The sequence below is a fragment of the Butyricimonas sp. RTP31003st1_G1_RTP31003_210430 genome, assembly GCF_040920905.1.
Lineage (GTDB): Bacteria > Bacteroidota > Bacteroidia > Bacteroidales > Marinifilaceae > Butyricimonas > Butyricimonas paravirosa.
In genome coordinates this window covers 1-57,671 of sequence record NZ_JBCOSQ010000029.1, presented here as the reverse complement: position 1 = coordinate 57,671, position 57,671 = coordinate 1, and the positions used below count along the sequence as shown (strand labels likewise).

40 protein-coding genes and 1 pseudogene (1 of these 41 running past the window's edge) are annotated in these 57,671 nt (G+C 41.8%); 18 read left to right on the top strand and 23 right to left on the bottom strand.

The genetic code is table 11. The features are described from left to right. The 19 genes from AB5542_RS10815 to AB5542_RS10725 form a co-directional block, all read right to left on the bottom strand. A protein-coding gene (locus AB5542_RS10815) for a PL29 family lyase N-terminal domain-containing protein (protein WP_279041133.1) crosses the window boundary here: on the bottom strand, positions 1-1,503 show its 5' portion. 1,842 nt of this gene lie to the left of the window's left edge; 1,503 of the gene's 3,345 nt are visible here — the first part of the coding sequence; it begins with the start codon at positions 1,501-1,503; the stop codon falls past the left edge of the window. 421 nt (positions 1,504-1,924) lie between these two features. Beyond that, entirely contained in the window at positions 1,925-4,486 is a 2,562-nt protein-coding gene (locus AB5542_RS10810) for an adenosylcobalamin-dependent ribonucleoside-diphosphate reductase (protein WP_279041135.1), read from the bottom strand. Between the two features lie 335 nt (positions 4,487-4,821). After that, positions 4,822-5,349, bottom strand: coding sequence for a ribosome maturation factor RimM (gene rimM, locus AB5542_RS10805; protein ID WP_279041137.1), 528 nt, complete (start codon positions 5,347-5,349; stop codon positions 4,822-4,824). Positions 5,350-5,353: 4 nt separating this feature from the next. Continuing rightward, a complete protein-coding gene (locus AB5542_RS10800; protein ID WP_087418986.1) occupies positions 5,354-5,932 on the bottom strand; it encodes a 30S ribosomal protein S16 in 579 nt (192 codons plus the stop codon). Between the two features lie 87 nt (positions 5,933-6,019). Then, entirely contained in the window at positions 6,020-6,982 is a 963-nt protein-coding gene (locus tag AB5542_RS10795) for a hypothetical protein (protein WP_279041139.1), read from the bottom strand. Positions 6,983-6,985: 3 nt separating this feature from the next. After that, positions 6,986-8,260: a Calx-beta domain-containing protein gene (locus AB5542_RS10790; protein WP_087418988.1), complete on the bottom strand. Its 1,275-nt coding sequence runs from the start codon at positions 8,258-8,260 to the stop codon at positions 6,986-6,988. A 26-nt stretch (positions 8,261-8,286) separates the two neighbouring features. After that, positions 8,287-8,487, bottom strand: coding sequence for a hypothetical protein (locus AB5542_RS10785; protein ID WP_087418989.1), 201 nt, complete (start codon positions 8,485-8,487; stop codon positions 8,287-8,289). A gap of 13 nt (positions 8,488-8,500) precedes the next feature. Beyond that, complete coding sequence (locus AB5542_RS10780) at positions 8,501-9,880, bottom strand: RagB/SusD family nutrient uptake outer membrane protein (RefSeq protein WP_118304493.1); 1,380 nt, start codon at positions 9,878-9,880, stop codon at positions 8,501-8,503. 28 nt (positions 9,881-9,908) lie between these two features. Beyond that, the gene (locus AB5542_RS10775; protein ID WP_270543379.1) at positions 9,909-13,511 is read right to left on the bottom strand and encodes a SusC/RagA family TonB-linked outer membrane protein; all 3,603 of its coding nucleotides are present in this window, start codon (positions 13,509-13,511) and stop codon (positions 9,909-9,911) included. Between the two features lie 70 nt (positions 13,512-13,581). Next, positions 13,582-14,745, bottom strand: coding sequence for a FecR family protein (locus tag AB5542_RS10770; RefSeq protein ID WP_279041142.1), 1,164 nt, complete (start codon positions 14,743-14,745; stop codon positions 13,582-13,584). A 73-nt stretch (positions 14,746-14,818) separates the two neighbouring features. Continuing rightward, positions 14,819-15,376: an RNA polymerase sigma-70 factor gene (locus AB5542_RS10765; protein WP_118304495.1), complete on the bottom strand. Its 558-nt coding sequence runs from the start codon at positions 15,374-15,376 to the stop codon at positions 14,819-14,821. A gap of 168 nt (positions 15,377-15,544) precedes the next feature. Further along, a complete protein-coding gene (locus tag AB5542_RS10760; protein WP_279038086.1) occupies positions 15,545-17,836 on the bottom strand; it encodes a S9 family peptidase in 2,292 nt (763 codons plus the stop codon). A gap of 149 nt (positions 17,837-17,985) precedes the next feature. Next, positions 17,986-18,360, bottom strand: a complete 375-nt coding sequence (locus tag AB5542_RS10755) for a cupin domain-containing protein (protein WP_279038088.1) — start codon at positions 18,358-18,360, stop codon at positions 17,986-17,988. Positions 18,361-18,543: 183 nt separating this feature from the next. After that, the gene (locus AB5542_RS10750) at positions 18,544-19,194 is read right to left on the bottom strand and encodes a flavodoxin domain-containing protein (protein ID WP_087418995.1); all 651 of its coding nucleotides are present in this window, start codon (positions 19,192-19,194) and stop codon (positions 18,544-18,546) included. 79 nt (positions 19,195-19,273) lie between these two features. Further along, positions 19,274-19,960: a hypothetical protein gene (locus AB5542_RS10745; protein ID WP_087419737.1), complete on the bottom strand. Its 687-nt coding sequence runs from the start codon at positions 19,958-19,960 to the stop codon at positions 19,274-19,276. A 56-nt stretch (positions 19,961-20,016) separates the two neighbouring features. Beyond that, positions 20,017-20,244 carry a hypothetical protein gene (locus AB5542_RS10740; protein ID WP_087418996.1) on the bottom strand — a complete coding sequence of 76 codons (228 nt, stop codon included), beginning with the start codon at positions 20,242-20,244 and terminating at the stop codon, positions 20,017-20,019. Between the two features lie 9 nt (positions 20,245-20,253). Further along, positions 20,254-22,311 (bottom strand): acetate--CoA ligase family protein, encoded by a 2,058-nt coding sequence (locus AB5542_RS10735; protein WP_087419738.1) that lies wholly within the window; start codon positions 22,309-22,311, stop codon positions 20,254-20,256. Positions 22,312-22,394: 83 nt separating this feature from the next. Next, entirely contained in the window at positions 22,395-23,414 is a 1,020-nt protein-coding gene (fbp, locus tag AB5542_RS10730; protein WP_204247524.1) for a class 1 fructose-bisphosphatase, read from the bottom strand. 271 nt (positions 23,415-23,685) lie between these two features. After that, positions 23,686-25,392 (bottom strand): fimbrillin family protein, encoded by a 1,707-nt coding sequence (locus AB5542_RS10725; protein ID WP_279038096.1) that lies wholly within the window; start codon positions 25,390-25,392, stop codon positions 23,686-23,688. Between the two features lie 181 nt (positions 25,393-25,573). Here AB5542_RS10725 and AB5542_RS10720 point away from each other — a divergent pair, with 181 nt between their 5' ends. From AB5542_RS10720 to wecB, 17 genes are all read left to right on the top strand, one after another. Then, positions 25,574-26,518: an Rpn family recombination-promoting nuclease/putative transposase gene (locus tag AB5542_RS10720; protein WP_279038098.1), complete on the top strand. Its 945-nt coding sequence runs from the start codon at positions 25,574-25,576 to the stop codon at positions 26,516-26,518. 90 nt (positions 26,519-26,608) lie between these two features. Continuing rightward, entirely contained in the window at positions 26,609-27,874 is a 1,266-nt protein-coding gene (locus AB5542_RS10715; protein WP_087418999.1) for an aspartate kinase, read from the top strand. 10 nt (positions 27,875-27,884) lie between these two features. Further along, positions 27,885-28,592 carry a glycosyltransferase family 2 protein gene (locus AB5542_RS10710; protein ID WP_279038104.1) on the top strand — a complete coding sequence of 236 codons (708 nt, stop codon included), beginning with the start codon at positions 27,885-27,887 and terminating at the stop codon, positions 28,590-28,592. Between the two features lie 19 nt (positions 28,593-28,611). Then, on the top strand, positions 28,612-30,321 hold the full coding sequence (locus AB5542_RS10705) for a hypothetical protein (RefSeq protein WP_279038107.1): 1,710 nt from the start codon (positions 28,612-28,614) through the stop codon (positions 30,319-30,321). Between the two features lie 461 nt (positions 30,322-30,782). After that, the gene (gene ileS, locus AB5542_RS10700) at positions 30,783-34,211 is read left to right on the top strand and encodes an isoleucine--tRNA ligase (protein WP_279038109.1); all 3,429 of its coding nucleotides are present in this window, start codon (positions 30,783-30,785) and stop codon (positions 34,209-34,211) included. A 94-nt stretch (positions 34,212-34,305) separates the two neighbouring features. Next, a complete protein-coding gene (locus AB5542_RS10695; RefSeq protein ID WP_027201860.1) occupies positions 34,306-34,686 on the top strand; it encodes a TraR/DksA family transcriptional regulator in 381 nt (126 codons plus the stop codon). Between the two features lie 42 nt (positions 34,687-34,728). Next, entirely contained in the window at positions 34,729-35,340 is a 612-nt protein-coding gene (locus AB5542_RS10690) for a lipoprotein signal peptidase (RefSeq protein ID WP_118304502.1), read from the top strand. Between the two features lie 155 nt (positions 35,341-35,495). Beyond that, a complete protein-coding gene (locus tag AB5542_RS10685; protein ID WP_229128135.1) occupies positions 35,496-37,532 on the top strand; it encodes a thioredoxin family protein in 2,037 nt (678 codons plus the stop codon). 213 nt (positions 37,533-37,745) lie between these two features. Continuing rightward, the gene (topA, locus tag AB5542_RS10680) at positions 37,746-40,130 is read left to right on the top strand and encodes a type I DNA topoisomerase (protein WP_279038115.1); all 2,385 of its coding nucleotides are present in this window, start codon (positions 37,746-37,748) and stop codon (positions 40,128-40,130) included. A 114-nt stretch (positions 40,131-40,244) separates the two neighbouring features. After that, positions 40,245-42,368 carry a peptidylprolyl isomerase gene (locus tag AB5542_RS10675; RefSeq protein ID WP_087419003.1) on the top strand — a complete coding sequence of 708 codons (2,124 nt, stop codon included), beginning with the start codon at positions 40,245-40,247 and terminating at the stop codon, positions 42,366-42,368. A 131-nt stretch (positions 42,369-42,499) separates the two neighbouring features. Then, a complete protein-coding gene (locus tag AB5542_RS10670; protein ID WP_087419004.1) occupies positions 42,500-43,078 on the top strand; it encodes an acyltransferase in 579 nt (192 codons plus the stop codon). A gap of 18 nt (positions 43,079-43,096) precedes the next feature. Then, the gene (locus tag AB5542_RS10665; protein WP_279038119.1) at positions 43,097-44,224 is read left to right on the top strand and encodes a DegT/DnrJ/EryC1/StrS family aminotransferase; all 1,128 of its coding nucleotides are present in this window, start codon (positions 43,097-43,099) and stop codon (positions 44,222-44,224) included. Between the two features lie 10 nt (positions 44,225-44,234). Next, on the top strand, positions 44,235-45,521 hold the full coding sequence (locus AB5542_RS10660) for a glycosyltransferase family 4 protein (RefSeq protein WP_279038122.1): 1,287 nt from the start codon (positions 44,235-44,237) through the stop codon (positions 45,519-45,521). 13 nt (positions 45,522-45,534) lie between these two features. After that, positions 45,535-46,515 (top strand): D-glucuronyl C5-epimerase family protein, encoded by a 981-nt coding sequence (locus AB5542_RS10655; protein ID WP_279038124.1) that lies wholly within the window; start codon positions 45,535-45,537, stop codon positions 46,513-46,515. 47 nt (positions 46,516-46,562) lie between these two features. Next, a complete protein-coding gene (gene asnB / locus AB5542_RS10650; protein ID WP_279038126.1) occupies positions 46,563-48,491 on the top strand; it encodes an asparagine synthase (glutamine-hydrolyzing) in 1,929 nt (642 codons plus the stop codon). A gap of 165 nt (positions 48,492-48,656) precedes the next feature. Then, complete coding sequence (locus AB5542_RS10645) at positions 48,657-49,697, top strand: glycosyltransferase (protein WP_279038127.1); 1,041 nt, start codon at positions 48,657-48,659, stop codon at positions 49,695-49,697. 8 nt (positions 49,698-49,705) lie between these two features. Then, on the top strand, positions 49,706-50,782 hold the full coding sequence (gene wecB / locus AB5542_RS10640) for a non-hydrolyzing UDP-N-acetylglucosamine 2-epimerase (RefSeq protein WP_087419010.1): 1,077 nt from the start codon (positions 49,706-49,708) through the stop codon (positions 50,780-50,782). Here wecB and AB5542_RS10635 read toward each other — a convergent pair. From AB5542_RS10635 to AB5542_RS10620, 4 genes are read right to left on the bottom strand one after another with little or no spacing between them, the layout of a single operon-like run. Next, a complete protein-coding gene (locus tag AB5542_RS10635) occupies positions 50,764-51,927 on the bottom strand; it encodes a glycosyltransferase (RefSeq protein WP_279038129.1) in 1,164 nt (387 codons plus the stop codon). The genes wecB and AB5542_RS10635 overlap by 19 nt on opposite strands. A 37-nt stretch (positions 51,928-51,964) precedes the next feature. Next, a complete protein-coding gene (locus tag AB5542_RS10630; RefSeq protein ID WP_279038131.1) occupies positions 51,965-53,416 on the bottom strand; it encodes a hypothetical protein in 1,452 nt (483 codons plus the stop codon). Between the two features lie 60 nt (positions 53,417-53,476). After that, positions 53,477-54,982, bottom strand: coding sequence for a lipopolysaccharide biosynthesis protein (locus tag AB5542_RS10625; protein WP_162613656.1), 1,506 nt, complete (start codon positions 54,980-54,982; stop codon positions 53,477-53,479). Positions 54,983-54,998: 16 nt separating this feature from the next. Then, positions 54,999-56,126: a glycosyltransferase gene (locus AB5542_RS10620; RefSeq protein WP_279038134.1), complete on the bottom strand. Its 1,128-nt coding sequence runs from the start codon at positions 56,124-56,126 to the stop codon at positions 54,999-55,001. Positions 56,127-56,237: 111 nt separating this feature from the next. Here AB5542_RS10620 and AB5542_RS10615 point away from each other — a divergent pair. Further along, positions 56,238-57,671 (top strand): annotated as a pseudogene (locus AB5542_RS10615) (hypothetical protein); the annotation flags it as partial.

Below are 57,671 nucleotides of genomic sequence, written 5' to 3'. Positions count from 1 at the left end.
ATATCTTTCTGTTTGGTCAACACCTAAATTATTGAAAGAAACGGTTTCGAATTTCAACTGATAGTCATCAAATCCATTCGTCATAAACGGATATTCCGTTCCATTGTCAATAAAGAATGTACGGAAAAGTTCTGTCAAGTTTAATCCTTTACCTCCATTATCTTTCCGGTTGTCATATGCAATCTCGAAAGTCGTGATTGGAGCTAGACTCTTGTAATATTCATCTGCATCCTCTTGTTTTGCAGGAGCTGCCTTTTTATCTTGGTAAGAGTTTACGGACCGGAATTTATCTGCATATAAGTTTTCCTTGTTTGCATCCAGTGCATAATGCTCAACATCCGTATTCACGATACGTACATCTTTTTGTGCAATATGCCAATGTTTAGCCGGTGCTATTTCTGAATAAACGGTATCTTTCCCGTTCAAAACAGCCAATGTCAGAAGATCACGTTTATTACCTTGGTGATTATTACCTACCATCTCGGCAAATCTCCATGATTTTGCACGGAAATGCAACATTCCGACTTCTTTATCTTGACTATAACTCTTAGCACCTTCCAGAACACCATTTGCCATATCATAGAATCTCTGACCCTTGTTAAAGATCATGTTTGCCCCGTCTTTCATGCTACGAGAAATTACGGTAGCCTCGCCATGTTTCCACAATCCTAACACTTTAAAAGCGTCAAAAGAAACAGAACGAGGATTGAACTGATACTTCAACTCAGCCTTACCAGCATAAAGAATAGAACTAGGCTCTGCCGGAATTGTTCCTACCGTGTATTCTGGAGCTGCAGCAGTTCCATTTACATAATTACCCACACCATCAGTCTCGTCCTGAATAATTGTCGGGAAGAAAATCATGGGAGCCTCTCCTGCAGAAAGAGTTAAAGGCATGAATAAAATATCCGTTACAATATTCGTTGTTTTTGGAAGTGTTACTTTCTCGTAGTCTCCAACGGTAATACTTCCGTCTTCATTCACTGTTCCTTTCGGCATATAAAGTTCTACATAGCCTTGTTGTTCTACATAGAAAATCCCACCGATAGCAATTTTCGGCTCGATAATTTTGCCGTTCAAATAAAGATACCCGTCCTGTACCGTGAGCTTCACGTCAGTTACAGTACCGGCACCTCCATCTTCCCCTCTCACATTTCCTAAATCAATAGGATCTTGCCCCTCATAAGTCGCATACAAGTGTCCGTCTTCTTTGATTTCAAATGAAGGAACCTTACCATCATTTCCGTCATTTCCATCAACACCGTCCTTACCATTCACGATCTCAACAACACTACCATCACCCAAAGTAACTTTCAATCCATTAGCGATTTTCTCAACACCCTGTACGAATTGTCCCTCCTTAATTTTCCCCAAAAGTTCATCAATGGATGTTTTGTTTGCAGTTATCTGCTCCTGCAAATCCTTAATATCGTCGTCGTAATCCTTACAACCGATGAAAGTAGGACTTGCAAGACCACAAAGTAGAGCACTTAAAAGTGCCATTTTTGCAAAATTCCGTTTTTTGTTCATACTTAAAAAGAATTATATTGGTAATTAAAAAATATCAAGTCACCCCAAAGCGCAACTTTTCTTTGTTAAATGTCTGTCTAACTTAATTGTGTACATGTGTAAATATTTGTCTAAAAACACGCCTCCATTTTTTAACAATTCAAACAATCAATAATCGTTCGTTTAAATTTCAACACAGCACTCTGACAAACAACAATTTACAATAAATACATATTACAAATACAATCTTTTTCACTTATGCAAATATCTGATTTTCAAAGAATACAAAAACTCGCTTTTAAAGAAAATCAAGTAAAACATCTTAGCACATCAATTATCATGAAAAAAGGTGACCAAACTAATCTGGTCACCTTTCACTTATAACTCGAAAGTCTATATAATTACCATATAATCATCACCCGCATTTAGAAGAACCACAAACCTTACAGATTAAACACCCCTCTTGATAAATAACGGATTTAGAACCACAATTCTCACAAACAGAACCAGTAGCTTCCGTACCATCCGGGATAAATTTCCGCAACGCTCTTTCCACACCATTCTTCCACGTGTTGATGTTCTCATTATCGAACTCCATAGCAGCAACCAAATCCACGATTTGATTGATCGGCATTCCATAACGCAAGACCCCGGAAATCAATTTAGCATAGTTCCAATACTCCTTATTGAACTTATATGACAACCCCTCGACCGTCGTCTTGAAACCTCTCTTGTTCGAGAACTGGAAGTCGTAACGGCTATTTCCATCTTCATCCGTGTTCTTCACAATTTTACCATCGGTCACGGCCTTCGGTAACATAATTCCCTCTTCATCATCGGCGATACCGGTAAAGATCTCGTAAGGACGTCCGTCATACAAACCGATAAAGGCAATCCACTTCTCCTTATTATTCTGGAAACGCACGATTTCTGCATCCAATTCCTTCGGGCGCTTGGCAGGCATTGCCCCATCCGTCTTCTTATCTTTATTGGAAACCAAAACTCCGGAACGAGAACCATCACGATAAACCGTACATCCTTTACATCCACTCTTCCAAGCCTCGATATAGAGCTGCCCAACCAATTCCTCTGAAACATCTGCAGGCAGATTCACGGTAACACTGATGGAGTGATCCACCCACTTTTGCACACGTCCCTGCATACGCACTTTAGCAACCCAGTCAATATCATTAGAAGTCGCCTTGTAATAAGGAGACTTAGCCACCATTTCATCAATTTCCTCATTCGTGTAGCGTTTATGGACATCATACCCGTTTTTCTCCATCCAAACGGCAAATTTATGATGGAACACTATAAACTCCTCGTAGGCATCACCCATCTCATCCGTGAAATCAACATGCACATTCTTGTCGTTCGGGTTCACCTTTCTTCTTCTCTTGTAAACCGGCAAGAATACAGGCTCAATACCGGAAGTAGTCTGGGTCATCAAACTGGTTGTTCCCGTCGGAGCAATCGTCAGACAAGCAATATTACGACGACCACATTTCACCATTTCCTCGTACATCTCCGGGGCTACCTCTCTTAAACGAGAAATAAACGGATTATTTTTTTCTCTTTCAGCGTCAAAAATTTTAAACGCACCACGCTCCTTAGCCAATTCGACAGAAGAACTATAAGCGGCAACAGCCAGTTGTTTATGAATATCTACGGAAAAATCTATCGCCTCATCACTACCATAACGCAACCCGAGAGCAGCTAACATATCACCTTCAGCCGTGATCCCGACCCCGGTACGACGCCCTTCTCTGGCTTTTGTTTTAATTTTCTCCCACAAACGAATTTCAACACCCTTCACCTCGTTATCTTCCGGATCTGATGCAATTTTCTCAAGAATGGCATCTATTTTCTCCAATTCCAAATCAATAATATCATCCATCAAACGTTGAGCAATAGCTACATGTTTCCGGAACAACTCGTAATCAAAATAAGCGTCTTTCTCGAAAGGATTTACCACATAAGAATACAAGTTAATTGCCAACAAACGACATGAGTCATATGGACACAACGGAATCTCTCCACAAGGATTCGTGGAAACTGTTCTGTACCCCAGATCTGCATAGCAGTCCGGCACGCTCTCCCGAATAATCGTGTCCCAGAACAAGATACCCGGTTCAGCAGATTTCCATGCGTTATAAACAATCTTATTCCACAACTTTACCGCACTAATCTGTTTCACGTTTTTAGGTTCGTCAGAATATACCGGATATTTTTGAATATAATCACGTTCTTCGACAACCGCATTCATGAACTCATCATCAATTTTCACCGAAATATTAGCTCCGGTTACTTTCCCCTCGGTCATTTTCGCATCAATGAAACTTTCTGAATCCGGGTGATTGATGGAAACACTCAACATCAACGCCCCCCGACGACCATCTTGCGCCACCTCCCGGGTAGAATTCGAATAACGCTCCATGAAAGGAACAATTCCAGTAGAAGTCAAAGCAGAGTTTTTCACTGGAGACCCTTTCGGACGAATATGGGACAAGTCATGTCCTACTCCACCTCTTCGTTTCATCAATTGCACTTGCTCTTGATCAATCTTCATTACCCCGCCATAGGAATCAGAAGGACCATCATGTCCTATCACGAAACAGTTAGAAAGGGATGCAATTTGATAATCGTTGCCGATTCCCGTCATCGGCCCTCCTTGCGGAACGATATATTTAAAATCACGCAACACCTCGAAAATTTGTTCTTCCGCCATCGGGTTCGTGTAATTTCTCTCAATCCGAGCAATCTCTGAAGCTAAACGATGATGCATATCATCTGGATTCAACTCAAAAATATTCCCGTAAGAATCTTTTAAAGCGTATTTGCTTACCCAAACACGGGCAGCTAACTCATCCCCCTTGAAATAATTCAAGGAACTGCTATAAGCCTCCTCCTGCGTGTAGACTTTCTTTTCTTTCACAGTTTCTTTTTGCTTTTCCACTTTCTTCGTAGTTTGTTCCATTAGCGTATTATATAAATAGTATTTTTTGTGACCAATTCAACAAGGACAAAACTAAAGAAAAAAAACTTCTTGGAAAAATATTTTTACTAACAAAACACGAAAGTTTTCCAAAATGAATACACATTTACCTGATAATAACATATTTATCATTTCAAATAAAGCCAAAAAATTTTCCAAATATAAAATTGGCACAAACTAGAAATATTCCACAGAAATATTTTGCTTTAATAAAAATTGAACTTTACATGATAAGTACTCTACTCCAAAACACCCAATAAGACACACCAATAGCGATTATTTTTTACCTATTTATACGTTTAAGTATTTAAAAAGGTTTAATAAAGCTCCTTGATTTCTTCAGAAATATTTACATGTATTTTTTTCTCGTTATGAGAAATATCCAGAACATATTCATCGGATACGGGAAGAAGAATTTCTTTAGAAAATATTTTTATCGTGAGAACCACGTTACCTGAATAATTATCCACCTGCTCCACGACACCCGTCTCTCCCGTCAACTCGTCCAGCACGGAATAGCCAATCAAGTCTGAAAGCTCAAAAGGCAATTCATTCTCTTCTTCCAACAGGTATTTATCCATTAGCAGGTCACATCCTACCAAACGATCTGCCTGTTCTTTCGAGTCAACAAAATCAAATTTGACAATATAAGAAGAATGGTTTCTTTCTGTTAAACCATCTTCGGCAATATAAAAGGGAACCGGTGCCCCTTCTAAAAAAATAAACACCGGTTCATCCATGTATTGTTCAAGAAGATCATTATCCGTATAAACAATAAGGGCGCCCTGTAAGTTATGAGTCTTACCGATCTCCCCTATCTTTACGCAATCTTCTCTCTTGACCATAAAATTACTCTGCTGCTGGAGTTTCTGCCGGAGTTTCCGGAGCCTCTGCTGCGGCTACTTCAGTTGCGGCAGCCTCTACTTCTGCTCTGGCAGCTGCCTCTGCTTCAGCTTTTGCAGCGGCAATTTCTGCTTGTTTTTTAGCCACGATCTCAGCTTTAGCCTCTTTTACTTTAGCCTCAGCTTCCAGACGAGCCTTATAAGCACTCTCTGATTCGTTAGCCAAACGAGCAATTTTAGCCTGAATTTTAGCAATCTTCTCTTTTTTCCAAGCTTCAAATTTCGTGTCAGCAGCAGCCATATCAAATGCACCTTTCTTCACACCTTCCAACAAGTGCTTTTTCATAAGTACTCCTTCGTAAGAAAGAATTCTTTTAGCCGTGTCAGTCGGTTGAGCTCCGGTCATCAACCAATATAACGCTCTGTCGAAATTTAAATCAATTGTAGCCGGGTTGGTCATCGGGTTGTAAGAACCAATTCTTTCAATGTAACGACCATCACGCGGTGCTCTACTATCTGCTACCACTACATGGTAGAACGGACGTCCTTTACGACCGTGTCTTGCTAATCTAATTTTAGTTGCCATTCTTTTTAATTTTAACTCATTAATTACTTACCTATTCTCGATAGGCGGGTGCAAAGATAGTCAATTAATTGAAAGTTGAAAATTCTTTTAGGGCAAAACATTTTGAAAAACACGTTCTATTTCTTTCAGGTACTTTGGATTAACAACAATCTCCTTATATCTGCTTTTCAATATCAACACGGCTTCCTCCGGTAATTCATTATAATACTGCATCACGAAATTATTCCCTACATCATCCCGGATCTGTTCGTGCAACCCCAATTTATTCAACTCGTCAATATAAGCATTCACGAATTGTTCCGGTTCCGACATCAAACCAGCCAACTTCTCTCCCAGCAAATTATTCCAATAGGAAACCTCGTAAACCTTGTATCGGTATACTTTCTGATAGACACCAATATCATTTTTCGGTAACATTTCATCAAATATATTGAAATGGTCAGGCTCCTCACTTTGATCTTCTCTATTTAATAAAGAATGATACATGGGGTAATAAAAGTAAGAAGCAGCCAAAGGAACTTTTACTTGTATTCTGAACAAACGTTCGAATTCCGGGTCACAAGGTGTTTTTTTCACAAAATTGGTAATAATAGCATCATTATGCCGCACGATAGAATCCATCATTTGTTTAAAGTCTACCGGAGGTAACACAAACATTTCCTGTGTCGATGGGAACCACTGCTTTTCGTAATAATCCACCATCATCCTCGTTTCCGGATTATTCCCTTCCACCAATTCAACAGATTTATAATCCCCATTTTGAACTTTTTCCACATCCATCTTCACCTGAACCTTCTCACCCGGCTGCAAATAAAGCGGAAATGCGGCCTTACCATTTGCCAAGCGCACATATCCTGTTTCCCTTAACGGTAAATTAATCTCAAAATTTCCCACACTATCTAAAGCCACAGTAATGGTTGTGTCTTGCCCACAAATCTCAAAATAAACTTTCTTTCCTTTACAATTCTGTAAATTTCCCCTTACCGGAGTCCTATCATTAGAATTGCATGCCAACAGGCATGCAATCCATAAAAACATCATTAATCTCATCGACTATTTTACTTTTGTAAAATGATAACGCAATTGAATATATCGCATCGCAATTTCCCCCTCTCCAGCAACAGCCTTCATTCCCTCGTAAATCGTCTGGTAGAAATCAGTCGGCTCATAATCATACAAAGTAATTTCTAGGGTATTATCATCAATCATACGGAACCCTATTTCTATTTCTTTTTCCTTAACAGTTCCCGCTGAAAAAGTAACATTTGCTTTACTTAAATGATAAACAGACATGGTCACTACCGTGGGACGAATACCACCCTCTTCTATCAAGCGTTCTTTTTCATCACGCACATACGTTACCTCACAATCCCTAAAATAATTCTTCAAATCACCAGTCAAAATCGTTTTCATCTCGTCAACTTCTCCTGCAATAAATTCCAATGTATCCTTATTCGTATTATTCACAGGCATATTCACGAAATCAGACTCTGGAGCCTGCTGCCATTCCAGATAGCTGCTTTTCCAATAATTCAACAACAATTCTTCTTCAAATACCCACTTTCCGATCATTCTTCCCATCGGTTTTCCATCAACCTTCACGATCGCTTCATCAAAATTACCCGGAATAAAACGTTCACTCAAATCTTTCGTTTCCAAAATAATCCTATCCTTTCCTTCCTCCTCATTCAATAACTTTATTTTTATTGATCCTTTTGAAGAACCGACCGGAATAACAAATTCTTTCACACCCCCTTCAATCTCAAAATTCACGCCTTCTTTTGCAGTAGAAGCATCCCCGATTGTAAAAGGAATATGAACTTCTTCTTTCTGTCCATAAGTACCCGCAACCGCCTTTACTTCCACTTCAACCGTTACCTCGTTTGCAAGAGCGTAATACTCCTGCACGAACGAATAAATCAATTGTTCTTTGGACTCTACCGTAACCGTGGTAACACCATTTTTCCCGATTTTATAATTAGTCCCAGACAGGATTGATAATTTCACATCCCGATCGGCCGTAAAATTATCTTTTGGGGTCATCTCTATGAAAGCAGAAGATTCACCTGCCGGGATAACAAATTCCTCCGCCGAGAGTGTGTAATCCTCATCTTTCACAGCACTCCCAGTAATCCCGAATTTTACAACCGTATTCTCGGCAACCGCTGAATTCGCGGTCACTTCTATTTTTACCGGTTCATTCGCTGGCAAAAAATAAGCCGTTTTCGCAAATGAAACATCCAGCATATCATCATCATCATTATCGCTACAAGATGTCCATATTCCTGTTAATAAGAATAAAGAAAACAGTAAAATTAAATTTCTCATAATCTTTCGTTTATAGGTTTAACAATTTATTCTACATTATTTATCGCATTATTATATTCTTCTCTCTTAGCCTTAATAAATTCACGCTCCTCTGCCGTCAATGGCTTCGCCTGAGGTATCACGTATTGCCGGGCTATACTATCAGTCCGGGGCGGTTCCTCGTCAACATCCCCACAAGCATTACAAATCAAAAGCATCCCGAAAAAAAACAATATCATCGTTTTCATATCAAATCATATTTTAAAGTTCATACCCTTCATTCTGAATCAACCCAGGAGTTAAATCCACATCCACCCTTGACAACGGGGCTGTGTACATGTATTTTAGAGTCACATACTTCAAACCGTCTTTCGTAACCCAAAATTCAGGACATCCATTCCTCTTCAATTCAAACAACCGATCACCTTCCAGAAACAATTCTTTTTGGCGCTCTTTCAATATAGCTGCCAATAAAGGAGTCAAAGGTTTCCCGTACACGTCTTCTCTGATTTCTCCTACCGATGTGTCAGAAGGTAAAGTTGTCAATGAATAAGGCACATAATTACTGATTCGTTTGGCTCGGAGGGCATTCAGATGTTCTAAAGCCTTATCATTATCCGGAATATGAGCGTAAGCTTCTGCCAACATCAGAGCAATCTCAGCGCTTCTCACTTGCGCCGTCAACTGCTTCTTAACCACACGTTTCTTATCAAAAAATAATTCATACCGGATATCATTTTCTTTCTCCACAAACAAATCTATAAATTGCTTACTCACGGGACGATATTTAACCAAAAGTTGAAACGTAGATTCTGCACTTTCATCCCCGTAAACAAGCGAGCGGATCAACACATTTCCTTTTCGGGTAAATTTACTTTGTATCATATCCTTATAAGCCTCACCCTCCAACAAAGGATATTTCTTCAACAATTCCTCTCCCAAGGTCGTAACCTCTCCCCAATTCTGCGTCCAAAAATAAAGTTTCATCAGGTAAACCTTGGCCACGTCAACCGTCAATCGATATATATCGTCCGTCAGGTTATACCCTATACCATTCTTCAGATCCTCTTCAATAAACTCAGCCGTGGCTTTTATACTAGAACGTATAGGCCTAGCCTCCATATCAAAGACCTTAACAAGCGGTAAGCCCAATTGTGAATTCTCATTTTCTTTATCGTAAGGTTCACAGAATAAACGCAACAAGTTATAATAGCATATGCCTCTCATCGTATAAGCCGTTGCCAACACTTTCTTTCCTTTTGCAGACTCCTTCTGCGTCATATTTTCGATCACGAGATTACAGTCCCGGATTTTCTCATAAAGTTGACTGTAATTAGATTGGAATCCATTCAACTTTTCCCCCAGATACAGGTTTAAACTATTCCCTTGCGGCAAAATTGTCAAACTTGCATCCAAATTATCCGTCACACAATCATAATCCAGGATTGTCGATTGATTTCCTATAATAACAGCATCATTACCATAGTCTATATTATTTAACGTCCTATGAAGTAAAGCTTCAAACTCTTCCGGAGTTTCCGGGATCGTCTCCCCATAAGGTTTTAAATCCAGATATTCTTTACACGAGCAACACAAGACAAACAGCCCTATTATCACCCATAGCCTACGATTACGTATCATAACTAAAAATATTTAATCCATATTTATTTTAAAAACCAATATTCAAACCAAATGAAACAGAACGTGTTACAGGATAAGTAGCACCCGGTGTTTCCGGATCAATTCCCGAATAGTTTGTAATCGTGATGAAGTTATTCATTGATAAATAGAAACTCATTGATGACAAGGAGATCTTTTTCAGTATATTTTCCGGCAAACTATAGGTAAATGTAATATCCCGAACTCTCAAAAAAGAAACATTCTCCAGTAAAGCCCCATTAGTGATATCAGTACTCGACGGGTTGGTCCTGTCAAGATACAAACGCTCGCCGTAACGATCCAGTATCCGTGGGTATTTCGTTCCAACTGTTTGATCTGCACGCCAACGATTAACGACATCTTTACGCACATTTAAATGACTTACGTACAAATCGTTATATCTCATCGGGATAGATTCACGCCCTCCTTCTACCGAGGGTTTGTTTTCAACCGAAATACTGGAATAACTGGCAGGAGTGTTTAAATCATTCAACAACTTGGCACCTAGCGTAAAAGCACCTCCTATGTTAAGCGCAAATTGTTTATATGAAAAATTCAAATTAAACCCTCCCGTCGTGGGAGCTGTTGATGTTCCCAAATAAAACCGATAATTTGTTGCGTCCGCGTAATCCGTCTCCTTGTTAATCACGGCATCCGATCGCAATTTAAACTTATACAACCCCGTCGTCGGATCGATACCTGAAGTCTTTCCTCCGAAAACCGCCCCTAAAGGATATCCCACGTACAAGTTCCCGTAAATATGTCCGGTAGGGGATTCATATTTTGTCAACTTATTCTGATTCCACGCTATATTTGCCGACATATTCCAACGAAATCCCTTATACTCTAAAATAGTAGCCCGAATCGTACCCTCGATACCTTTATTTTCAAGCTCGGAAGTATTATAACTCTGACTAGAAAATCCGGTCATCACCGGAACATTCACCGATGTCACGCAATTTATACTTTTACGATAATATCCCTCCACGACTCCGGAAATTCGGTCACGAAACAATCCGAAATCCAAAGCCACTTTCATGTCCCGTGTTTTCTCCCATTTCAACTTGGGATTAGGAGCATTTTTGATCCATCCCATCCGGTACATATCATTATCGGCCTTTCTGTAATCACTCTCGTAACTCATGATCAAGTTCGGTTTCACCGTCTTGTTTATATTACCCGTATATCCCATAGCTAGACTTAGCTTTAACCGACTCAACACGTGATTTATCCTTTGCATGAACCCCTCGTCCCCAATATGCCACGCCGCCCCCAAAGACCACGTCGGGTTAAATTGCTCGTCACTACCGAAATTATTTGACCCGTCAGTCCGGAACGACAGACTCACCATATACTTATCCCGTAAAGTATAATCTACAGCCGAATAAAATGATGCAAAACGATTCTCCGTACGACTCTGTCCAGAAAGCCCATCTACGATTCTACCGAATGAAATCAACTGGTTATAACTAATATTATCTCCTGTTTTCGGGGGCAAAGGAATAGATGAATTACCCGTTACATCGTCATAGCCATAACGTTTTTCATAAATACTCTTGGCATTGTCACCCCGGATTTCTGCTCCTGCAATAATCCCGATGCGATGTTGGTCATTAAAAAGATCATCATACCCTAATTGGAACCGAGCCATATAACTACTATTATTTGCGGAAGTCTGGGTAATAGACCCATATGTCCGAGTACTCGGATAACTATCAAAAGACAACCGATCCAAGAAAGCGGCATAAGACTCTTTACCATTTATATTATCCGTCTTGTTATTTGTAAAAGAGTAAGAGGCAATCCCGGATACTCTGAATTTACTCAAAAGACGATAGTCCACGCTAAAACGCAAATCTACTGTTGTATTATAAGCATCACTCGACGTTTCCTCCATCTCCCGCAATATATTCACTCCCCCTTCCGGCAGCATTTCCGTGAATCCGCCATTTACCCGATTCAATGTAAAATACGTGTAATCGCCTCTATACGACCCGTCTTCATTATACGGGCGCTCGTAAGGATTAGCATAATAAGCATATTCCAACGGGTTCACATTCATCGAAGGAGCATCAGATTTCTGACTGGCCAAATCCACTCCAAACTGAAGGTTCAACCGTTCTACTGGTCTCAAATTTATCTTAGAACTCACGTTATAACGATTATACGCGTTATTCTTCATCGTACCCTTCTCGTTGGAATATCCGAATGACAGGTAATACGTGAACTCCTCCTTTCCTCCCGACAAAGAAAGATGATGACTCATTGAAAATGAATTCCGGAACAAAATATCAACCCAATCTGTTGTCTGTGATGCCAAATCCTCGATATACGCATCCTGCTCCGCGACACTCATCCCCTTAAACTCGTCTTTACCGGAACGAATCATCCCCACAATCCCCACGACAGGGTAATATGTCCCGCTATTAAAACCTTTCGCAGAGAATTCATCCCACAACTCTTGCTCCCAAGCTAATTTCTCCCTTGAATTCATCAAATTCATATCCCGTTGCGGCTTCAAAACGATCGAAACATTAGCGGAATAATTCACTTTCATCTTACCCGCTTTCCCTTGTTTTGTAGTCACTACAATAACCCCACCTGCCGCTCTCGATCCGTAAATTGCCGCCGCAGACGCATCTTTCAACACCGTCACACTCTCAATATCATTGGGGTTTATTCCCCCAAGCCCCGTCGTGAAAATATTATCAAAATCACCCGATTTTATCTGCCCGGCTGAAATATCGGGGATATCTTTTTGCAAAGGCACACCATCCACAACCCACAAAGGCTCGGCGTTCCCTGTTAATGTATTTGTTCCCCGGATTCGAATCTTAGAAGAAGCACCCGGTCGACCGGAAGTCGCCAACACACTAACTCCTGCGATCTGCCCCTGCAACAAATTATCAACTGACGAAACGGGACGATTCTCGAAAACTTCTTTTTTTATAATCCCAACAGACCCCGTAGAACGCCGTTTCGTTGTTTGTGTGTACCCTGTCACAACAACCTCATCCAACTCGTCTGCTTTAGGTTTCAATACAACATCCAATGGCATTGTTTTTCCTTTCAGATTCACCTCCAACGTTTCCATCCCCACAAATGAAATCAATAATAAATCATTTCCTTCAGGAACATTCAAACTAAAATTACCATCAATATCCGTCGAAACCCCTATAGATGTTCCTTTTATAAGTACTGTCACACCCGGTAATGATTCGTTACGGTCATCTCTCACCTTCCCCTTAATTTCTCTGAATCTTTTCTCATTACTAACTTGCGGAGCCTTCTCCAACAAAATAATCCGATCTTGGATTCGATAACGTAACCCTGTTCCCTTCAGTACCTCTTTCATCACGCTATCCAAAGAAACTTCCTTGACATCAACTGTTATTCCTCCAAGATCCTTCACGAATTTCTCGTTGTATACAAAATTATACCCGGATTGCTTTTTGATCTCTTCAAGCACTTTAACCAGTTTCTCGTTTGTCACCTTCAAGGTTATCTTTTCCGGTGAATGTCCTGCCCAAAGTGGACCCGCTGCGAATAACAGTAGCATCAAAAATGCGCAACTCTTGTTGAATTTCCTGAAAAAAAACTTTTCTACCATCATTTTTACCTATATTTGTGTGTTATGTCTATATAACATTTTGCGTTAAAGAGATTAGGAAAGACCAATTAGCCTAATCTCTTTTCTTTTGTACATAGACGATTTTGCGTTCTACTTTAAATGATACAGAAGTTGAAGATTCAATAACGGCAAGCAAAGACTCTAACGAGACGTCACTTGACACATCCCCGGTATAATACTCTTCCTCAAACACTTGTTCCCGAATAACGGTTACATCATAATACCGGGACACCCGTTTCAAAATTTCTGTTAACGAGGCATTCCTAAAACTGAAATTACCATTCTTCCAAGCAACATAATGTTCCGTGTCACACTTTGAAACTTGAATCTTAGCCTGCACGTCATACATATTCACTTCTGCCATATGTCCCGGGGTAATTATCCGGGATTCCCCTTTTCCCGCCGACACTTCCACGAGACCCGCTACTAAAACAACAAAACTTTTTCCTTCATCCTCGTACGTGTTCACGTCAAAAGTTGTCCCCAGCACCTTCACATCCATCTTATCCGTACTCACGATAAAAGGACGGGTACTGTCTTTGGCAACCTCGAAATATCCCTCTCCATGCAAACTGACCTCTCTTTTATCTTTACCAAAAGACACCGGGTATTTTATTTTTGAATCTGCATTCAGCCACACTTTCGTCCCATCCGAAAGAACTAAATGGTAAAATGTCCCTTTCGGAATAATCAACTGATTAAACTCCAACTCCTTCTTATGTAAAGAATCCGGTCGAACGTACTCCAAACGATTCCCGGAATAAAGTTTTGTCCCTTTATCCAATTTTACCTCATCCTGCTCTGCATTCGAAATATCCACCACTTCCCCGGTTGACAACACGAGACAAACATTATTTTGCCGTCCCTGTTCTGCCAAAACAACACCTTCCTCTCTTGCACCTCCCAACCATAACCACAACCCACTTGTCATTAACAAACAAATACTCGCCGCAACAGTCACTCCCACTCTTATATTTCTCCTTCCCTGTTGTTGCCGTTTCTTGAAATCTTCCCATTTCATATTAACATCCACCTCGTCATACCGTTTTTCTAACTCTTCCGTAGAAATTCTTTGCAGGTTAAAAAAAACACGCTCAACCTCCTTGGATTCATTCCTCCATGAATCCAACTGTCTTCTCTCCGAATCATCCAACCCGATAATCCGTTCTTTACAGATTAATTTAGCTATGAATAAATACTGATTTATCTCTTTCATCTAACTCTCGTTTCCCCAATAACGATCGAGATAAAAAACAGTATAGGTGAAATTTTTATTTTTTTCAAAAAAACTATGACAACATGATAATCATTAAAAATAAATGTCCCAATGATTTATTTAACTCCTTATAAGCAATTGATTTATGAAATTTTACAGTTGTTTCACTTATCCCCATTTCCTCCGCAATCTCTTTATTCTTCTTGCCTTCTAAATGTAATTTTATCACGGCCTGCACTTGAGGAGTTAACGATTTGATCGCTTTATGAATCAAAAAACGACTCTCTTCATCTATGATTGCCTGCATTAAATAATCACTTGTCTCCCGTTCCTTCGAATACTCACTTGAATAACGTTCTTTGATTTTTTCATGACGAATATAGTCCAAACACTTGTTTCGGAGAGTTCGATAAATAAAAGCCTGCAATGCCACTTCTGAATCAAACATTTTCAAATGTCGGGACCAAACAATAATAAAAGTTTCCTGCACAATATCTTCCCGTACATACGAATCATCAATAAAACGAGAAGTAAAGGCAAAAAATTTGGGGAAATGCTCTTTAAAAAAGTGCTTAAAAACAAGCACTTCTCCATTCAAAAATCGAATATACTCACCTCGTTCCTCTGTCATTAAACGATCCTTTTTTGATCTTTTACATTTTCAAGGAAGATGTTAAGGTCTTGTAAGTGGAAAAAAATGAAGTACCTGATAATTAGGTTAAGCTAAAAAATGTTATCTTTGAATTACTAATAATTTTTTGTTGAAAATAATTATCAAAAAAGGATCGTTTAATCATTATCAATCAATGCTATTCATATCAACATTATCTACTCTCTGACCCAAAAGATTTTCAATAAAATAATACCGGATAAGATTCACATAATAAGGAGAACCCAAGCCGTGATCCGCCCCGGGAATAAGCATCAAATCAAAGCGTTTATTCGCTTGCATCAGAGCATTAGCCAAACGAATCGTATGAGCCATATGCACGTTAATATCCATATCCCCCGTTATTAACAGCAACTTTCCTTTCAAGTTTTTAGCCAATTCGATCGTCGTAGGAATCTTGGATTCGAACGAATACACCACGCTATCCTGTTTCCCCGCTTTCTTCTCATGCTTTTTCACGCCATGATAAGTTTCACCCCACCATTTCGTATATATATTATTATCATGATTACCGGATGCAGCAACTGCAACTTTATAGAAATCCGGATATGTCAGAATAGAGGCTGCAGCCATAAAACCACCCCCGGAATGTCCGTAAATACCCACCCGTTCCAAATCAATAAAAGAATATCGGTTAGCCAACTGTTCGATCACGAACTTACAATCCGCCAAAGCATAATCCCTCAAATTTCCATACCCGAAACAATGGTAATTCCGTCCCCGGGTAAAACAACTGCCCCGAAAACCGACATTAATCACGATAAAACCCAATTGAGCCAAAGACTCGTTTCCATTATCATCCAACGTGAAAGACTGTGGAACAAAATTCTCTTGCGGCCCCGGGTACACGTTTATGATAATCGGGTACTTCCGTGTCGAATCCATATCAAACGGCCGATACATCACACCATAAAGATCCGTAATTCCATCAGCCGCTTTCACCTTTACCCGTTCCGGTTTCCTCCATCCCATCTCGTACAGCAAGCGTAAATCAGGACGTTCCAATTCCATAATTTTCCTTCCCTTCGTGTCTCTTAATTCGGCAATCGGCTCCTGATCCGCCCGGGAATAATTATCAATCAAATATTTCCCGTTCTTGGCCAGATCAATCGAATGAAACCCGTCTCCGGGAGTCAACAACGTCAAATCGGAACCATCAAAATTCACCTTATAGAAAAGACGATACTCCGGATTTATTCCCTTCTCCCGACCATACCCCTCAAACACGAAACTACGTCCCAACGTGTCCATCTCCGTAATTCTCCCTGCCACGAAATCCCCTGTTGTCACCGGATTCTTTAACTGCCCCTCCTTGTTATAAAGATAATATTGTCCCCAACCGGAACGTTCCGACCACCAAAGAATATCCTCCCCTCCATTCAGAATTCGACATTCAAACAATTGCTCTGTAAAATGTGGCTCACAACGTTCGTGAATAATTTCAAAAACCTCTCCCGTACGGGTATCTACCCGGCAAAGATCCATCTCGTCACACGTCCGGCTCTTACGAGTAAAATAAATATATTCCGGGTACTTATTAAAATCAAAAAGCATCACTTTCACCTCCTGATCCGGATATTTCGCAATGTCAACCACCTGATGCGATCTCTTCTCTGCATCAAACAAATGTAAATCATACATGTAAACATACTTTTCCCCCGGCATCGGAAATTTATAAGTTTTCAACGTCGGACGGGGCTCTGCCAGATGATCAATCAAATACCCCTCCCCCACGTTCCGACGATCCTGCCGCAGACAATAGAACACCTTGGAATCCCCCGACCAAGTAATTGATGCCCCTTCCTTCTTGTCCGTATCCTTATCCCGCTGAAAAGAATATGAATAATAACGTTCTCCATCCGTCGTTAACTGGTAAGAAGTTGTGTCCCCCTTTTCCTGTATATACACGTTATGCTTGTAAGCATACACCATATAATTGCTATCCGGAGACCAGCGTTGCCAGTAAGGAACCCGGCTAAAACTATTCTCTTTTCTTTCCCGTGAATATTCTTTCAAGACATCACGTTTCACATCGTATTCAAAATCTTTCCCGTACCTGGAAAACATCAATCGATAAGGATTATCTCCCTCAAAACGGAACCCTCCCAATTTAAAATTCCGAACATCTTCAGTTTTACCTGTCAATTCTGCTAATCTTGCAGCAAGTCGTTCCGTTGAAAATAATTCTTGCTTTTTCCCCTTCTTAGCATCTACCAAATAATACACCGTTCCGTCACCCGTCGTGTAATAATACCAGAAAAAATCAGAATTCCCGATCCACGAGGGATAAACCGATAAACTGTAGACATAATCAGAAAGATTTCTCTCAGAAAATTTGGCACAAGCTTTAAAATCCGCCTTTTGTGCGAATACACTACTCCCCATCAGGAAGAGTAGTATGCATACAATACTTCTCATCATGTTTAATACATTTTGCGTTCTACATAAGCACGATGACACGGTAAAGACCAATAAACCATGAAACCGCTTGCCTCAAAAGTAACTCTTTTTCAACAAATTCCCATATATGCTCTAAAAAAATAAAAAAAAGACAAGTTTTAATTCAACTTTCAATCATTTCCAATTGGATCTATACCAATATTTTCAATCATCAGCACTACCGCTTTATTCTTTGCAATAGGCCTATGCATTACACCTTTAGGCACGCACACCCCCTCGTATTGTCCCAACTCAAAATTACCTTTTTCCGTTTCTAAAATAATACTACCCTCAATAACAAAAAACACCTCATCATCATGATCATGTTTATGCAAATGATACTCGCCCTCAAAGATACCTAACCTGAACACGGAAGAATTCACGTTGCACAATGACTGGTTAAACCATTTATCCGTACAATTCTTTACGATTTCCGGGACATTAATCTTTTCAAGATAATCATACTTAACATCCATCTGCATTTTATAATTCAACTTTTCCTCCATAATAAAATCATTATCAAAATTTACCAAATCACACGCTTAATCATGCAATACAAAATTATTACTTTTTCCCAAATAAAACCCGGTTTCAACCACAAACACGCCCCTATACAAACTAGAGGTGGATCAAAAGACTTTTGACCCACCTCTAATTTATAAATCTTACAAACCTTTGACTTATAAATATCATATTCTCTCGAACTCCGGTAACACCATATCCAGCCATTTACTTATCCGGGCATCGGTCTTTTCCGGTTCAAAATCTTCATCCAAAGGTAACCCCACAAACAAATCATCAATCACTGCTGTGGAATCCTCGTACACGTACCCATCTGTCGAAGTCTTTCCCACGAGAGTTCCGCCAAGTCCCGTCACCAATTCCGCCATATACCCCATACCATCCACAAAATTCTTCGGATAGGTCACGTGGTCACCCAAACCGACAAGTGCCACGAAACGATCTTTCAAAGAAATCTTACGCATTCCGGGAAAGAACTTCGCCCAACGATCCCGCTGTTCCCTCTCCCAGGTACTACGTCCCAAAGAAGAACATACCAGTATCAGATTCTTGTAATCCAATAACTTACCCGCTTGAATATCATTCACGCAAAACATATCCACCTTATCCGCTCCGATCTTCTTCTTCAGCATCTTGGCAACCCGGTGAACACTTCCCCCAGCGGGAGAATAGAAAATCCCCAACCACTTCATCTCGCTTGTCCGCTCATCCAGCAGATAGTTCCCTTCCAGATCGGCCGTCAAACGTAAAGGACTATCCTCCTCCACGCCCTTTTGATTCAAACCCGGTTTCTTTTGTTCAATCTTATTTTTATCCATAGAAATATAGTTTATAGTGATTAAACCATTATTATCAACTATAAACTATACGGTAAGAAAGACGAAAAGTTATAGACGTCTATTTTTTATGCGTGGCAATCGCTAACAAAACTCCTAGGACAACCCCTAGCAAGGCTGCGAATAAAACCCGCATATCACCCGGCAACAAGAAAGTGATTGTGTGAGCCGGGAACCAGAAAAAAGGAATCGTCTTCTTGAAAACAAAATTCCACTGTACCCGCCAATTCAAATTTGCCATGATTTCCCCCATCTTGATCGGGGTAAAGAAACCGGATAACGTCCCTCCATGACTCAGTATATGCGTATCCGTGATCTTGTGCAATGTCATAAAAACAGGAGCGAAAATCGTGTTCTGCGCCACGGAAATACAGAAGGCCACGAACACCTTATCCCACGATAAACTCTCCCCCATCACGGTAACGGCATTTTCCATGCCCATCGTCTTCAGAAAGACCGGAACCCCGCTTGAAAAAATCGTCATTGCCATACTGATACCCATTCCCAGCACACCCCACACGATAGCACGGGGCCAGATCCCGAAACCTTTCCGGTTATACACCCCGGCACTGATCCTCAATCCGATACATTCCCCTAGTGTTGACAAGATTGCGAACTTCAAAAAGCTCATAATCATACCATGCTCGGCATTAAATGTTTTATAAAAAGAATACACGGCATCAGACACGAAGAAAGGCAACAGGCATACGATTACACACCCGATAACAATAAAATCACTTTTTTTCATCACACATACTTTACCCGTTTCCCGGAAAACCACACCCTCCCGGGGAATTTTAAACATTATTTTTCTGTACTCTCGCTCGACGCATCCGTGTTCCCGTCCTCCGGACCTTGGTTCAACCGGGCGTCCTTATTCACTTCCTCCTTGGGAGAGGAATAGAAGAAATCAAATCCTTTTTTCCAACCGCTACTGATACGACCAAAACTTAGGAGTATTGCCAGCAGCAATACTCCTATTATGATGATCATCTTTCTCTCTTCCTTGCTATAATTTTTCCAAGCTCGCATGAGAAATTTCTATTTCTCGATACGGATACGAGCATCTACAGCCACCACGTTATCTTTATTTCCTAACAACGGGTTCAAGTCCATCTCGAAGATTTCCGGGGCAACCTTCACCAAAGCAGAGATTCTCATCACGGCCTCGGCAAACTTATCCTCGTTCACAGGTTCTTGTCCGCGAACCCCTTGTATAATCTTGTAAGATTTCAACTCTTTAATCATACCATGAGCCTCGTCTTTAGACATCGGGGCCAATCCGGCCTTCACGTCCTTCAACACCTCGATAAAAATACCTCCCAACCCACAAAGTACCATGTGACCGAACTTATCATCCCGTTTAGCACCGATAAACACCTGCGTTCCGCTCAACTGTTGAGCCAGCATAATTGCGTACGTATCCTTGATCTGCATCATCCGCTTGAATTCACGACGAACGGTCTCCTCGTCGCCCACGTTCAACACGACTCCACCAACATCCGATTTGTGGATCGGTCCGACAACTTTCATCACCAGCGGGAACCCGATCTCTTTTGCCATCTTAACAATCTCCTCCTCGTTATCAGAAACTCCCTCTTTAGCTCTCGCTACCCCGGCAGCATCCAACAAAGTATGAATCTCGTCCGGAGACAAATAACCGTTTTGCGCGTTATCCACCACCTCACGGATTCTCTTCACGTCCATATCCGGCATTTCAAAATGTTCCGGTTGCGGGGCCGGAGTCTTGTAAATCTTGCACAAAGCATTTCCAAACAGCACCTCGTCCGGGAAATAAACACGGCCTTTAGACACGAACTCCGCAATCTCGTCCTTCACGATCTTGGAAGAAGGGAAAATCGGGAAAATCGGTTTCTTGCTAGTCTTCATCTTCTCGTCAAGTACCCTGTACACGTCGAACACGGGGAACAAACCGGGGCTACCGAAAATAACCGCCATCCCGTCAATATTGTCAAAGTCCTGATCACAAGCATCTAGAATATATCCTAATTGTTCAGCCGTACCCGTTGCCAAAAAGTCGATCGGGTTACCCACGGACGACCCGGCAAACAATTTCGCCAACAACTCCTGCGCTTTCTCACCTTCAATATGCGGAACATCCATCCCTCCGTTAGAAAGAGCATCCGTCAACATAACGGCAGGTCCACCGGCATGAGTCACGACAGCCATGTTACGACCTTTCATTTCCGGATGCATGAAAATTCCGGCAACCGTCATCAACTCGTCACGTCCGTTACAACGCACAATACCCGCCTTGCGGAACAAAGCCTCTACGGCAACATCCGAACTGGCTAAAGCTCCAGTGTGAGAAGAAGCAGCACGACTTCCGGCAGCAGAACCTCCTGACTTAACGGCAGCGATCCGGCATCCCTTGCGGATCAAAGAAGATGCATGCTTTAACAACTTCTCCGGCTTCTCGATACTCTCCACGTATAATAATTTTACCCGGGAACTCGTCTTCGGATCGAACGACTCGTCCATGTATTCCAAAATCTCCTCTACACCTAATTGAGCTGAATTACCCACGGAATACATACTGTTGAATTTGATTCCTTTTTGCATTCCGGAGTCCATGATAAACAATGCCGTCGCACCAGAACCGGAAATCAAATCTACCCCTTGTGGGTTCAGTTCCGGAATCGGGCTTGTGAACACACCACTATAATGGTTTGTCAAAACACCGATACAGTTCGGTCCGATCAAAGATCCACCTACTGAATTAATCGTCTCCACAATTTGGCGCTCCAGCTTGGCTCCCTCCTCGTTTTCTTCATGGAATCCGGCAGAGAGAATAATAAATGCTTTCGTGTTCTTCTGTTTTGCAAGAACCTCCACGGTTGACGGACAGAATTTAGCAGCAATCGCTAAAATAGCACAATCCACCTCCGGAAGATCCTTCACGTCACGATACGCCTTGATTCCCTGCACTTCATCCATCTTCGGATTCACCACGTAAAGCGAACCTTTGAAATTTCCATCTTGCAAATTCCGTAACACGGTACCCCCGGGCTTGTGAATGTCGTCAGAACCACCCACAACCACAATGCTCTTTGGCTCAATTAATTGTTTTGCTATCATATATTTCGATTTATTTTTAACTTCCTCTTTAATTTCAAATGGATGATCGCTGTTACAATCATCCATTTGAAGTTTTTTTGTTTCTATATATTATTGAAGAATGTCAGAAACTCCTGTACTTTCTGTACCATCTTCTTCGAACCCGTGTATAACGGCACCCGCTGGTGGAGAGCCTCCGGCTTTATCTCCATGATTCGCTGCTCCCCGTCCGTGGCCAACCCTCCGGATTGTTCGGCAATAAACGCCATCGGGTTACACTCGTACAACAATCTCAACTTTCCTGTCGGGTGAGAACTCGTCTGCGGATATAAGAACACCCCACCTTTCAACATATTTCGGTGGAAATCGGCCACCAAGGACCCGATATAACGGGACGTGTACGGCCGGTTCGTAGCCTCATCTTTCTCCTGACAATACTTGATGAATTTTTTCACACCTACGGGGAAATTCACGTAGTTACCCTCGTTAATAGAATATATCTTTCCGCTTTCCGGTGTTTGCATATTCGGGTGAGACAAACAGAACTCCCCGATAGAAGTATCCAGCGTGAAACCATTCACCCCGTTACCGGAAGTATACACTAACATGGTTGATGACCCGTAAATCACATAACCGGCAGCCACCTGCTCTGTTCCGGGCTGGAAGAAATCGTCCATCACGAGCGGTTCCCCGATAGGAGAAATACGTTTATAAATAGAGAAGATCGTACCCACGGAAACATTCACGTCAATATTTGACGATCCATCCAGCGGGTCCATACAGATGATGTACTTCCCGTCCTTGCTTAATCCCTCCTCGAAAACCACGATGTCCTGATTCTCTTCGGTAGCTACCCCACAACACTCGCCACTCGCCCTCAACTCATCCATAAAAGTTTTGTCGGCATAGACATCCAACTTCTGTTGGTCCTCTCCTTGCACGTTGATTGAACCCACCTTTCCAAGTATATCTACCAAACCAGCTTTATTTACCTCCCGGTGAACTTTTTTAGCAGCGATACCTATATGGTGCAAAAGTCGTGAAAATTCTCCGGTAGCCCCGGGAATCTCGGCTTGCCGTTCAATAATAAATTGATTTAAAGTTGTAACTTTATGCATTATCATGGTTATGTGTTTTAATTTTTTTGCAAATATAGAGTTATAATCTTTAATTTAAAAGGTTTGCGGGTTTTATTCCGCTTCTCCCTTTCAAATCCTTACGCGTATAGCCCGAATTCACGAAGAGGCCTGCAATCGATGACGAAACATCAATCTTCTCTCCGCCGTATACCCCTTATCACGAAGATAAAGCGTTTTCCATCAACATTATGACGTATCCATATTGATACTCAAGTTCATCTTAAAGCATTACGTCAATCCATCATGAGAAGTTTCATCAGTAGGCACGAACAGGCCAAACGTTCATCATTGTTTTATCAAAAGGGCTATCAGCTCCAGAATTCGTTACTCCTCCATTATCTTTAACCGAAATCTCTGTTGAACTTCCATAGCTTAAGGAACCCATTTCCAAATTCAGTTCTTCTTTATGCAAAACGATCCATCTAATCTCATTTAATGACGGGAAATACCAATCTTTTCCTAAATCCTTACAAGCTTTAAAAGCAGGATACAAATCAAGAGTTTCTCCATTATCACATGCAAAAGTTTCCACTATTTTCAAGTTTACAAGTCCGTCATATCTGTTACTTGCTTTAACTAAAGATACTTTCCCTTTTGCCTTTACCTCACACCAAAATTTCATTCCCAATGAAGTACTTGCCACAATTCTTCCTCGATAAGCACCCATGCCTTCTGTATTTGTAACAAATGAATTATTGGCTTCATCATATCCCGTCACCTCCCCCACGGCAAAAATCACCCCATCTCCCCAAGCATCCCCGACCTTCGGGGCCACCAAAGGCAACTCGTCTAAATTATCTCCTAGCAACTCTTTATCTTTAAAATAATAATCAAACTCATCTCCCGTCACCGTATGGAAACGAGCTTTATTCAATCGTAAAGTTCCACCTTCAGTTTCTCGTGGGAACACAAATTCCATCTTATTATTTGCCACGGGAACATTCCGCACTTCTCGGTCGTAATGTTCAGAAGACAAATACAAATCCGCCCGATCAACCACCACCCCATTTGAAACATCCGTTAACGTTACCACCACGTTCTGCCCATCTTCAATCACGACATCAATTGGTGGCTCCGACTCGTCCCAATCTTCAACCTGAATGCTAACCACCACATCCTTATCTCCCGCCCCCGGATATCGATTTACTAAAATATTACACTTGTATAATTTTCCCTTCTCCAATGACATCCCTTCATTCGGGACAGTGTATGACTTTTCCTCCCCGCCCAGCAAAAAATGAAACAAAACCCTATTCCCCTCAATTTCTTGAGGTAAAATAATTATTGCAAAATCTTCTGCCACCCGTGCCTCTATATCGTCAACGGCATTACCTAACGTCAATTCACCCGTGGCAATATCGAAATTTCCCTCTTGAACAACATTTACAACTTTAAAATCCGTTATTTTATTCAGATCAACCGTCTCCGGGGTATCCGTTTTGAAATGAAATTTCATTTTAGCAAACTGATGGCAAAAATTCAGCGAAATAACTTTTTCCTCTCCTCGATGACGTTTTTCCGATTTAACGTAAAGAAAATCAGAAGACAACAAAGTTTCCTCTGTCGCTTGAATGTTAGGTACAGAAACCGGAACAGCTAAAAGATCCGCCGGGGCGCTCTCCATCCCTTTACAATAAAATCCATATATATTTACCGGGTTATCCGGGTACACGTGTTTCTCCCCGTCCGTGAAACTCAAACTCTTATCCGCCTCACCATTCATCAAGTAAAAATCCTCGTTTGCCGGCAAACAAAGCCCTTCCCCTTCTTGTTCCACGATATACAACCCCACCCTATCCCCTGCATTAAGTCCCGCTCTCGACCCGATCATGTTGACTTCTTGCATCTTGTGAATATTCACTTGAAAACAAATTTCCTTCTCTCCCGATTCTTCCGCAATCACACGACTACACCCGCAAAGAGCTATCAAGCCCATAAAATACAACAACCAGCTTTTTTTCATCATTCCAATTTTTATAATTAATACCATAACACGCCAATTCCTAACAGGTGAGATCGCTTGTAAATATATTAAAAAATAGCTATATTGTTTCATTTATAATTATTTTATCACCACTTTTCATTAAAATAGATTCATTCCACTTTTTTTCGTACATTTGTATAATACTATTAATACAAAAACCATGTCAAGATACAATCTCATCCGGTTCGACTGGGCCATGAAACGTTTATTACGCAACAAAGCAAATTTTGTCGTGTTAGAAGGATTTTTAAGCGAATTACTACAAGATAATATCAAGATTCATCGGATCCTAGAAAGCGAAGGCAATAAAGAAGACGAGTCCGACAAATTCAACCGGGTTGACGTTTTGGCTGAAAACAACAAAAAGGAACTCATTATCATAGAAGTTCAAAACACCCGGGAACTATATTATTTTCAACGAATGCTATACGGTGTCTCCAAAGCCATCACAGAATACATTCATGAAGGTGACCTTTACGCTGAAGTTCGAAAAGTCTATTCCATTAATATTGTATATTTCGATTTAGGACAGGGGAGTGATTATATCTACCGTGGAGTAACCGATTTCAGAGGAATTCATTCAGGTGATACCTTACGTCTTTCAACCAAGCAACGTAACACGTTCGTGAAAGAAAATGCCGGAGAAATCTTTCCGGAATATTACGTCCTCAGAGTTAATGAATTTGATGATCGGGCCAAAACACCTCTTGACGAGTGGGTCCGTTTCTTGAAATCCGGTATCATTGACGAAAACACCACGGCTAAAGGCTTGCAAGCAGCAAGAGAACGGCTACGTGTGTCAGACATGAGCGAACAGGAACGTCGTGCTTATGAACGCCACATGGACAACATCAGAATCCAGTGGGATGTCCTAACCACTGCACATGGGGAAGGATGGGACGAAGGAAAAGCTGAAGGGAAAGCTGAAGGGAAAGCTGAAGGCAAGGCCGAAGGATTAGCCGAAGGAAGGGAAAAAGGCATTCAAGAAGGCATCGAACTAGAGAAGAAAGAAACCGCCAAAAAATTACTCGAAAAGGGTATTCCTCTTAAAACCATCATGACATGTACCGGATTATCCTTAACGGAAATACAACAATTACAATAAACACGAAAAGACACATCTTCAACATCTTATTTTGCATTTTACAATTTAAAATTTACTTTTGTTTCGTGTTACTTTTTAATCGGAACCTAAATGAAAGTTTTTAAATTCGGGGGAGCATCCGTGAAAGATGCGGCAGGAGTGAAAAACCTCTCTTCAATTGTCCATCAACAGCATGGACAACTTATCGTGGTCGTTTCAGCTATGGGAAAAACGACTAATTTGCTAGAAACATTATGCAACGCCTATTTTCACCAAGATCCAAAAGCGACCGCTATCATGAAAGAATTAAAAGACTTTCATCTAAATATCGTAAACTCACTATTTCCCTTGAACGATCCGGTCTACAAGCACTTGGAAGAATTATTTACTAACCTGGAAAACATACTGGCAAGCGAATCATCACTATGCTATGATTACGAATACGATCGCATCATCTGTTTCGGGGAACTGATCTCCACGACCATCATCTCCGACTACTTGAAAATGGAGGGAATCGAAAATCAATTCATTGACATCCGGAAATTCCTCAAAACCGACCAAAACTATCGTAACGCGAACATAGATTTGGAACTTTCCGAACAACTTTGCAAAGAAGCATTTGACTTCAAGGCATCGTCCACATTCGTCACCCAAGGATTTATCGCCGGAACCCGCACCAACCAGACCACGACCTTAGGACGGGAAGGATCGGATTACACGGCCGCCCTTTTGGCTAACTTGCTAAATGCCGAAAACGTGACGATCTGGAAAGACGTACCGGGAGTGATGAATGCCGACCCGAAAGAATATGAAAAAGCACAAGTGATCAGCCGGATGTCCTATAAAGAGGCCATCGAGCTATCCCATTTCGGGGCAAAAGTCATTCACCCGAAAACCATAAAGCCAATCCAGAACAAACAAATCCCCCTCTACGTGAGATCGTTCCTGCACCCGGAATCCGAGGGAACCGTGATACAAGAGATTGACGAGCATCTAAAGTTACCCCCCATCTACATTAACAAAGAAAATCAATGCTTGTTGACCCTCACCCCGAGAGATTTCTCTTTTATCGCGGAAGAAAAATTAAGCCACATATTCGCCGTGCTGGCCCAATATAAATTGAAACTGAACCTGATGCAAAACTCTGCCATCAGCTTCTCTTTCTGCGTGGATTGCAACAGCGCCGTGTTCAACGAATTTCTGGATCAACTCCGGGAAGAATTCGAGGTACGCTACAACCAAGACGTGAAACTCATCACGATCCGCCATTACAACGAGGAAATCATTCGGGAGATCATCGGGGATACCCCCTCGCTAGTCGAGCAACGTAGCCGCACGACCGCCCAGTTCGTGCTAAGGAATCATGTACTACAATAACTCCCGCGGCATGAAACATAAAACGCTGTCAATCATCATTCCCGCCTATAACGAAGCCCGAACTCTTTTCACGTTACTGGAAAAAGTTCACCACACACGACTGGTTGAAAATATCCAAAAAGAAATTATCGTTATAAACGACTGTTCGAAAGACGAAACGGAAGACGAGATTCAGCGTTTCATGGAAATGTATCCCGATTGTCCCATTCAATACCACAACCAACCTTATAACCAAGGCAAAGGAGCTGCTTTACGGGTAGGGATTCAGAAAGCCAACGGAGAATGGACCGTTATACAGGACGCGGATCTCGAATACGAACCGGAAGACTTTAACTCGTTACTGACATGGATGATCGAACACGACGGGAAAGTTATCTACGGGTCCCGCTTTCTAAACAAAGCAAACAAACACTCCTATCAACGATTCTATTTCGGCGGCAGGCTATTATCCATCATCACGAACATCCTGTACGGGCAACGCTTGACGGACGAACCGACCTGTTACAAAATGTTCGACACCGCACTACTTAAATCCATCCCGTTAAAATGCACCGGATTCGAATTTTGTCCGGAAGTAACAGCCAAAGTTTGTCGCAAGGGATACAAGATAAAGGAATTACCAATCCACTATTACCCCCGGAGTATTGATGAGGGTAAAAAAATAAACTGGAAAGACGGGGTCATTGGCATATGGACTCTTATAAAATATCGTTTTTAATTTAAAGAATAATTTTCGTATGGGAATTTTTAATAAAATAAAACCGACTACATGGATTTATCTCTGCCTCACGATCATCGTATGCGTATTCGTCGTGAATTACCTGGAAATATTTGACTTCAAACCGGATCTGAACGGGGATAACGTTTACTATTATGCCCTGGGAAGAGCCATTGCCGCCGGGAAAGGCTACACGAATATTATGTTTCTGGAAGAAACCCCTCATTCCCATTTCCCACCGGGTTACCCCCTGTTTAACGCGGGGATTTTACTTTTCACCCATTCCTACACGGCTTTAAAAATAGCAAACGGCATTTTATTCGGGTTGTCCATCCTAATCCTTTTTTTCCTCCTGAAAAGGATTTCGGGGAACTTATTCGTCGCCCTGTCAACCTGCCTGTTATGCTGTATGCAGCAGGCATTACTACGTTACTCCACGATTGTCATGAGCGAAATGCTATTTACCTTCCTCACGCTGGGAGTCCTGTACTTGATCTCCCTGATTGACATGAACCACCTGTTCTGTAAAAAGCGCCCCCGTTCCCAGATCATTTATTTCATTCTGATGATTATCGCGCTGAATTACATCTATTTTGTCCGGACCATGGGAACATCCATCATTCTGGCAATAATGATTTACCTCGGTATTCTTTGTGTCCAAAAAGGTCTCACGCTCCTCAAAAGTAAGCGTAAAAATGACGAGATCACCATACAGGCTGCCAACAAACAAGCCCTGTTCAGCCACCTCATTATCCTATGCGTGGTCATAGCATCCTTTGCAGGGGCGAAAACAGCCTGGGATATGCGAAATAAAAGTATTGGGGTCACGAGTAGTGACTATCTCCATGACTTCAAAAAGAAACCCAAGGGTGAAACCATGGCCACGTTCTCGGACTGGACAGAACGTATCGAAAATAACCTAGTCAGCTACGTGGGCAAATGGATCCCCACTGCCATCATTTCCGATGATCCCGGATTCGATGAAAAAATAACCACTTCAGGACTGATCGAGGGCATTTGCATCTTAATCATCGTTCTACTCGGATTAATCGCGCTGAAAAAAATGCAATTACTCCTGTTCCTGTACATCGGCATCACGATGGCCGTACTCATGATCTGGCCGGAGCAATACGCCGGACACCGCTATTTTATCGGGATCATCCCCCTTTTCATATTCCTGTTCCTGAATGGTTGCCTTGAAATCATGAACTCGATCACTAAAAAACTTTCATTTGGCAAATACCAACACATAATTCCCGCGGGAGGCCTGATCGTGTTCCTCGTGTTCTTCATGTTCCCGCACTACGCGAAAGCCTTGAAACCGCAACAGAATTTTGCGACATACAAGCAATGGAATGAAAAAATTGCCGATGCCGCCTTCGTGGAGTACATCTATGCCATCAACTGGTGTAAAAAGAATCTACCCGAAGAAGCCCGCATCGCCTGCCGGAAACCGGAACTTTTTTACCTCTTTTCAGGCGGTAGAAAATCGACCTCTTTTCCCCAGTATGCCGAACCGGATGACCTGTTCAACCGTTTCCAAGAACAAAAAATCTCTCACGTGATCATCGACCGCTGGTTCCGCCACGGGTATGTCACAGTGTACCCCATGGTCAAAAAATATCCGGATTATTTCAGACCGCTCATCCAGATCGGGCAGAACACGAAACAGCAACTCCCCACGTTAATTTTCCAATTCCTGCCGGGAGGCCAACCACAAGTTCCGTAGTTTAGTTCAAAGAAAAACGAATCATACTTCTCATGTCGGGTGAAGAATCCGACATGAGAAGGTATATTACAGGACAACAAACCGTTGACCCGAAAATTTAATACCATAATCCATTATCATATCCTCATCAACAACGGATCTCTTTCGTGTAAAGCGCTATTAGAACGCTATTAAATCCCTATTAAATCGCTATATATAATAGCGTTCTATTAGAATTTTAATAGGATATTAAAATTACTTTATCCGTAACACGTCATGTATTGCTACTCTATTCATACTGAAGTGATTTAGAAAAACGGCAGCAAATCATGACCTCCACTCCTAAACGTCTTTTATTACCCTCTAAAAGAATGAATGCACGAAAAAAAGAAGAGGATTTCCAGTTTCACAAATAAATGGTATATTTGCAACTTGATTTTTTAAATGTGCAAATAAGTAATATCTTAAAATCAGGAGTCACGATGGACAAAAAATTCCAAGAGTACAAAGGTTTGGATCTCTCTCAGGTAAACAAGGATGTCTTGAAAGAGTGGGAATCAAACAATACCTTCGAGCAAAGCTTGAAGAATAGAGAGGGGCACCCCTCGTTTGTCTTTTTCGAAGGTCCCCCTTCGGCAAACGGGATGCCAGGTATTCACCACGTAATGGCTAGGACGATTAAAGATATTATTTGCAGATACAAAACTTTACAAGGATTTCTCGTTGAGCGAAAAGCCGGTTGGGATACACACGGGTTACCCGTTGAATTGGGGGTTGAAAAGAAACTCGGTATCACGAAAGAAAATATCGGGAAAACGATTTCCGTGGCCGACTACAACAAAGAATGTCGTTCCGACGTCATGAAATTCACCCGCGAATGGGAAGATTTGACGAACAAGATGGGTTACTGGGTAGATATGAGCAACCCGTACATCACCTACGACAACCGTTACATCGAAACCTTATGGTATTTGTTGAAACAATTGTACGAGAAAGGTTTCCTGTACAAAGGGTACACGATACAACCCTATTCCCCCGCTGCCGGAACAGGATTAAGCACGCACGAGTTGAACCAACCGGGATGTTACCGGGACGTGAAGGACACGACGTGTGTGGCTCAATTTAAAGTGATCCGGGACGAAAAATCGGAAAAATTATTCGCTTTCAGCGATGAGGTATATTTCACCGCTTGGACAACCACGCCTTGGACGTTACCTTCCAACACGGCATTGGCAGTAGGCCCGAACATCACGTATCTGGAAATAAAAACTTATAATCCTTATACATTCCGCCCGGTAACCATTATCATGGCGAAAGATCGTCTCAGCGCGTACTTCAACAAAAAAGCTGAAGGCATCGCCTTGGAAGACTACAAGGAAGGAGATAAATTGATCCCTTACCAGATCGTGGCCGAATATAAAGGGCCGGAGCTGGAAGGCATACGTTACGAACAACTTTTGCCTTGGATGCAACCCATGGGTGATGCGTTCCGCGTGATCCTAGGTGATTACGTTACCACGGAAGATGGTACCGGAATCGTGCATATTGCCCCGACTTTCGGAGCCGATGACGACCGGGTGGCCAAAGTGGCCGGCATAGCCCCCTTGCAATTGATTGACAAGGAAGGCAGCAAGCAACCCATGGTGGACAAACGGGGACGCTTGTTCCGGATGGAAGACATTGACCCGGAATACTTGAAAAATAACGTCAACACGGACCTGTACGGGGAATTTGCCGGACGATTCGTGAAAAACGCTTACGATCCGACTTTAACTGAAAATGACCCGACTCTTGACATCGATTTAAGTATCCTGTTAAAACGGGAGAACAAAGCGTTCAAGGTCGAGAAACAAGAACATAATTACCCGCATTGCTGGAGAACCGACAAACCGGTACTTTATTACCCGTTGGATTCTTGGTTCATCAAAACGACAGCCGTTCGGGATCGCATGATCGAGCTGAACAAGACTATCAACTGGAAACCCGCCAGCACGGGCGAAGGCCGTTTCGGGAAATGGTTGGAGAATTTGGTGGATTGGAACCTCTCTCGTTCCCGCTACTGGGGAACTCCCCTACCGATATGGGTTAGCGAGGATGGGACAGAGAAAAAATGTATCGGTTCTGTGAAAGAATTAGTTGAAGAAACTGAAAAAGCGATACAGGCAGGAATCATGAAGGAGAATCCCTTCAAAGACTTCAAGGTGGGAGACTACTCGAAAGAGAATTACGAGAAAATCGACCTGCACCGCCCGTACGTGGATGACATTATACTGGTTTCTCCCTCCGGGCAACCGATGTACCGGGAGAAAGACCTGATCGACGTGTGGTTCGATTCGGGGGCCATGCCTTACGCACAGGTACATTACCCGTTCGAGAACAAAGAATTGATCGACAACCGGACAAATTTCCCGGCAGACTTTATCGCCGAAGGAGTGGACCAGACCCGCGGTTGGTTCTTCACGCTACACGCTATCGCGACCATGGTGTTCGATTCCGTGGCATTCAAGAATATCATATCCAACGGACTGGTGCTTGATGCCAAGGGAAACAAGATGTCCAAACGTTTGGGCAATGCCGTTGATCCTTTCGACACGATCGAGAAACAAGGGTCCGATCCTCTGCGTTGGTACATGATCACGAACTCTCAACCATGGGATAACTTGAAATTCGACATCGCCGGGGTGGAAGAAGTGAAACGTAAGTTCTTCGGGACACTGTATAACACGTACAGTTTCTTCGCCTTGTACGCTAATATAGACAAGTTCACGTATGCAGAGGCAGAAGTTCCGTTTAACGAGAGACCGGAAATCGATCGCTGGATTCTTTCTCTATTGAACAGCTTGATTAAAGAGGTCACCGAGGCTTACGAGAAATATGAACCGACACGGGCCGGACGAGCTATACAGGATTTCGTGATCGAGAACCTGTCGAACTGGTACGTGCGCCTTTCCCGTAAACGTTACTGGGGTGGCGAGCAAACCACTGATAAATTGTCGGCTTACCAAACGTTATATACCTGCTTAGAAACCGTGGCAATCTTGTCCTCGCCCATCGCACCATTCTACATGGATCGCTTGTTCACGGACTTAAACAAGGTTACGGGACGATACACGACGGACGTTCACCTGGTAGATTTCCCGGTGGCCGACGAATCAATGATTGACAAGCAACTGGAGGAACGGATGAATATGGCTCAACAAATATCTTCCATGGTACTTGGACTGAGACGCAAAGTGCAAATCCGGGTAAGACAACCGCTGTGCAAGTTGCTGATCCCGATCTTGAATGACGAGATGACTACCCAACTGGATGCCGTGAAGAATATCATCCTGTCGGAAGTCAACGTGAAGGAGATCGAGTACATCACTGACACGGCAGGAATCTTGGTAAAGAAGATCAAGCCGAACTTCAAGACCCTAGGACCGAAATACGGTAAATACATGAAACAGATTTCCGCTCTCGTGGCAGAAATGAACCAGAATGATATTTACAATTTCGAGAAACAAGGAACTTATTCTCTGGAAGTGGGAACAGAAACGCTGGAATTGACACTGGAAGACGTGGAAATTTTATCGGAAGATATCCCGGGCTGGTTAGTGGCCAACGAGGGACGTCTCACGGTTGCCCTAGACATCAACATCACGAAAGAATTACGTGAAGAAGGTATCGCCAGAGAATTGATCAACCGAATCCAGAACTTGAGAAAAGAGAGTGATTTCAACGTGACAGACAAAATTGATCTTTACATCGGGAAGCACAAAGAGATCAACGAGGCCGTCGAGAACTTCAAGGCGTACATCGCCAGCCAAGTTCTGGCAGAGAACGTTACGCTAATAGATAAAGCCGAGGACGGTGCCCAACCCATCGAAATCGACGACATACAAACGTTTATTAAGATCCAAAAAATGTAACCTCTTCCCCTTGTTACAAGTAAAAGTGGATATTTTTCCACGGGAAAGATTACATAGCGGATTTTTTATTAACTTAGACAAAAACTTTACAACTATGGCCGAGAAAACTAGATATTCGGATGAAGAGTTGCAAGAATTCAAAGAATTGATTCTTGAGAAACTCGAAAAGGCGAAAAGAGATTACGAGGTGCTGAAAGCCTCGATCTCTGGCAGCGACGGGAATGACATTGCCGACACGTCTCCCACTTTTAAAGTATTGGAAGAGGGGGCATCTGTTCTTTCCAAAGAGGAGGCCGGTCGGCTGGCACAAAGGCAGGCAAAATTTATTGCTCACCTAGAGGCTGCGTTAGTACGAATTGAAAATAAAACTTACGGGATCTGCCGGGTAACCGGAAAACTGATCTCCAAAGAAAGATTACGCGCCGTACCTCATGCAACATTGAGTATGGATGCCAAAATGGGACAAGACTCTTAATCGCAAAAGCGATTAAGAGTCGCTTTAAATTTTATCACACAGATGAGTACGCGGAAAAAACTTATTATTTTTATTATTGCCCTATTAGTCATTGATCAAGTTGTTAAAATCTGGATCAAGACCCACATGATGATCGGGGATGAATTCAGTGTCTTCGGAGACTGGTTCAAAATTCATTTTATTGAAAACAACGGGATGGCCTTCGGGATGGAACTCGGGGGAGGCAAGTGGGGAAAAACCGTTTTAAGTGTATTCCGCTTAATTGCCGTAGTGGGCATCGCTTGGTACTTGGGACGTCTCATCAAAGAAAAAGCACCCATGGGGGTTATTCTCTCTTTCGGGTTAATTTTCTGCGGGGCAATAGGCAACATCATCGATAGCGCGTTCTACGGGATGATCTTCAGTGACAGCTATTCACAAGTAGCCACTCTATTCCCTCACGGGGGCGGGTACTCCTCGTTCCTGCACGGGAAGGTGGTAGATATGCTTTATTTCCCGCTTTACGAAGGTTTTCTTCCTCAATGGATTCCCATCTGGGGAGGTGATTTCTTCGTATTCTTCCGCCCGGTATTTAACCTGGCCGACTCTTATATTACAATAGGTGTATTTATCCTGTTGCTTTTCCACCGAAAGTTTTTCGCCTCGAAAAAGTAAGCAGTCAATCCTTAAAAAAATGTTATAGTAGACGATAAAAAGAGGCTTTCAGGCCTCTTTTATTTTAAAAATAAGTTAATGTTAAACCATGGAATAACAGCGTCAGGCTTTCTTTCCTACCTTGCAACTTTATTTACCAATTTATTGTTGAATTTATGAAAAGCCTTATTTCAATTGTTGCATTTTTGATGCTTAGTCTCACGGCATTCTGTCAAGGAGGCGTGAATTTCGAGCATATCACGTTTGATGAAGCATTGGCTAAAGCCAAAGCAGAGAACAAACTCGTTTTCATGGATTGCTATACCTCATGGTGCGGTCCTTGCAAGTACATGTCAGAAACCATCTTCCCGCAGGAAAAAGCCGGAGAATTTTTCAATCCTAAATTTGTTTGCGTGAAATTTGATATGGAAAAAGGAGAAGGCCCTGAACTGGGTAAAAAATTTGGAGTCAGAGCCTACCCGACGTTCTTGATTCTTCGTCCCGATGGATCGGTACAACACAAAGTGGTTGGCGGCGGGGATCTGGAAGGATTCATTGCAAGAGTTGAAAAAGGACTGAACGAAAAGACCTCTCTCGATTATTTGAACAAATTATACGAGAAAGGGAAAATGAACAAGAAACAACTCATGGCTTACCAGATCGCATTGAACGATGCTTATGAACAAGCAAAAAGCGAAAAAGTAGGCGAAGAGTTGAATAAAATACTGAAAGACAAGGATAAAATGAAAAAAGAATTCTGGCCTATTCTCGAAGAAAGTCCTTACGGTTCTGATAATTTCAAACTTGTCGTAAATAACCTTGCCGTGTTCAATAAAAACATCGGCAAAGAGAAAGTAGATGCTTACCTTTATGGTAATTATAGTCAAGCTATTGATAATACTACTCGCCGTAACGCAAAAGAACCCGCTAAGACACTTGAGCAAATTCGCCAAGAATTAACCAATATCGATTTGGAGAATAAAGATCAATTGATGAGCAAGATCGAGTTGGCTCAAGCCACGATTGACCAGAACGTGGATAAAATTATTTCTCTCGCTGAACAAGCAGCAGAAACCAAGAGCGAAGAACTATGGTCTATCGTAAACGCCTTAAACTCGATCAGTTCCAAGGTGAACAAAGCCGAAGCCGGGCGTATCGTAACATTAGGAGATAAATTCATTGCCAATAGCCCGGAAAACGGGAAAGCCTACATGACCAACTTCTTTGAAAAATTCAAGGTTGCAGCACATGTTGGTGTATATTTCTACGAGTTAAGTTATGAAGATGCCTTGAAAATGGCAAAACAACAAGGACGTAAACTTTTCATTGACTGCTACACGACTTGGTGCGGCCCTTGCAAGTATATGTCAGAAACCGTATTCAAACAAGAAAACGTGGGAGATTTCCTAAATCAGAACTTCATCTGCTTAAAATATGATATGGAAAAAGGAGAAGGTCCTGAACTAGCAAAAAAATTCGGTGTTCGTGCCTACCCAACTTTCGTGATCGTAAATCCGGACGGTACCATTCGTCATAAACTTGTCGGTGGTGGTGAAGGTGAGAAATTCATCGAGAGAGTGAAGGAATCTTTCGATGACAACAAAGCTTTAGGAGCTTTAGATGCAAAATACAATAGCGGTAATAGAGATAAAGCATTTTTATCTCAATACGCTCAAGTGATGGTAGCTAATTACGATCCGAACGCAAAAGCCATCGTAGACGAATTATTGAAAATTTCTACCGATGAAGAAAAATTATCAGAAGATTACTGGTTCATTTTTGGTAATAGTGAATTAAGCCCAAAAGATTCAGAAGCGGCAAAATTCTTGACTGACAACCGGAGCAAATTCAACGAAACCATTGGCAAGGAGAAAGTAGATAGCCGTTTGAGTGAAGGTCTTTTCCGTGAAATATTAATGGTTATCGCCGGACGTGGTCAAAAAACCGATGTAAAACGTTTAGACGCTATCGGACGGGAAGTAAAAGCACTGAAATTATCAAACGAGAAAACCTTACTGTCTTCTTTAGCCATCGCAAAGGCTGTGAAGACAGAAAATATTGACAAGATCTTGACAGCTTGCGAGAAAGAACTCCCGAAACTGGGAAAAGATTCTCAAATGATAGCTTACTATTTATCCGGTTCATTGGCAAAAGCAAATGACACGCAAAAAGCCCGTTGGCAAAAAATAGTTCAAGCGAACACGGGGAAATAAACTCCGGAATACTTATAATAATATGCACGAAGAGGATGTTTCTAAGGAACATCCTCTTCGCTATTTTGGAGAGAGTTTTTTACTAAAAAATGGGTAGAGTTTTTCATTTTCAATTGTTTTACGTAAGTTTGCACCCTAATTTTAGGACGAACAGCTTAAAAAAAGCGATAAATCCGTTTCGGAAGGAAACGGAAATGTAAAAGAAAATCGTATATGATTGAAAATTTAGTAATTGTCGAGTCTCCGGCTAAAGCCAAGACTATTGAACGTTTTTTAGGAGAGAATTATGTTGTAAAATCTAGTTTCGGACATATCCGGGATCTTGAAAAAAAAGATTTGGGGATTGATATAGAACATAATTTCCAACCAAAATATGAAATATCACCCGACAAGAAAGCGATTGTAAAAGAACTGAAACAACTTGCCAAGGAAGCCAAAACGGTTTGGTTAGCCTCCGATGAGGACCGCGAGGGAGAAGCTATTGCCTGGCATTTATTCGAAGTTCTGGGGTTGAAGAAGGAGAACACGAAACGGATTGTTTTTCACGAAATCACGAAAGATGCTATTTTACACGCGATCAATAATCCCCGGGACATTGATAAAAACCTCGTGGATGCCCAACAGGCCCGCCGGGTTCTTGACAGACTGGTCGGATTCGAAGTGTCACCGGTCCTATGGAAAAAAGTGAAACCTTCCTTGTCAGCCGGACGGGTTCAATCCGTTGCCGTAAAACTCATCGTTGAACGGGAACGGGAGATTAACCATTTCGTTGAACAAAAATATTATAAGGTTACCGGAACATTCGAAACCCAAGACGCAAATGGTAATTCGATCCCTTTAAAGGCAGAATTATCCGAACGTTTCTCCACGCAGGAAGAGACGGTTCACTTTCTGGAACATTGCAAGAAAGCGGCATTTTCAGTAAGTGATGTCGAGACAAAACCGAGTAGCCGTAAACCGGCACCACCGTTCACGACATCCACGCTACAACAGGAGGCATCCCGCAAATTGGGATTCTCTGTTTCACAGACAATGGCCGTGGCCCAGAAACTATACGAACAGGGACACATCACCTACATGAGAACAGACTCCGTGAACCTATCCCAACTGGCTATCGGTGCGGCAAAAACCGTTATCTGCAACACGCTGGGAGAAAAATATTCCAAACCCAGGAATTTCGCCACGAAGACGAAAGGAGCGCAAGAGGCTCACGAGGCCATTCGCCCGACCTATATGGACAAGGAATCGATCAGCGGAGACAAGAATGAACAGCAACTTTACTCGTTAATCCGGAAACGGACTCTCGCCTCCCAAATGGCAGAGGCCGAACTGGAAAAAACGACCATAACGATCGCCATTACCGGGGAGAAACACACGTTCGAGGCCGTGGGTGAAGTGATCGTTTTCGATGGTTTCCTCAAAGTGTACATGGAATCTTTCGATGACGAGAAAGAAGACGATGAAGCGGCCTTATTACCTGCAATACATAAAGGAGACCAGTTACAACGTTCCCTGATTCAAGCCTTAGAACAATACACGACGCATCCCCCCCGCTACACGGAGGCCAGTCTCGTGAAGAAAATGGAAGCTTTGGGAATCGGACGTCCGTCAACATACGCACCCACGATTACCACAATCCAGAACCGGGGATATATCTTACGGGAAAGCCGGGATGGTACAGAACGTCAACTAGACCAGATAGACCTTAAAGGACAAGATATAAAAGTCAAGAAGATCAGCCGGATATTCGGTGCGGAAAAGAAGAAATTGTTTCCCTCGGATATCGGAATGGTCGTGACGGATTTCCTTTCCAATTATTTCACGAATATCATGGATTATAATTTCACGGCAAATGCCGAGGATGCCCTTGACCACATTGCCGAAGGAGAGGTTGAATGGCAATCCATGATCGGAACATTCTATCAACCTTTCCATGCTAACGTGGAGAAAACGTTGAAAGAATCCGAACGAAACACGGGAGCCCGGGAACTTGGTAAAGATCCACAAACAGGAGAAACCGTTTCCGTACGAATCGGACGTTTTGGACCGATGGCTCAGATTGGTGAAGGAGAATCCGTACGTTATGCCGGGCTGCTCAAAGGGCAACTGATGGAAACCATTACCTTGGAAGAAGCTTTAGACTTGTTCAAATTTCCCCGTCAACTGGGTGAATTCGAAGAGAAACCTGTCAGTGTCGGCATCGGTCGTTTTGGACCTTACATCAAGCATAATCAACTTTTCGTTTCCTTGAAAAAAGGCGTTGACGATCCGGGAACAATAACTCTTGAAACCGCTATCGAACGAATCAACGAGAAACGAGAAATCGAAAAAAATAGGAAGATCCAAGAGTTTGAAAACGGAGTACAAATTCTTAACGGACGTTTTGGACCTTACATCACGTTCAACAAAGTGAACTATAAGATTCCCAAAGGAAAAGAAGCAGACAAATTAACCTTTGAGGAAACCATGGAGATCATTGCAAAGGGAGGGGACAGTAAGAAAAAAACGACAAAAAAGACAACAAAAAAAGCGGCCCCGAAGGCAACAAAAAAGGAAACGAAAAAAGAGACAAAAAAGGAAACGAAAAAGAAGGAATAGGGCAATAAACGAAAGGGATTGAAATTTATTTGCATAAAACCAATCCATTTTATATATTCGTACCCTCGAAAAATAGAATAAATTCGTGTGTAGAAACATAAAATTTTAATATAAATGGCAACGTTACAAAAAATTAGAAATCGCGGTGGAGTACTTGTTAGTATCGTGATTGGATTAGCCCTCGTGGCGTTTATTGTTGGTGATGCTCTTAGCTCTGGCGCCAGCCTTATCAATCGTTCCAGAAACAAAGTTGGAGAAGTTGGAGGTGAAACTATCGGCATTCAAGAATATCAACAAAAGATTATGAAGAATGAAGATTTCATCAAAAGCATGAACGGTTTATCTGCCTTAACGGATGAGCAACAAAGAATGATCCGGGAAAATACCTGGAATCAGATTGTTTCCGAAATCATTCTGAACAAGGAATACGAGGAATTAGGTTTGGACGTTAGCGGTGACGAGTTATACGATTTCTTATTAGGGAGCAACATGAACCCGGCTGTCAGCCAGTTATTCGCAGATCCTAACACGGGACAGGTAGACAAAGAAAGAGCCCGTCTGATCATCAAACAATTGATCGAAGCTCCTGCCGGGACCCCGCAAAAGGAATATTGGTTGAACATGGAAGAGCAAGTAAACACGGCTCGTAAACAAGAAAAATATAATACTCTGTTAGCAAAAAGCTTGTTTGTAACAGATGCTCAAGCCAAAGAACTTGCAGAAAGTGCAGCAACGACAGCTGACATCAGCTTTATCATGAAAAGCTACAACACGGTTAGCGACTCTGCAGTAAAAGTAACAGCTAACGAGATCAAAGATTATTATAATTCACACAAATATTTGTTTGAACGCGAAGAAGCCAGACAAATTGCTTACGTGAATTTTGACATCACGGCCTCAGCCGAAGACATTAAAGAAACGGAAGACTGGGTGAATGACTTGAAACCCGAATTTGCAGAAGCAAAGAACGTGCTTGAATTCGCTAACCTTTCATCTGAAAAAAGATTCCAACCCAAATATTATAAAAAGGGAGAATTGGATAACGAGGAACTGGATGAATTCCTGTTCACGGAAAAGAGCGATGCCGTATTCGGACCTTATCTGAAAGATAACGCTTACAATATCGTTCGTGTTGCCGACCGCCGTGTATTACCCGACTCAGTAAGAGCCCGTCATATCTTGATCGCATCAAACAATATGGCTCAATCAGAGAAATTAGCCGATAGTTTAGCAGGCTTAATCCGTAAAGGCGGAGATTTCGATGCTTTAGCAAGACAATATTCTGCCGATCAGAATACTTCTGTAAATGGTGGGGATTTCGGATGGTTCACCCAAGATCAGATGCTCCAACCAATTGCTGATTCAGCGTTCTTCTCTAACAAAAACGAGGTGAAAGTGGTAAGATCAAATTACGGTTTCCATGTTTTGCAAGTAACAGACAGATCAAAACCTGTTGATAAGGTACAAATCGGAATCGTTGCAAAAGAAATTACCCCGTCTCAACAAACGATCAACAAGATTTATAACGACGCACGTACTTTTGCAAACAATATCAATACCGTAGAAGATTTTGAGGCAGCTTTAACTGCTAATAATCAAACCAAACGTATCGCAAACTTAGGTAAAAACGATTATCAGATTGCAGGCATTGATAACGCAAGAGATATTATCCGCGAGGCTTATATGGCTGAAAAACCGGGTTTCATCCTGACGACCAAAGAGAAATCGCCGATCTTTGAGGCTGGAGACAAATTCTCTGTTGTGGTTCTAACCGGAATTCAAGAAGAAGGTATCGCACCTCTGAACTCTGTTTCTGCAGCTATCCGCACAGAACTTATCCGTAAAAAGAAGGGCGAAATCATTGCCAAGGAATTGACCAATGCTATTTCCGGAAGTGAAAGTTTACTTTCTGTTGCCCAAAAAGCCAATGCAGAGGTAATGGATGCCACGGATGTTAGTTTCAGTTCATTCCAAGTTCCCGGAGTTGGTATCGAACCCGTGCTGACTGCCGAAGTTGTTACAATGAAAGAAAACGAAATTTCTAAACCGATCATCGGTAACCAAGGAGTTTATGTTGTGGTTGTAAACTCTAAAACTGTTGAAACAGTTACTCCCGAACAAATTGAAGCTGCCAAGAGAAGTATCGAACAAACGAATCTATACACCAAGTTCCGTTTGATTCTCCCCGCTTTAGTGAAGAATGCCGGAGTGGTTGATACAAGATACAAATTTTACTAGTAACCTAAACCACAAACCGAAAAAGCCGCCCGTCAAGGCGGCTTTTTTATTTCCTCGAAAGAAAAACATCACCCCCGTTTCTTTCAATACTTTAATAGAAAAACTATCTTTGCCAGTAAAATGATTCAGATATGAAAGATTATTTCGTACACGAGACCGCCATCGTAGACGAGGGCGCAACAATCGGAAAAGGAACTAAAATATGGCATTTCTCCCACATTATGAGTAATTGCCGGATCGGAGAGAATTGTAACATCGGGCAAAACGTCGTCATATCCCCGGAGGTAGTTCTCGGGAACCAAGTAAAAGTACAGAATAATGTATCCGTGTACACGGGAGTCACTTGTGACGATGATGTTTTCTTGGGTCCATCATGCGTATTCACGAACGTGACCAATCCTCGTAGTGCAGTAAACCGGAAAAGTCAATATGCCAAAACGCACGTGGGCAAAGGGGCTACCATCGGAGCCAATGCCACGATCGTGTGCGGGCATGACATTGGGGCTTACGCCTTCATCGGAGCCGGGGCCGTTGTAACAAAAACTGTTCCTGCATACGCTTTGTTAGTTGGTAATCCGGCTAAACAAATCGGTTGGATGAGTGAATACGGGCATCGTCTTCATTTTGACGAAAAGGGAATAGCCGAATGTCCGGAAAGCAAACAACGCTATCATTTACAAAACGGGTTAGTTCAAAAAATAGAAGAATAAATCTAATTTTATATCACAATGAAAATCACGATGGTTGACCTTAACGGACAATATGAACGCATCCGGGAGGAAATAAATAACGCCATACAGGAAGTACTTGACACCACGGCTTTCATTAACGGCCCCCAAGTGAAGACTTTCGCCCAACATCTCGCAGAATATAATCAAGTAGAACATGTTGTTCCTTGTGCCAACGGCACGGATGCCCTACAAATTGCTTTAATGGCTCTCGGGTTACAACCCGGGGACGAGGTGATTGTACCTGTTCATACTTACGTGGCCACAGCCGAGGTGATTGCCCTTTTACGGTTAGAACCTATTTTCGTGGATTGTGTGGCAGATCGTTTCACGATTGACGTTACCAAAATAGAAGAAAAAATTACCCCCCGCACGAAAGCAATCGTTCCTGTTCACTTGTACGGCCAATGCGCAGACATGGAACCGCTTATGGATATAGCCCGCCGACACAAACTTTACGTGGTAGAAGACACGGCACAAGCTATCGGGGCCACTTACACGTTCAGTAACGGTCTCCAACAAAAAGCCGGATGTATTGGGGATATTGGTACAACCTCATTCTTCCCCTCCAAAAACTTAGGATGTTACGGGGACGGTGGAGCCTTATTCATCCGAGATCACGAATTAGCCGAACGGGCCCGCATGATTGCCAATCACGGGCAAAAGATCAAATATCACCATAGTGTCGTGGGATGTAACTCTCGTTTGGATACCATGCAAGCTGCTATTTTGGATGTAAAACTAAAATACCTCGATGAATATTCAGCCGCCCGTAATCAAGCCGCTGAACATTATGACAAAGGGTTAGCAACAGTAAAAGGAATTATCCTTCCACAACGGGCTGCTAATAGCACACACGTGTTCCATCAATACACCATCCGGGTTGAAAATCACCTACGGGATGAGTTGAAATCTTTCTTGGCAGAACATGATGTTCCCAGCATGATTTATTATCCTATCCCCTTGCATTTGCAAGAGGCTTATGCTAAAAAGGGACAAGGGCAAGGAACATTCCCCGTTGCTGAACAATTAAGCGAAGAGGTACTATCGCTGCCGATGCACACGGAAATGAAAGCGGAAGAGCAAGAGTACATCATCGAACAAATTCGTAAATTCTTTAACCGATAGAGATATCACCGTGAAAAAGATTCTGATCATCACCTATTATTGGCCACCTTCAGGAGGACCGGGAGTTCAACGCTGGTTGAAGTTCTCGAAATACCTTCCGGAATTTGGTTATGATCCGATCATTATCACGGTTGATCCGGAAAAGGCTGAATATCCCATAAAAGACCACACGCTGGAACAAGATGTACGAGCCGGACAAATCGTGTATCGAACGGATTGTTCCGGTATATATGAATATTATAAAAAACTGACTAAAGCCCAAAGTGCCCCGTATAGCGGATTCGTCAATGAAGGGAGTCCCAGTCTAAAACAGAAGATTGCCCGTTTTATCCGGGGTAATTTCTTTCTACCGGATGCCCGGAGAGGCTGGAATAAACACGCTTATCACCAAGCAATCCAAATTATTCAGGAAGAAAAAATAGATGCCGTCATCACAACGGGCCCGCCTATGTCAACCCATCTGGTCGGACAAAAACTAAAAAAGCGTTTCCATCTGCATTGGATTGCTGATTTTCGAGACCCATGGACTGACATCTATTACTATAATAAGATGTACCCAACTCCCATTGCAAAAGCGATTGACCGGCAATATGAACGAAATGTTCTTCTGGATGCAGATCAGGTAATCACGGTAAGCGACTACATCAAAAAGCAACTGGCAGCAAAATCTCCGGCCATTCAAGCCTCTAAAATAAAAGTTATCGCTAATGGATTCGATGCCGAGGATTTCGACCTAACTATTCCAAAGGAAGATGTTTTCACAATTACCTACACGGGGACTTTGGCGGCTGACTACACGATTGATTCCTTTATCCATTCAGTTAAAAGACTTTCCACATCAGGAAAACTCAAACTACGTTTTGTCGGTAAAGTGGATCAGGGTATAGCTCAAAAACTCTCGGAACAACTGGGAGATTTCGTAGAAATCCATTCATTCGTAGCTCACGCAAATGCCATCAAATACATGAAGAGTTCTTCTGTTCTATTACTCATTATCCCCAATATCGAAGGGAGTAAAGGTAATCTCACGGGCAAGCTTTTCGAGTATATCGGCTCCAGAACCCCTATTCTTTGCCTCGGTCCCACCGATGGTGATGCCGCAGCCATCATTCAAGTTTGTAAGGCCGGGAAAACATTCGAATATGACGATGAAGAAGGTATGTTTCAATTTCTAACCTCCTTACTGAATAATTTTGATCCACAATCTCCTATAAAAGAGGACAATGTAGTCAACCGTTATTCGAGAAAGTCCTTAACCCAGTCTTTAACCCAAATCTTAGCCCGCCATGAAGCTTAAAAAAGCTATTTTCATGTTACGTAAACTTTTGCGAGATTTCAACACGAACCGCAAGATCGAAATTAACATGGAGAATCAATCTGAAACGCTAGGCTATTATTACATCAAATTTGACGAGGACATAGCTAAGCTCAATCGTCTAATTCACTCTTTCGACAAAAATGGAGTCCCCTTGAACACGACTTATATTGACGTGGAAGATACAAAACTGCACTACTATCCTATTTCTATCGGACAGTACGGGTTAGCCATATTCCACTCGTGGTTAAAGACACATTCCGAAGAGAAAAGGGCTCATTTTCTTCGCATTGCAGACTGGTTTATGAACAATCGGACAGATCATACAGAACTCGGTTGTTATTGGCTAACCGACGTGCCTAAACCCGAATACCATGTTTATCAACCTTGGAAATCCGCCTTCGCACAAAGTAGGGGAATATCCATGCTATTGAGAGCCTGGCAACTTACAGAGGATGATGCCTACTTGAAGGTTGCAACTCAAGCATTAATTCCTTTCACGAAGGATATAACAGTCGGAGGGGTTTCCGTAGACCGAGAAAAGGGAGAAACCTTTTACGAAGAATACGTGGCAGAGTGTCCGACACGAGTACTGGATGGCCATGGCTTTTGCCTTTTCGGTTTATACGATTACATTCGTGCAGTTCCCGAAAACAAGGACCCCAACGGGTACGCGCTCGCTCTTCGGCTGTTTAATGAAGGAATAGAAGGTCTTACCCGTCAACTTCCTCTGTTTGACATGGGGTTCTGGCCTCGATTCAATCGCTGCGATCTTTCCGGTTATCCACAAGATGACCCCTGCACGATCGGTTATCTCAGACTTGTTCGCCAGCAACTCCTAATTCTCTATCGAATCACCGGAAAAGAGGAATTACGCCTTTTTAGCGAGAAATTCCATCATTATGACCGTATTTCCAATATTTTAAAAATGTATCGCCACAAGTTCACGGCATTAAAGAAACTGAATCGTTTATAATAAAAACGGGAAAAAATAATACTTTTGTATAAACAAACTCTTGTAATATGTGTGGAATAGCCGGAATATTCGAACGGGATACAGATAACACTCAACTCATGTCGGAAATGCTGACCACGATTGAACATCGGGGGCCGGATGATCAATCTATATATACCTACCGGGATTTCACTCTCGGACACCGGCGTTTGTCCATTATCGACGTCTCCACGTGTGGCAATCAACCTATTTTTAATGAAGACAAAAGTGTTTGTGTCATTTTTAACGGGGAGATATACAACTACGAAGAAATCCGGGAAGAACTCAAATCCAAGGGACACGTGTTCTATACCGCTACCGACACAGAAGTTCTGGTTCATCTTTACGAGGAGTACGGAACCGGATTCTTCAACAAGTTAAACGGTATTTTTGCTTTTGCCCTACTGGATCAAAACAATAACCGCCTGATTCTCGCACGGGATCATTTCGGAACTAAACCTCTACACTATTTCCTTAAAGATGGTATATTAGTTTTCGGTTCCGAACAGAAATCCATTATCCTACACCCGAAATATGAACGGAAATTAAATTTAAAGGCTTTACATATACACTTGAACTTGCGTTACACGCAAGGGAATGAGACTCTTTTTGAAGGCATCAAACGTCTTCCCCCGGCTCACTTTGCCGTGTTTGAAAACGGTCTGTTCACGGTAAAACGCTACTGGCAGCTGGCTGTGAACATCGATCGATCCATCACGGAAAACGAGGCGAAAGAGAAAATGAACGAATTGATCAAACAGGCAGTGAAACGCCAGTTGGTCAGTGATGTTCCAGTCGGCGTGTATCTATCGGGCGGACTGGATTCCTCAACGATCGTGCAGAAAATGCATGAACTGGGTGTTCCCGAGATCAACACGTTTACCCTAGGGTTTAATGAGCCCACGGATGAATTTCCCGATGCCCAACAAATCGCCGATCACTTTCACACGCATCACCACACGTTGAGCCTATCGATGAATCCGATGCAACAAATGCCGAAAGTAATCTGGCATGCAGAGGAACCTAAAATTAATCTATTGCAGGGATTCAATATGTCGGCTTTTGTCCACCCAACCGTGAAGGTTATTCTCGGAGGGCTAGGCGGAGACGAACTATTTGCCGGATATGATATTCATAAATTCATTTACCCGTTCAAAAACTGGCATCACCATACTCCACAATGGCTACAACGTATGTTACGCTGGAAATCGGATTTCATCTTCCGTCTTCAGAACAATTCTAAATCATTACGTTACGACGAATATCGCCGGGGCGTACAAATGTTACTGTCTATCGGGAACGTGGAGCGCTTTTACCTCATCCTGCGAAACACGTGGGATTTCGATAACCCTTTCTACAAGAATATCTATTCGGAATCGTTCTTGAAACAGCAAGAAATAGAACAATTCAAGGTACATAAGGAATTTGACAAGATTTTTGAATCCGTACGCCACCAGAACGGATTGGATCAAGTGCTATATGCCGAATTTCAATCCAAAATGGTAAACGATTATTTGCTTACGGATGACCGGATGTCCATGGCCCATTCGGTTGAGGAACGAATTCCTTTCCTTGATCGGGATTTGGTAGACTTCGGCTTTACTCTCCCCGTGGAGATGAAGATCAAAAATAACCAGACTAAAAATCTTTTCCGGGAAACCATGAAACCATATCTTCCCCCCAAGATTATCACGAAAAAGAAATGGGGATTCACGGTGAACCCGTATCTACAATTCAAAAAGGATTTAAAAGATACAGCCGAGAAGATTCTTACAAAAGAATATATCGAGAAACAGGGAATATTCAATTATGACTATATCCGCTATATTCTGGATTACCCGGCACATCCGAAACTCCGGTGGCACTACAATTTTATCTGGATCATCCTGGGACTGGCTATCTGGGAACAGGAGTTCATACACAAACGAGTAGAAGATAACATCGAAGCTTACTATTAAAAACATGATTATGACAAAAAAGAAAGCATTAAGCTATTCGAAGAACGTAATTAAGTTTATCTTCAAACCGTGACAATTTTTCACGGTTTGAAATAAATCCAATAAATATTACAAACAAGGAACTGGCATTCAGGTATACACGATTATAATAAATACAACTAGATCATGAAATACTCTATCATCATTGCCGTATATAACCGTCTGGAAGAAGTGAAAGAACTCCTTGAAAGCGCAGAAAAGCTCGAAGGGAATCGGTGTCTTTTTGAATTATTATTCGTGGATGACGGTTCGAAAGACGGATTCAAGGAATTCATCGAACAATACCACTCTGCCAGCGGACTTCAAATACGAGCGATATACCAACAAAATCAAGGTCCCGGAGCTGCCAGAAATTACGGCATGAGTAAAGCCCAAGGAGAGTATTTTATCTTTGTAGATTCCGATTGTATGTTTCCCCCTCAATGGCTGGCTGAAATTGAGAAGACCCAAAACGAACATCATTATGACGCATTCGGAGGCCCGGACACCTGTCATCCCTCTTTTTCTCCCCTACTGAAAGCGATTAATTACTCCATGACCTCATTTATCGGAACAGGAGGAACCAGGGGAAATAAAAAGCACGTGGGGCGTTTCTATCCTAGAAGTTTCAACATGGGAATATCCAGAAAAGTATATGACATGATTGGAGGTATGGGAGGATTGCGTCATGGTCAGGATATGGATTATTCCATGCGAATATACAATGCCGGTTTTAAAGTGGGGCTAATCGCAGATGCTTATGTCTATCATAAACGCCGCACAAGTATACCCAAGTTCTTCCGCCAAATCTTTAACTGGGGAGTTGCACGCATCAATTTATCCAGACGCCATCCACATACGCTAAAACCGATTCACCTGCTCCCGGCCCTATTAATCGTTGGATTAGTCGTTTTGGAATTATGCACCTTTTTCACAGGACAAAACTATCCTCCCGTACATTTTGTATGGAATATTGTTGACTACGGATTAATGCTTGTTTGCTTGTTTGCTTTTTTCCAGTCACTTTTCAGATACCGGAACATCATTGTTGCCTTCCTCTCCATCATTACTTTGCTCATCCAAGTCTTCGCTTATGGCTTCGGGTTACTCTGGGGAGGCTGGAATGCCTTGCTCGGAAAGGAAGTAAAAGGATTTTCAAAAAATTATTACGGAAATAAGAAATCATAATTCACCACATGAAAATAGTTACCATCATAGGCGCACGCCCTCAATTCATAAAAGCAGCCGTGGTCAGTCGAGCCATCAGTAGTTTCCCGGATATACAGGAAGTTATCGTTCACACGGGACAACATTTTGACACGAATATGTCTGATATTTTCTTTGAAGAGATGTGTATACCCAAACCCAACTATAATTTGAATATCAACGGAATGACGCATGGAGCAATGACGGGCCAGATGCTCGAAAAGATTGAATCTATCCTATTAACGGAACAGCCGGATTGGGTGATCGTTTATGGGGATACAAATTCCACACTGGCCGGAGCCTTGGCAGCAAGTAAATTACATATCCGGGTTGCACACATCGAGGCCGGACTACGTTCATACAATATGAATATGCCGGAAGAGATCAACCGAATTCTCACGGATAGGATAAGTTCCGTATTGTTTTGTCCCACAGAGCAAGCTATTAAAAATTTACACCAAGAAGGCTTTAAACAATTTCCTTGTACATTATTGAATTGTGGTGATGTCATGCAAGATGCCGCACTTTTTTATGCCAATAAAGCCAAACATCCTGATTTTTTACTTCCGGAACATTTTATTTTAGCTACTTTGCACCGGGCTGAAAACACGGATTCTCCCGAACGTTTACAATCTATTATCGCTGCTCTTGAAGAGATTGCACGGGAAATGCCTGTCGTTATTCCTATTCATCCCCGTACCCGTAAAAAATTACAAGAGTTGAATTTCAATTTTAAACAAACCCGCCTCCAACTGGTGGACCCCGTAGGCTACCTGGAGATGGTTTATCTGCTAAAACACTGTTCTCTTGTTGCCACGGATAGTGGTGGTTTACAAAAAGAAGCCTATTTTTTCAAAAAATACTGTATCACTCTCCGAACTGAAACGGAATGGGTTGAACTGGTTGAACAAGGAGCCAATATCATTACGGGTTGGAGATACGAAGATATTTTAAACAGCTACAAGCAACTTAAACATACAACAAAAGACGTTTTTTCTTCTCCTCTGTACGGGGATGGACAAGCCGGACATATCATTATCCGGGAACTTCAACGAATAGATTCGTAAGCTGCTATTAACTGTTTAACAGAAACATCCCAATTATATTGCTCCAAACACAATTTGTGAGCCCGAGTTGCCATATCTTCCAAATCCAAGGTTACCAGCTGCTCTAATTTCCGGGCACAGTCTTCCGGAGAATTATCTTTATACACCACTCCAACTTGATGCTCTCGTACAATATTCCCAACACTATTCATATCGCTCACCAGCACGGGTAAACCATAATAAAAGTACTGGTATATCTTATTCGGAGAAGAACAGTCGGTCTGTACCGAACGCAGATTCGATATTACTCCCAAAGAATAGGCGCACATCTTAACGGCTTCTACCGGAAACTTCAAATACCCGGGGAAATGTACCATCTCTTCTAAACCAAGTGCTAATACCAAATCCTTTATCTCTCCGGCATAGGCCCCTTTTCCATATATGTCAAGACTGTACTTAGATTTATCCTTTATCAATGCCAATCCCTTGATCACATTTTGTAATCCCCGGTGATAAGTGATTCCCCCAACATAAAGTAAACGTATCTTTCCTGCTGTCGTCGGGTGTGGTTCCGGACGGGGAAACAACTCCATACTAATCGTATTGTCCACGTGATAATATGTCCGTGGAACCAGATCATTCATCCGGTCAGACATCTCCTTACATACCGTAATAACAATATCCGCCTTGCCTATCATCTCCCGTTCATAGCGTTTCCAAGCATCAAAAGAATACATCAACTTCCCGGCTATCCCTTTCGTGTAGGGAGCCATATCCAACATATAAGGATAATTCTCATGACTATCCAAAACAAATTTTATCCCGAATTTCTTTTTTGCCCAATATCCAACCTCAGCTAAGGGTAGGTCATGTATATGAATCACGTCAAAAGTCTCCGCACACAATAAATTCCCGACCTGTTTCTTCCAAAACATAAAATAGAAGGGCAAGCGCAGACAGGCAATTTTCGCTTTATTATATAGGAAAGATGTCGACAAGGCTCTATGTAACCTGATTCCTTTATAATTTTCATCCCCGACACGTTCTTTTTTTAGCGTTGCACACAACAAATGGACTTCATGTCCGGCTTTTATCAAGGATAACGCCTCTTTCTCAACCCGTTCGTCATCCGGGAACTGGTTCTCTAAAACCATCAGTATTTTCATGCTCCGAAGATATTATTCTATTATTCAAATAAACACATTAACGCACATTCATTCGAAATTTCCGGTAAGGTAAATAAATACCCAGCCATTTCATCATGGCTATAATTTTATGTTTCCCCGTCGGGTTCACAGGCAAGTCTATTGTTTTACCTGCAAAATGATTAATCACTTCTCTAAATACCCGACAAGACTCTTTTACCCGATACTTTGCATCGGCACTCAGCAATGTTGTCAACATTATTCGGGAGTTAAAAGGTGAGCAAACTTCCGAAGCAATCCAACATTCCTGTTTTGACTGTGCAGTCGAAGGTCCCCAATCCAACTCCCAAAACAACATATCCAGCGCATTTAAATGATTTGCTTTAAAAAGAGGACGATTCGTATCATACCATGCTTGCAATTCCCGTACGGCATAAGGATAGTTTCTACACTCCATCAACGCCGCAAGCTCCCTTCCCGATACATTCTCTGTATAATTGTAGTAACTACGGGCAATCTCTCCTAAATTACCATTTAACATTATTGCATCCTTAAAATAAGTTCCGTTTCCCGAAAGAATCATTGCCGCTGTCCGATCTCTGGCATAATCAACACTATTCTTATACACTTCTTTCAAAATAGGATCGACCTCTGGCGAATACCGGAACACTTGAAATGATTTCCCAACTAATTCTGTCAACTTTTTAGGAATAACCAGATCCGGGTGGTTTTCTTTAAAAGAAGGATGTTTATAAATAAAATAAGTACACTCTTTCAAACCAAGACTAGCGGCAAAAACCATTCGGCTATCAAAGCCAGCCGTCACGGGGATCACTACTTTTTTATAACGTTTCGCTATCGCCTCGATATATCCTTTAAACATCGGAATCACCTGTTCCACAACATCCTGCAAGGCTTGTCTCTGAATAGGCTGTGCCGGGAAGAAACGCACGACTTTACGTGCAGTCACATCCAGGTAGGAATTTGCCATTAAACGAAATATTCCTTGTTTCCAAGTCTTGTTGGAGATCGCATATAATCGATATTTATAAACCGATGAATTAAAAAATGCTTTTGCCTCCGGGTCTACAACATCTTCCAAGGGGAAAAAATGTTCTATTAATTTCACTTGAGAGGCAAAAACGTCAAAAGAATCCTTATAATAAAGGATTCGCTGCGCACAAGCATCCGGTATAATTTTTACCCCCACAGCATCTTTACAAAGTACAATAAAATGACCGCAATATTGATCCAGTTGCCGCATCAAATCTTCCACGTCAACAGATTCCGATAATCTCTTTACAATATCTTCATTTGTATATTCAGTATTCCGATAGTCAAACAGATAACCCAATACTGCCACAGACAAATATTTCCCATCCTGATGTACATAATCCAGATTCGGATGTACGTAAACATGATAATTATCAAACAAAAACTGTTTCCACCCGTCTAGAGCCAATTCTTTCTCTGAAATTATATACTGCCTATTAAAAAGCTCTGTTTCCATCATTTGTCCATTTTAAGATTCTTACAAATATAATTAATTCATCCGGTATAGGAAATAGTCCTATGACTCCCGGTATTTTACATTTTTCACGTTCTCTTTCAATCGCCTCAGATCAGACCATTTTTTCCATGCTCCTTTCAAGTTATTCCACTCATCCTTATCGTAAAAATGCCATTTATACAACAAAAACGGATATCCGCCCAAAATAACCAATTTCACCAATATACTTATCCCAATAGCTGTTTCATTAAATAATATACCGATCAGGTATAATATTGTTCCCACAACAAGCACCTTCCCCACTTTCGACAATTCATAGGGAATAGGGTAATACCGTTGAGCAAATATATAACATGCCAACCACGAAATTACATGAACTATCATTGTAGCCAAAGCCGCCCCGTACATTCCCATTGAAGGCACCAGTAGCATATTCAAGAAAAAATTCAATATGGTAATACCAACTATAACATAACTTATAATTTTAGTCTTCTTCATAATTTGCAACCCAATCATGCAACATTCCCGCATCATACTGAAAAAAATAGCATAGGTCACGAAAGGAATGACGTAAAGCGCCTCTATATAATCCGGATTAGTTGTCACCCAAACAATTCCCTCCCGCGAAAACAGATTCAAGCCTAAAGCACAAAACATCAAACCAAAAGAAAAATAAGTCAATACTTTTGAATAAAATTGTTTATTATCCGGATCATTCATTTTCTTCATCAACAAAGGCGTTAAAGCCAATTGCACGGATGTCACGATAAAAACTTTAAGAGTATTCCCTACTTTATATCCCAAACTATAGAAACCGACATCATCCAATCCTTGAAAATGATTTATTATATAACGGTCAAAAACAGTAAGTAAACTTCCTACTATGGCGGGAAAAACTAACGGATAACTATATGCCAGCAATTGTATTGTACACTTTCGGTCTACTCGACAAGAACTGTTCTTAATAACCAGTGGTAATACCATAAGTAATTGTATAGCTATACCGACTAATTGCGCCTCATACACTCCTGATACCCCCCGATGTAAAGAAATTGTAAAATAAATCGTTAGAACTAATGTTACAAATAATCTTACGATATTCGTTAACGAATAATAGATAGGCTTACGTTGTAAACGCAATAAATTTTGTGGAACTTCAACAACTGCACCCAACATAGAAGTCAATATCAGTAATTGAAGAATATATGGAAGTTCCCCTCCCAAAGAATACCCTTCTTGCTGTACCAGTAATGCCGATAACTCACCAACATTTAACCACAACACGCTCCCGATACACAAAGAAGTCAATATCGTAAACAACAATGTCGTGAAAAAAATAGTCTTTTGTTTATCCCGATATTCGGCATCCCAATACCAACGGATCAACCCGGAATATAAAGAAAGTCCCATCACCGCAATCAAAATTTGTGATGTCACCTCCAATAACCCCATCAACCCGTAATCAGCAGTAGAGAAATATTCGGCATCCGTATAAAGGGGAATCAGAATAAAACCGACAAGCTTGACAGCCACATTTCCGATACCATAAAGTACCGAATCTTTCATGACTTGCTTTATATCTTTAAACATTTCTTTCCTCCATGATTTCTTGATATATTTCTATCATATCTTCCACATTCTTATCCCAATCATATAATTCCCGAACCCTCTTTTCTCCATTTTGAGCCAAGGTAACCCGTAATGTTTCATCATTTACCAGGGTTTCCATGGCCTCTGATGCTTGTTGTGGATTCTCACGTTCAACGATAAGGCCGGACTCTCCCGATTTCACGATTTCGGTGAATCCCGGAGCATCTGATACAACAACAGGACAGCCCACGGCCATTGCCTCCACTACAGCAACCCCAAAACTTTCTGCCCGGGAAAGCGCCACGAATACATCAAAAGAACTGATGACTTCCGGCAAATGATCATGTACGACCTTTCCTTCAAATATGATTTTTTCTGCCAACCCCCAATTTATTGCTTGTAACTGTAATTTTTCTCTCTCACTTCCCTCTCCCACGATCCGTAAACACAAGTTCAGATCTGGTCGCCGTTTACACAACAAAGCAAAAGCATCAATCAACGTATCTATCCCATACCCATATTCCAAAGTTTTCACAATTCCAAACACGAATCCATCTGTCTCCTGATGCTTTTTTGGAAATCTCTTGAACAATGTCATATCCACTCCGAATGGGGTAACAGGGATTTGTTTTTTATCCGTATATCTTGCAAGTTCTTTGGCCATCACGTGGCTTGTAGACAAAACCCGATCCGCCTTTTTCAATATATATTTAATCACACAAGCCCTGCTCCATGAACGCCGGGGATAGTCATATACATCTGTTCCCCATGCCGAAACGACGAATGGATGAAAACCCGCCAACGCCCCGAATAAACCATTATCCGATAAATAGTGAGCATGAACGATATCCGGATGAAATATTTGAATAGAATTTCTGATGTCTTTTATCAACGCCCGGTAATAAATAAATAATTTGACTAAAATAAAACCCTTGATCCCTTTACTATCACGTGATTGCCAGAACGATTTTACCTGTACATGCTTAATCCCCCTATAATAGTCAACCTTTTCACAAGGATAAAAACTGTATAACATAATCTCCACTCCCCGCTTAGCCAACGCACTTACCCATCGTTGAGTATGTATCGCGGCGGGATTTGATAACATGAACACTTTCATAATTCAATTCTTGATAAACAAAAATAGCAATTATTCATCGAGTAGTAAAGATTTCATATTATATTTTTTATTTTTGTCGATGAATAAACATGGCCTTAAAAAAGATTCAAAATGAAACAGCTAAAACTGAAAGCATTCTATCCCCATTTATTTGCAATTATATTATTGATCCTGATCGGTTTTATATATTTCTATCCCACGTTACAAGGAAAGGTTGTCAATCAATCGGATGTCTCTTCTTTCGTGGGTGCCGCCAAAGAAACGATAGATTACCGGGCCGCAAACAACGGGGAAGAACCGCTTTGGACAAATTCCATGTTCAGTGGAATGCCCACAACCATGATCAGTACCTATTACAAGGGAAACTATCTGGAAAATATTTACGAATTTCTATTCGTTGGTCCTCGGCCTGCAGCCGATTTAATCTTAGGTTTCATCAGTTTTTACTTTCTTATGCTGGCATTTGGGGTCAATCCTTGGTTGTCCATTGTTGGTGCTTTGGCATTTGGACTCTGCTCCTATAATTTCCAAATCATTCAAGTAGGACATAATGCCAAAATGACCGCTATCGCCCTTATGCCTGCTGTTCTTGCGGCACTTGTTTATGCCTTTCGAAAGAACCGATGGCTGGGAGCCGTGCTGTTTGGCATCACACTCTCTTTCGAGATTATGGCCAATCACCCGCAAATCACATTCTATCTGGCATTTATTACGATATTCTACGGTATTGCTCAATTATACACGGCTATAAAACAAAAGGCTCTACCGTCATTCTTGAAAACAACCATATTGTTAATTGTTGCTGCCGGACTGGCCGGGGCTACGAACGTGAACCATTTATGGCCGACATGGGAATATGGTAAATATACCATGCGTGGTGGTTCGGAATTAACTTTAAATCAAAAGAACCAAACCAAAGGTGGTTTGGATAAAGAATACGCGACAGCATGGAGTTACGGGATAGATGAATCCCTGAATCTGTTGATCCCGAACTTTAAAGGAGGAGCCTCGGCCGGGGCATTAAGCAAAAACTCGGAGACTTACAAATTCTTAAAGAGCGCGGGAGCCCAGAATGCAGATCAAATGATCAAGCAAATGCCTTTATACTGGGGTCCTCAAGCATTTACAGCCGGGCCGATGTACATGGGAGCTATCGCTATTTTCTTATTCGTACTAGGATTAATCTTGATAAAAGGCCCCATGAAATGGTGGATCGTGGGTATATCCCTGTTAGCCCTATTCTTGGGTTGGGGACGTCATTTCATGGCATTATCAAGTTTCTTCTATGATTATGTTCCTTTGTACAATAAATTCAGAGTACCTTCGATGATGCTGGTTGTACTGCAAGTGACCATCCCGTTATTAGGCATATACACGCTGAACAAAATTCTCAATGGCTGCTTTGAACGACAAGTTCTTGTTAAATCATTAAAAATATCTCTTGGTATTACAGCCGGAATTTGTGCTTTATTCGCCTTGATTCCCGGACTTGCCGGAAATTTCTCCGCCCCCATCGACACACAAGCCGAATGGTTACAACAATAC

Bases quoted from the DNA above. Each gene is read 5' to 3' on its own strand.
- AB5542_RS10655 (WP_279038124.1), top strand. From the start codon at position 45,535: ATGTTACGTAAACTTTTGCGAGATTTCAACACGAACCGCAAGATCGAA.
- AB5542_RS10725 (WP_279038096.1), bottom strand. From the start codon at position 25,392: ATGAAAAAAAGCTGGTTGTTGTATTTTATGGGCTTGATAGCTCTTTGC.
- AB5542_RS10705 (WP_279038107.1), top strand. From the start codon at position 28,612: ATGGGAATTTTTAATAAAATAAAACCGACTACATGGATTTATCTCTGC.
- AB5542_RS10695 (WP_027201860.1), top strand. From the start codon at position 34,306: ATGGCCGAGAAAACTAGATATTCGGATGAAGAGTTGCAAGAATTCAAA.
- AB5542_RS10785 (WP_087418989.1), bottom strand. From the start codon at position 8,487: ATGAAAACGATGATATTGTTTTTTTTCGGGATGCTTTTGATTTGTAAT.
- AB5542_RS10635 (WP_279038129.1), bottom strand. From the start codon at position 51,927: ATGAAAATACTGATGGTTTTAGAGAACCAGTTCCCGGATGACGAACGG.
- AB5542_RS10685 (WP_229128135.1), top strand. From the start codon at position 35,496: ATGAAAAGCCTTATTTCAATTGTTGCATTTTTGATGCTTAGTCTCACG.
- AB5542_RS10795 (WP_279041139.1), bottom strand. From the start codon at position 6,982: ATGAGATTAATGATGTTTTTATGGATTGCATGCCTGTTGGCATGCAAT.
- AB5542_RS10790 (WP_087418988.1), bottom strand. From the start codon at position 8,260: ATGAGAAATTTAATTTTACTGTTTTCTTTATTCTTATTAACAGGAATA.
- AB5542_RS10775 (WP_270543379.1), bottom strand. From the start codon at position 13,511: ATGATGGTAGAAAAGTTTTTTTTCAGGAAATTCAACAAGAGTTGCGCA.
- AB5542_RS10665 (WP_279038119.1), top strand. From the start codon at position 43,097: ATGAAAATCACGATGGTTGACCTTAACGGACAATATGAACGCATCCGG.
- AB5542_RS10800 (WP_087418986.1), bottom strand. From the start codon at position 5,932: ATGGCAACTAAAATTAGATTAGCAAGACACGGTCGTAAAGGACGTCCG.
- AB5542_RS10780 (WP_118304493.1), bottom strand. From the start codon at position 9,880: ATGATACGTAATCGTAGGCTATGGGTGATAATAGGGCTGTTTGTCTTG.
- fbp (WP_204247524.1), bottom strand. From the start codon at position 23,414: ATGATAATGCATAAAGTTACAACTTTAAATCAATTTATTATTGAACGG.
- AB5542_RS10715 (WP_087418999.1), top strand. From the start codon at position 26,609: ATGAAAGTTTTTAAATTCGGGGGAGCATCCGTGAAAGATGCGGCAGGA.
- AB5542_RS10740 (WP_087418996.1), bottom strand. From the start codon at position 20,244: ATGCGAGCTTGGAAAAATTATAGCAAGGAAGAGAGAAAGATGATCATC.
- AB5542_RS10750 (WP_087418995.1), bottom strand. From the start codon at position 19,194: ATGGATAAAAATAAGATTGAACAAAAGAAACCGGGTTTGAATCAAAAG.
- AB5542_RS10710 (WP_279038104.1), top strand. From the start codon at position 27,885: ATGAAACATAAAACGCTGTCAATCATCATTCCCGCCTATAACGAAGCC.
- AB5542_RS10810 (WP_279041135.1), bottom strand. From the start codon at position 4,486: ATGGAACAAACTACGAAGAAAGTGGAAAAGCAAAAAGAAACTGTGAAA.
- AB5542_RS10765 (WP_118304495.1), bottom strand. From the start codon at position 15,376: ATGACAGAGGAACGAGGTGAGTATATTCGATTTTTGAATGGAGAAGTG.
- asnB (WP_279038126.1), top strand. From the start codon at position 46,563: ATGTGTGGAATAGCCGGAATATTCGAACGGGATACAGATAACACTCAA.
- AB5542_RS10745 (WP_087419737.1), bottom strand. From the start codon at position 19,960: ATGAAAAAAAGTGATTTTATTGTTATCGGGTGTGTAATCGTATGCCTG.
- wecB (WP_087419010.1), top strand. From the start codon at position 49,706: ATGAAAATAGTTACCATCATAGGCGCACGCCCTCAATTCATAAAAGCA.
- AB5542_RS10720 (WP_279038098.1), top strand. From the start codon at position 25,574: ATGTCAAGATACAATCTCATCCGGTTCGACTGGGCCATGAAACGTTTA.
- AB5542_RS10690 (WP_118304502.1), top strand. From the start codon at position 34,729: ATGAGTACGCGGAAAAAACTTATTATTTTTATTATTGCCCTATTAGTC.
- AB5542_RS10630 (WP_279038131.1), bottom strand. From the start codon at position 53,416: ATGGAAACAGAGCTTTTTAATAGGCAGTATATAATTTCAGAGAAAGAA.
- AB5542_RS10755 (WP_279038088.1), bottom strand. From the start codon at position 18,360: ATGGAGGAAAAGTTGAATTATAAAATGCAGATGGATGTTAAGTATGAT.
- AB5542_RS10735 (WP_087419738.1), bottom strand. From the start codon at position 22,311: ATGATAGCAAAACAATTAATTGAGCCAAAGAGCATTGTGGTTGTGGGT.
- AB5542_RS10675 (WP_087419003.1), top strand. From the start codon at position 40,245: ATGGCAACGTTACAAAAAATTAGAAATCGCGGTGGAGTACTTGTTAGT.
- ileS (WP_279038109.1), top strand. From the start codon at position 30,783: ATGGACAAAAAATTCCAAGAGTACAAAGGTTTGGATCTCTCTCAGGTA.
- AB5542_RS10770 (WP_279041142.1), bottom strand. From the start codon at position 14,745: ATGAAAGAGATAAATCAGTATTTATTCATAGCTAAATTAATCTGTAAA.
- AB5542_RS10760 (WP_279038086.1), bottom strand. From the start codon at position 17,836: ATGATGAGAAGTATTGTATGCATACTACTCTTCCTGATGGGGAGTAGT.
- AB5542_RS10645 (WP_279038127.1), top strand. From the start codon at position 48,657: ATGAAATACTCTATCATCATTGCCGTATATAACCGTCTGGAAGAAGTG.
- topA (WP_279038115.1), top strand. From the start codon at position 37,746: ATGATTGAAAATTTAGTAATTGTCGAGTCTCCGGCTAAAGCCAAGACT.
- rimM (WP_279041137.1), bottom strand. From the start codon at position 5,349: ATGGTCAAGAGAGAAGATTGCGTAAAGATAGGGGAGATCGGTAAGACT.
- AB5542_RS10670 (WP_087419004.1), top strand. From the start codon at position 42,500: ATGAAAGATTATTTCGTACACGAGACCGCCATCGTAGACGAGGGCGCA.
- AB5542_RS10620 (WP_279038134.1), bottom strand. From the start codon at position 56,126: ATGAAAGTGTTCATGTTATCAAATCCCGCCGCGATACATACTCAACGA.
- AB5542_RS10625 (WP_162613656.1), bottom strand. From the start codon at position 54,982: ATGAAAGATTCGGTACTTTATGGTATCGGAAATGTGGCTGTCAAGCTT.